The 42,719-nt window shown below is 65.6% G+C and carries 36 protein-coding genes; 18 read left to right on the top strand and 18 right to left on the bottom strand.

Annotated elements, in window-relative coordinates; genetic code table 11:
• From KF708_23370 to KF708_23350, 5 genes are all read right to left on the bottom strand, one after another.
• The coding region (locus KF708_23370; GenBank protein ID MBX3415645.1) for a hypothetical protein at positions 1-1,182 on the bottom strand (1,182 nt) is incomplete at its 3' end.
• A 420-nt stretch (positions 1,183-1,602) separates the two neighbouring features.
• On the bottom strand, positions 1,603-2,079 hold the full coding sequence (locus KF708_23365; GenBank protein MBX3415644.1) for a hypothetical protein: 477 nt from the start codon (positions 2,077-2,079) through the stop codon (positions 1,603-1,605).
• A 204-nt stretch (positions 2,080-2,283) separates the two neighbouring features.
• Positions 2,284-2,898, bottom strand: a complete 615-nt coding sequence (locus KF708_23360) for a hypothetical protein (GenBank protein ID MBX3415643.1) — start codon at positions 2,896-2,898, stop codon at positions 2,284-2,286.
• 198 nt (positions 2,899-3,096) lie between these two features.
• Positions 3,097-4,482 carry a sulfatase gene (locus KF708_23355; protein ID MBX3415642.1) on the bottom strand — a complete coding sequence of 462 codons (1,386 nt, stop codon included), beginning with the start codon at positions 4,480-4,482 and terminating at the stop codon, positions 3,097-3,099.
• A gap of 53 nt (positions 4,483-4,535) precedes the next feature.
• Positions 4,536-5,291 carry a sugar phosphate isomerase/epimerase gene (locus tag KF708_23350; protein MBX3415641.1) on the bottom strand — a complete coding sequence of 252 codons (756 nt, stop codon included), beginning with the start codon at positions 5,289-5,291 and terminating at the stop codon, positions 4,536-4,538.
• 303 nt (positions 5,292-5,594) lie between these two features.
• Between KF708_23350 and sppA the strand changes: the two genes are divergently transcribed.
• Complete coding sequence (gene sppA, locus KF708_23345) at positions 5,595-6,677, top strand: signal peptide peptidase SppA (GenBank protein MBX3415640.1); 1,083 nt, start codon at positions 5,595-5,597, stop codon at positions 6,675-6,677.
• A 104-nt stretch (positions 6,678-6,781) separates the two neighbouring features.
• Here sppA and KF708_23340 read toward each other — a convergent pair whose 3' ends face one another.
• From KF708_23340 to rlmN, 4 genes are all read right to left on the bottom strand, one after another.
• Positions 6,782-7,894 carry a hypothetical protein gene (locus tag KF708_23340; GenBank protein ID MBX3415639.1) on the bottom strand — a complete coding sequence of 371 codons (1,113 nt, stop codon included), beginning with the start codon at positions 7,892-7,894 and terminating at the stop codon, positions 6,782-6,784.
• The gene (locus KF708_23335; GenBank protein MBX3415638.1) at positions 7,884-8,390 is read right to left on the bottom strand and encodes a hypothetical protein; all 507 of its coding nucleotides are present in this window, start codon (positions 8,388-8,390) and stop codon (positions 7,884-7,886) included. Before KF708_23335 ends, KF708_23340 begins: the two co-directional genes overlap by 11 nt.
• Positions 8,391-8,409: 19 nt before the next feature.
• Entirely contained in the window at positions 8,410-9,075 is a 666-nt protein-coding gene (locus KF708_23330) for a sigma-70 family RNA polymerase sigma factor (protein MBX3415637.1), read from the bottom strand.
• 174 nt (positions 9,076-9,249) lie between these two features.
• Positions 9,250-10,299 carry a 23S rRNA (adenine(2503)-C(2))-methyltransferase RlmN gene (gene rlmN, locus KF708_23325; GenBank protein ID MBX3415636.1) on the bottom strand — a complete coding sequence of 350 codons (1,050 nt, stop codon included), beginning with the start codon at positions 10,297-10,299 and terminating at the stop codon, positions 9,250-9,252.
• A gap of 319 nt (positions 10,300-10,618) precedes the next feature.
• On the opposite strand from rlmN, the gene ispD reads away from it, so the two are divergent.
• From ispD to KF708_23310, 3 genes are all read left to right on the top strand, one after another.
• Complete coding sequence (gene ispD / locus KF708_23320; GenBank protein MBX3415635.1) at positions 10,619-11,356, top strand: 2-C-methyl-D-erythritol 4-phosphate cytidylyltransferase; 738 nt, start codon at positions 10,619-10,621, stop codon at positions 11,354-11,356.
• 72 nt (positions 11,357-11,428) lie between these two features.
• The gene (locus KF708_23315; protein ID MBX3415634.1) at positions 11,429-12,712 is read left to right on the top strand and encodes a tyrosine--tRNA ligase; all 1,284 of its coding nucleotides are present in this window, start codon (positions 11,429-11,431) and stop codon (positions 12,710-12,712) included.
• Positions 12,713-12,899: 187 nt separating this feature from the next.
• Positions 12,900-13,646, top strand: coding sequence for a hypothetical protein (locus tag KF708_23310; protein MBX3415633.1), 747 nt, complete (start codon positions 12,900-12,902; stop codon positions 13,644-13,646).
• Here the strand turns inward: KF708_23310 and KF708_23305 are convergent.
• The 3 genes from KF708_23305 to KF708_23295 form a co-directional block, all read right to left on the bottom strand.
• Positions 13,571-13,981, bottom strand: a complete 411-nt coding sequence (locus KF708_23305) for a hypothetical protein (protein MBX3415632.1) — start codon at positions 13,979-13,981, stop codon at positions 13,571-13,573. The two genes, KF708_23310 and KF708_23305, sit on opposite strands and share 76 nt — an antisense overlap.
• A gap of 8 nt (positions 13,982-13,989) precedes the next feature.
• The gene (locus KF708_23300; protein MBX3415631.1) at positions 13,990-14,766 is read right to left on the bottom strand and encodes a 3-ketoacyl-ACP reductase; all 777 of its coding nucleotides are present in this window, start codon (positions 14,764-14,766) and stop codon (positions 13,990-13,992) included.
• A 106-nt stretch (positions 14,767-14,872) separates the two neighbouring features.
• Positions 14,873-17,422: a copper-translocating P-type ATPase gene (locus tag KF708_23295; protein MBX3415630.1), complete on the bottom strand. Its 2,550-nt coding sequence runs from the start codon at positions 17,420-17,422 to the stop codon at positions 14,873-14,875.
• A 172-nt stretch (positions 17,423-17,594) separates the two neighbouring features.
• Here KF708_23295 and KF708_23290 point away from each other — a divergent pair, with 172 nt between their 5' ends.
• Positions 17,595-18,884: a CinA family nicotinamide mononucleotide deamidase-related protein gene (locus KF708_23290; GenBank protein ID MBX3415629.1), complete on the top strand. Its 1,290-nt coding sequence runs from the start codon at positions 17,595-17,597 to the stop codon at positions 18,882-18,884.
• 179 nt (positions 18,885-19,063) lie between these two features.
• Positions 19,064-19,270 (top strand): hypothetical protein, encoded by a 207-nt coding sequence (locus tag KF708_23285; GenBank protein MBX3415628.1) that lies wholly within the window; start codon positions 19,064-19,066, stop codon positions 19,268-19,270.
• 177 nt (positions 19,271-19,447) lie between these two features.
• Here KF708_23285 and KF708_23280 read toward each other — a convergent pair whose 3' ends face one another.
• The 3 genes from KF708_23280 to KF708_23270 all read right to left on the bottom strand — a co-directional run bounded on the left by KF708_23280 (position 19,448) and on the right by KF708_23270 (position 23,175).
• Positions 19,448-20,812: a PHP domain-containing protein gene (locus tag KF708_23280; protein ID MBX3415627.1), complete on the bottom strand. Its 1,365-nt coding sequence runs from the start codon at positions 20,810-20,812 to the stop codon at positions 19,448-19,450.
• A 150-nt stretch (positions 20,813-20,962) separates the two neighbouring features.
• Positions 20,963-22,195 carry an ABC transporter permease gene (locus KF708_23275; protein MBX3415626.1) on the bottom strand — a complete coding sequence of 411 codons (1,233 nt, stop codon included), beginning with the start codon at positions 22,193-22,195 and terminating at the stop codon, positions 20,963-20,965.
• On the bottom strand, positions 22,192-23,175 hold the full coding sequence (locus KF708_23270) for an ABC transporter ATP-binding protein (GenBank protein ID MBX3415625.1): 984 nt from the start codon (positions 23,173-23,175) through the stop codon (positions 22,192-22,194). The genes KF708_23275 and KF708_23270 overlap by 4 nt, the downstream gene beginning before the upstream one ends.
• 147 nt (positions 23,176-23,322) lie before the next feature.
• Here KF708_23270 and KF708_23265 point away from each other — a divergent pair, with 147 nt between their 5' ends.
• Both KF708_23265 and KF708_23260 read left to right on the top strand, forming a co-directional pair.
• The gene (locus tag KF708_23265; GenBank protein MBX3415624.1) at positions 23,323-24,063 is read left to right on the top strand and encodes a CPBP family intramembrane metalloprotease; all 741 of its coding nucleotides are present in this window, start codon (positions 23,323-23,325) and stop codon (positions 24,061-24,063) included.
• A gap of 134 nt (positions 24,064-24,197) precedes the next feature.
• The gene (locus KF708_23260; protein ID MBX3415623.1) at positions 24,198-24,665 is read left to right on the top strand and encodes a hypothetical protein; all 468 of its coding nucleotides are present in this window, start codon (positions 24,198-24,200) and stop codon (positions 24,663-24,665) included.
• Between the two features lie 163 nt (positions 24,666-24,828).
• Here KF708_23260 and KF708_23255 read toward each other — a convergent pair whose 3' ends face one another.
• On the bottom strand, positions 24,829-25,824 hold the full coding sequence (locus KF708_23255; GenBank protein MBX3415622.1) for a hypothetical protein: 996 nt from the start codon (positions 25,822-25,824) through the stop codon (positions 24,829-24,831).
• Between the two features lie 4 nt (positions 25,825-25,828).
• Positions 25,829-26,158, bottom strand: a complete 330-nt coding sequence (locus KF708_23250) for a DUF2089 family protein (protein MBX3415621.1) — start codon at positions 26,156-26,158, stop codon at positions 25,829-25,831.
• A 301-nt stretch (positions 26,159-26,459) separates the two neighbouring features.
• On the opposite strand from KF708_23250, the gene KF708_23245 reads away from it, so the two are divergent.
• Complete coding sequence (locus tag KF708_23245; GenBank protein ID MBX3415620.1) at positions 26,460-30,953, top strand: DEAD/DEAH box helicase; 4,494 nt, start codon at positions 26,460-26,462, stop codon at positions 30,951-30,953.
• A 28-nt stretch (positions 30,954-30,981) separates the two neighbouring features.
• Positions 30,982-32,358: an aspartate aminotransferase family protein gene (locus tag KF708_23240; GenBank protein MBX3415619.1), complete on the top strand. Its 1,377-nt coding sequence runs from the start codon at positions 30,982-30,984 to the stop codon at positions 32,356-32,358.
• Here the strand turns inward: KF708_23240 and maf are convergent.
• Positions 32,355-33,086 carry a septum formation protein Maf gene (gene maf / locus KF708_23235; GenBank protein MBX3415618.1) on the bottom strand — a complete coding sequence of 244 codons (732 nt, stop codon included), beginning with the start codon at positions 33,084-33,086 and terminating at the stop codon, positions 32,355-32,357. The genes KF708_23240 and maf overlap by 4 nt on opposite strands.
• A gap of 106 nt (positions 33,087-33,192) precedes the next feature.
• Here maf and KF708_23230 point away from each other — a divergent pair, with 106 nt between their 5' ends.
• From KF708_23230 to KF708_23195, 8 genes are all read left to right on the top strand, one after another.
• Positions 33,193-33,873, top strand: coding sequence for an RluA family pseudouridine synthase (locus tag KF708_23230; GenBank protein MBX3415617.1), 681 nt, complete (start codon positions 33,193-33,195; stop codon positions 33,871-33,873).
• A 57-nt stretch (positions 33,874-33,930) separates the two neighbouring features.
• Positions 33,931-35,328 carry a sigma-54-dependent Fis family transcriptional regulator gene (locus KF708_23225; GenBank protein MBX3415616.1) on the top strand — a complete coding sequence of 466 codons (1,398 nt, stop codon included), beginning with the start codon at positions 33,931-33,933 and terminating at the stop codon, positions 35,326-35,328.
• Between the two features lie 53 nt (positions 35,329-35,381).
• On the top strand, positions 35,382-37,328 hold the full coding sequence (gene mutL, locus KF708_23220; GenBank protein MBX3415615.1) for a DNA mismatch repair endonuclease MutL: 1,947 nt from the start codon (positions 35,382-35,384) through the stop codon (positions 37,326-37,328).
• Positions 37,329-37,492: 164 nt separating this feature from the next.
• The gene (gene aroE, locus KF708_23215; protein MBX3415614.1) at positions 37,493-38,986 is read left to right on the top strand and encodes a shikimate dehydrogenase; all 1,494 of its coding nucleotides are present in this window, start codon (positions 37,493-37,495) and stop codon (positions 38,984-38,986) included.
• A 31-nt stretch (positions 38,987-39,017) separates the two neighbouring features.
• Complete coding sequence (locus tag KF708_23210; GenBank protein ID MBX3415613.1) at positions 39,018-39,557, top strand: shikimate kinase; 540 nt, start codon at positions 39,018-39,020, stop codon at positions 39,555-39,557.
• Entirely contained in the window at positions 39,554-40,828 is a 1,275-nt protein-coding gene (locus KF708_23205) for a prepilin peptidase (GenBank protein MBX3415612.1), read from the top strand. The genes KF708_23210 and KF708_23205 overlap by 4 nt, the downstream gene beginning before the upstream one ends.
• Before the next feature lie 58 nt (positions 40,829-40,886).
• Positions 40,887-41,495, top strand: coding sequence for a hypothetical protein (locus KF708_23200; protein ID MBX3415611.1), 609 nt, complete (start codon positions 40,887-40,889; stop codon positions 41,493-41,495).
• A 274-nt stretch (positions 41,496-41,769) separates the two neighbouring features.
• Positions 41,770-42,594 (top strand): OmpA family protein, encoded by an 825-nt coding sequence (locus tag KF708_23195; protein ID MBX3415610.1) that lies wholly within the window; start codon positions 41,770-41,772, stop codon positions 42,592-42,594.
• Positions 42,595-42,719: the final 125 nt, after the last annotated feature.

Genomic DNA, 42,719 nt, shown 5'->3' with positions numbered 1-42,719 from the left:
GAACTCACCCGACTGGTCAATAATCTGAAACGGACCCTGCACCCGAGCCCCAGGAACCCGATCAGCGGCGGAGCGTGCGCGATTGTTGGTCGGGGCAACCTCGAACGTTGGTTCGGACACCGTTTCCTGCAGAGGCGCGGTGGCCGGCTCCAATCCCGGAGCATGAGTCGGTTCGAGCAACGGCTGATCCGCCTCGATGACCGCGACATGTTCGATCGGAGAGACCACGGCGTCGTTCGCCGCTTCAGCCAGAGGAATCATACTCGCCGGCTCCGTGGAGAAAGCGACCGCCCGAGGCACTTCCGTCTCCTGCAGCGCCGGCGGTGAAATACTTTCCGCGACGAGCGCAGGCTGGAAGACCGCGTCTGCGGGGACTTGTGTGGCAGGACGCTCCGCCGCCCCATCCAGCGGCCACGGCAGTCGCCGCGCGGGGGGAACGCTGGTCACCGGTTTCTCTTCTGCGGCGATGCTCGGTGTTGCAGACAGTGCGGGCATCGCGGCTGGCGCCGACCGGGGAGGTTCGCTCTCCGACAAACCAAAATTACCCTGCGGCACGGCGAAGTTCGCGGGCGCGATCTCGCGGCGCGGCGCGCGGGGCTCTTCGACCAAGGGCGCGATCCGCTGAGCCGTAGGAGCCACGGTTTGCGGAACACGCATGGGGGCCGCTGCTGGCGGCACTACTTCGAGTGCGCGCGAAACGGGTTCGGCAACTCGATTCGCCTTCTCGAGCGGGCGAGCATGATCGGTAACCAAGGCCGCCGGAGCCGCGGAAATGGCCGGAGGCAGTGGATCCTGCGCCGGCGCGTCTTCGACCATCACCGCTGCGCCCGAGGGGGGCTGCGTATCGACGGCGATCTTGTAGGGAGCCTGAGTCGCGGTCGAGAGTCGTTGTCGCAGTTCCTGGTCGCGCCGCGCATACCGGTTCAGCTTGTCGACCGCGCTGGTCGTTGCGTCCGTCGCGGGGGGCAGAGCCGGTGAGAGAGCGGTGGAAGTAGGCGACGCACCGGCCGTAGCGGTAGGCACTTTGCCCGGCTTCATCCCGCGCGGCAGGGGGACCCCGCCGGCGTAGACCTCACAGGCAAGCGCGCCACTGAGACAACAGCCCCCCAAGAGCGCGATTGCCGCGCGGCCGAGGTGTCCCGAGCGCTGCTCGAACTTCTTGCGCAAGAGCGCCAACATCATCGCACGATCCCCCCCGAGAGTTCGCACCGACGTTTCCCGACGCTACCTCGATTCGAGGCAGCCGACGAGTCGTCGCAGCGCGTCACACGTCAGCGGAGGTTCTCCGCCGGCGCACGCACACCATCAGGCGACTTATTCCACTCCACTCGGCCAATGATCCTAGGGCGCCAACGGAAGCCCGGAATGCGTGAGAGCACCGTTCTGCAAAGTGGTTCATTGGCCGCGCGGACAGCAATAACTCTTCGTATCGTGCCACTCACCCCTTCCGATTGAGTAAAATGTAGCGATCGTAGCAATCGGACCGGTCGTAACGGTCCTAGGGGCGCTAGCACATCCCCTTCTGTGCGCGCAGTGCTAGCGGCAGAAACCTGGCTTTGATGCCCAACGGCCGCACGACGGCGGCCAACAAGCCGACGCCGTTCAGGGACTACCAAACGGATCCGACTCAACAGCGGGCGGAGAAGGTGTGGCGTCTCCGGCGGGAGCAGGATCTTCGACCGGGGCTTCTGGCGTCTCCGGAACTTCCGCTCCTTCGGGCGCCCCCGGTACGGGCTCTTGATAATCGGGATGGACCATCAAGACCGGGGGCTTTTGATTCGCCCGAAGAATCGCCTCGCGCAGATTGGCGCCACTCGCGCGCACCAGATCATCGTCGGCGTCGAGCAGCGACTGGCGCACCGAACGGAGATCGGCTTCTTCGGCCTCGACGCCATGCAGGGCCTGCAGCAAGGCGCGGACCACGGGGTGCCTGGCCTCACCGCTCGGAGTAGAAGCCGCGGGGGGTGGCGTCGCGGGTGGATTTTGCACCGCCGCCTCGACCGGTTGCGCCCCGCTGCCGCAGCCGAGGCAGGCCGGCACGAGAGAAAGGGCCACGATCCACAATGCCGCACCGCGCATGGATACCTCAATCTTCCGACACAGCGGCCGAACGCGAAGCCGTCGGCTGGCGGAAATGAAAAAGCGTGCCGACGAAAGATGCCTGGCACGCTTTTCCACGGTAGTTCGAGGGTCACAGGGGGACAAGAGCTGCGCCGCGGCTCTCCCTACGAACCGTGCCATCAAGGCCCGATTCCGGCGGTTTCTTGCCCCACGACTTGGCGTCTAACGCACGTCGTACAGGCGGCGAATCCGCTCGCTGGTCGGCTCGAGGCGTTTGCCTTCGGTGGGAATGGCGGATTGGGCGGCGCCCCCTGCGACGGGCATCTGCGCCGAAACCTGCCGCACGGCGGTACGACGGGACGAAGCCGATTCGAACGGCTCGCCCGTGGGGGCCTCGTTCGTATACGGCCTCAGCGGCGGGAAGCGCCACGGGCTGTGGTAATCGGTGACCAACTGCTGCGAATAGAGCCCCGGCCACATGTAGGTGTAGAGGGGGGGCACGGGAAACTTGTAACTCCCGTTGCAGCCGCAGTTGTACCAACTCTCCTGGGCCGAGGCGCGCTGCCGCTTGCAGCATCGTCCGCAACCCAAGCCGCACCCTTTCGAGCATCCGCCTTCGCCGTCGGATTCGCAGCAGCTTGCGTCGCCACCGGTAGAAGCGCACGAAGTGCAGGAATCGCCGTCGCTGATGAAGGCAGCTTCGCCGTAGGCGCCGCCGACGGATGGGGAATACTCGCCGTGGTAAATCACCTCGCCGGCAGATGCCGCGCCCGAAATCGAAACAGAGACGGCCAGCAGGCCCAGCGACCAGCACAACAGGGTTCGAATCGACGGCATCGCGGCATCCTTGCGCAGTGCGAGAGGGATGGTTTCCACATCTGCTTCATCGGCGCACAGGCGCTACGATCCGCACGAAGAAAACATCCGCGTCTCTTTCGGAGACCGGCAAAGTAACCGCGATCGGCAAGGTTTGCCAAATTTGACAGCCAGAGGGCAAGAGCGTCGTGCGGCGCCAGAAGCGCACGAGTACGGGCGTTATTCGTGCTCGTACTTGATGAGCCAGGGATCGCGCGTCGATTCCTGCCATTGGCGCAAACGACCCGTCAGTTGGGCCAGCGTCTGCTGGTGCTCGGGGCGCTCCGCGAGATTCTCGAGCTCCCCCGGATCGGACTCCAGATCGTACAGCTCAAGCCGGGGTCGCATCACGTAATCGGCCACGAGGCGACGGCCATATTTTTGATCTCCCCGGGCAAGCACCCCCTGCCACGTGGGCGAGCCGTACAGGTCCGAGGCAAACGGAAATGGCAGCGTGTGGGCCAGATTCAAGAGGCACTTGTACCGCGGCGTGCGAAGGACACGCATCGGGTAGTACATCGTCACCTCGTGAAAGGTGTGTGAGCCGAAGACCTCATCCCAACCGGCAGGCTCTTCCTGGTCGAGCACCGGCCGGAACGAGCGACCATGCAGCGGATACTTTGGCCCCTCGGCCCCGGCATAGTCGAGAATCGTCGGCGTCAAATCGGTCCAAGAGACCAGGGCCCGCGTCACCACGCCCCGCTTCTTTTGTGCGGGATCGCGCACGATCAAGGGCAGGTGCATGCCGGGCTCGTAGAGCGTCGTCTTGGCCCCCGGCCAGGGCATCCCGTTGTCGCTCAAGAAGAGCACCAAGGTATCGTCGGCATGCCCGGTTTGCTCGAGGACCTCGAGCAAGCGTCCGACCCCCTGGTCAACGCGGGCCACCGACTCATAGTATTCGGCCAACTCTTCACGCACTTCAGGTTCGTCCGGTAAGAACCCGGGCACGCTGATCTTGGCGGGGTCGAACTTCTCGGCCGACACCCCAGGGTGCGGCGTGTCATTCGCAAACCCCTGCTTCGCACGGTGAGGATCCGTAGGGCAGAAGTACAGAAAAAAGGGACGCTCGTCGTCCGACTCGATCAAATCGCGAGCGTTCTCCGCCATGCGCACCGGGTTGCGCCCCCCCTGGATGCCTTCGTTCGCATAGGTATCGAACCGATAAACCGCCTCGGGCTCGACGTGTACCTTGCCGATCGAGCAGGTGCGGTAGCCCGCTGCCGACAGCAGCCGCGGCAGCGAGGTCAACTCTTCGCGCGTGCGAAAATGATGGGCCGCGTGCGCCAGTCCGTATTGTCCGTTGGCGTGATTGTGCAGGCCCGTGAGAATGACCGATCGGCTCGGGCTGCAACTGGCGGTCGTGCAAAAGGCGTTGGCGAACCGCGTTCCCTGGGCCGCCAGACGATCGATGTTCGGGGTCCGCGCGACCGGGTCGCCGTAGCACCCCAGCGTCAGCCCCAGATCGTCGGCGACGATGACCACCACGTTTTTCTCGGCGGCGCTCGCCTCACGGGGCAATCCGCCGAAAGCCAGACACACGATCGCCCATAGGCCCCCCACGATCATCCAACAAATACGGGGCGACATGACGCGGCGAGCAAGCACGAGAGCGGCACCTTTTAGAGCAGGCTTTCCAACAAGAGCCGCAGCTTGCGCATTTCGGACAAGTGGTCGAACGTGGGATCGTCCGTTGCCGCCATGTGTACACACAGGGCGCGCTGGTAGTTCACCTTGTTCAATTGCGTCGCCAGCCGGCCGTATTCGATGTCTCCCTGCCCCACGCGGACCTGCAGTTTGTCCTTGGTCGTATCGCGCAGTTGTACGTGGTAGACGTACTTCATGATCTGATCGTAGCTGCCACCCTTGTGAGGTCCACAGATATAGTGACTCGGGTCGAGGGCGATTCCCAGCCCCTTCACATTATCGCAGAGCACTACGGCGGTGTCGGGATCCTGCGTGACGCGCCCCACCTCGTTCTTGACCCCCACCAAAAGCCCTTCGAGCGAGGCAATGCGCACGAGCTCGCGCAGGCGTTCGACCTCGGCATTGAACGGCGTGCCCAACTCTCCCGCGCGGATCACCATGGTATAGACCTTGGTGGCCTTGGCCAGACGGCAGCAGGCGGCGAACTGCTCGTAGTACAGATCCCCCGGCGCCGTGGGCTCGACAACGTAGGCAATCGGCGTCAGCCGGTGCGTCTCGCGGCAGGCCAGGATCGCGGCATCGAGATCCGCCAGCACCTCCGACGGCTTGAGCTGCACGCCATCCTCGCGAATGCCGATTTCGACACTCGTGAACTCGAGATCCACCAACCGACCCAGCGCCACATCAAGGGGCAGGTCGGGAAAACATTCCGTTGAGGCAGCGACGAACACTCCGTTTCTCCTTCTCGTCGACAGGAATACGTCACGGACGCGCGGTAGGGCCAATTCACCCCGCCGCCGGCGCATGACGCGCGACCGGCGGTAGCTTACCCCCACGATACGACCTCTGGCAACACCGTGGGGACTTGAGAAGCAGTGCCGGGCAGGCAACCCGCAACGGTCTCGCGCGCGAATTTCGACACCCCTGCCGCGCAACGCTCGCGGCGCGGCGGTATCTTGGTCTACAATTGGTCCGCGATCGGCGACCGCAGGCGGCGGTAGCCGGCGAGGACATCACGAAAAGGAGCGTTCGCGATGGAAGGTTCGACACCGGCGCCTGGTGCATCACAGCCAGGCCAATTCACGCGACCGGTCGTGGTCGACGCCGCGCCGCGCCGGCGGGGCGTCTGGGGCTGCCTGGTGATCTCCGGACTGCTGGTACTGTTGCTCTTCTCGCTCATGCTCAACCTGGGACTGATGGCAGCCGTCCCTGGCGATCTCTTCTCGCAAAGCGAATCGACCGTTCGCGAGCGATTCCACTCGATGAACCGCTTCGGTCGCGAAAAGGTGGCCATCATCGAGATCGAGGGCACCATCCTCGAGACCGAAGGGGGCTTCGTAAAAAAGCAAATCGACCAGGTCGTCAAGGATGAAGGCGTGAAGGGGGTCGTCCTGCGGGTCAACTCCCCCGGCGGAACCGTCAGCGCCAGCGACTACCTGCTCCACCACCTGCAACAAATGACGGCCGAACGGGAAATTCCTCTGGTCGTCAGCATGGGGGGCATCTGCGCCAGCGGCGGATACTACGTCTCGATGGCGGTCGGCGACGCTCCCGACACGATCTACGCCGAGCCCACCACCTGGACCGGTTCGATCGGCGTGGTGATCCCGCACTACGATCTCTCGGGCCTGCTCACCGAATGGAAGATCGCCGACGATTCGATCAAGAGCGCCCCGCTGAAGACCATGGGCAGCCCCACCAAGCCGATGACCGAAGAGGAACGCGCCGTGCTGCAGGGGCTGGTCGATGACAGCTTCAAACGCTTCAAGGAGATCGTCGTCGGGGGACGTCCCGTCTTCAAAGACAACTCGGATGGTCTCGACAAGGTCACCACGGGGCAAATCTTTACCGCCGATCAAGCCGTGAATGACAAGATCGTCGATCGGATCGGTTTCCTCGAAGACGCCATCGATCGAGTGATCGAATTGGCCAGCCTCGACCGCGATCAGGTCCGCGTCGTGAAATATGCCAAGCCGCCAACGCTGGCCGATGCGTTGTTCGGCAGCTCGAGTCAAAGCCAGAACCTGAGCCTCGCCGCGTTGCTCGATCTGAGCGCCCCGCAGGCGTATTACATCTACACCACGCTGCCCGCGGCACTGACATCGCGACAGCACTAGGTGCTTGCCCGCCACCGACCACTTCCGTCTTCGGCAGTCATCGTGGCCTCCGTGCGTCATCGCGCGTGGGCCTTCGTCGTGCGATCGCCAAGAGGGCCGGCGAATTAAGGCGCCGGAGCTTGCTGGGGCGGCGGACGTCGCTCGTGACGATCCGTCCGGCCTCCCGCTCGATCTGGGGGAGGACCGGGGGGGCGGCCATCCGGACGACCGACTGGGGGGCCACCGCGATAGTCCCCACGACCACGAAACGAGCGGCCCTCGAAAAGATCGGGCATCTGCGCCCGCAGGTATTCCCAGCGCAACTCATGCCACATCTCGTCGGGCGATTGGCTGAGCAGTTGCTCGCGTCGCTCGTCGTCGAGCTTGTGTTCGAAGAATTCGGTCAGATCGGCCTCGCTGATGTCATCCAGCAACGAACCGAACTGGCGGCGCGACATCCGCTGGCCGAAATCGTGCAGCCAGCGAGCGATCACGCGCCGTTGCGTCTCGATCGAATCGGCGCGTTCGAGTTGGGCACGACTCGCGGGGCTCAATTGAGCCTTCAACTCGTCGACCGCCTCGCGGCTGACCTGTTCGAGCGGACGGGGCCCTTCTCCTTCGCGTATGCGCCGGGCCATCCAATAGGCGACCGCGGCCCGGCGGCGTGCCTCGGGCTGAGAACGGAGCTCCTCCCGGCGGCGATCGTCGTCGATGTCGGCGAACACGCGTTCTTCGAACTGCGTGCGCAGCCAGTTGGCCAGCACGAGATAATCTTGCAGCCCCAACCGATTCTCGTTGCGGCCCGCCTCTTCGGCCAACTCCTGCTTGACCTTGGCCAGTCGCTCGGCCGGCGGCAGAGCCTGGATCTCGGCACGTTTTCCGGCCGAAAGAGAGGCCACCCAGTCGTAGTAATGCTCGACGATGCCTTCGAGCTTCGCACGATCGGGACTACGGTCGATCCGTTGGCGCAACTCGCGCAGCCGTTGCTGTTCGATTCGGTCGAGAGCGTGAAAGCGATCCACGGCCCGCGCCAGGCTATCGCGTTCGGCGGTGCTCATGGCGGCAATCCGCGCGCGGCGTTGTTCGATCGCTGCTTCGGTATCGGAGGAAGCTGTCGACGTCGATTCCGCCGCGGCTACTACCGCCACCACGCAGGCCAGCAGCCCGACTGCCACCAGCCCAGCCAACCAGCCCCGGCCGTCCCAGGCGGTCCAAGGCCTGCTCCGTTTAGCGAGCATGGGCCGCCTCCTCGGTAAAAAGGCCTTCCTGCTCGAGCAATTCGAGGAATTCGTAATCCTGCATCTGTCGATAGGCGTCGAGATGTTCGAGCAAGGGCAGATCGCGCGCCAAACGAGCATCGCGCCGTTCGGCCAGGCCCCCTACGAGCAGGTAACCCAACACCACCGCCCCGGCGAATCCTGCCGCGACGAGCAACCGCGCGCGGCGCCGTTGTCGAGGCACGGCATCGCGCTGCTCGCGCCATTCTTCTTCCGCGGCGACGGCCACCAGTTCGACCGTGGTTTGGGCAAAGCGCGTGTCGACCTCGGCACGCGGCAATTGATCGAGCGCATCCCAGACACGCTCGAGCTGGCGCAGCTCGCGGCGGGCCGTCTCGTCGCGAGCCAGTAGTTCCTCGACCGCGCGCTGTTCCGTCTCGCCCAGCTCGCCATCGAGATAGGCGGTGAGGGTCTCGCGCAGGGCGTCGGCAGTGGATGGTTGCTGGCTGGCGGTCATGGGGTTCTTCGATACCGAATCAAGTCGAGGGCTCCGTCCGCGGTCGCGATCCTTCTTCCAGGTAGGGTTCGAGCACTTCTTTCAGGTTCACCCGCGCCCGCATGAGCAGCGATTTCACTGCCTGCGGCGTCATGTCCATCGTCGTGGCGATATCGGCGTAGCTCATGTTCTCGAACTTATTGAGCAGCACGGCCATCCGCTGCCGCTCGCTCAGGACCGCCAGCGAAAGCCGGACGATGTCGCGCATCTCGGCCTTGTCCAATTGCCGCGCCGGCATCAAGCCGCTGGCCGCCTGGGCCAACTCGGCCAGGGGGTTCGCCGCCTGCGGGCCACTCCCCTGCGTCGGCAGGTTTACCTCTTTGCGCCGCGACCTCGAGCGGCGTGCATTCGCCGCCAGGTTGTTCGCGATCGTGTAGAGCCAGGTCGAGAACTTGGCGCCGGGCACGTATGTGTGCCGCGCGCGATATACCCGCAGAAACACCTCCTGCGTGAGATCCTCGGCCGTCTCGCGATTGCCGATCAGGTGCTCGAGAATCGTCACCAGACGATTCTGATAGCGGAGCATCAGCTCTTCGAACGCCCGGGCATCACCGTCGCGCACGGCCATCATCAGCCGCACGTCGGGATCGCGCAGCTCGTAATGAGGGCCCGACGATCCTTCGGCCGTGGCCAACTGGGTGCCCATCGTGCGATGTTCCTAGCCCGCGACTCGTACGGCCATAAATTCCCCTGGCAGCTCCTACGATTAGTCTACGGACAGAAGGCGTCGCGGCCAAACGCTGTCTGCCCACTCGTAGATTGAACCCCGCCGGCCGGCCCAGGTTTCTATGCCAGTCGATGGGCGTCCGAGCGCCGCCGGTTATGAGAGGATCGGTAGCGTCGAGAGTGCCTGCGAACGACGCAACTGTCCGCAGGCGGCGTCGATCTCGTGCCCTTTGCGCTGACGAATTTGAATCCGCACCCCTGCCTGCTCGAGAATCGAACGAAAGCGTTCGATCGCCTTGTTCGACGGCCGGGCATAACCCAGCCCCGAAACGGCGTTGTAGGGGATCACGTTGATCAAGGCGTTCCGGCCGGCCAGCAACCCGGCCAGACGCCGGGCATCCTCCGGACGATCGTTCACTTCGCCGAGCAGCACGTACTCGTAGGTCAGGCGACGCCCGGTCGCCGCGAAGTAGCGATCGGCCGCGGCCAGGACGGCGGCCAGCCCGATGTTCTTGTTCACCGGCACCAGTTGATTGCGCAGCTCATCGTCGGCCGCATGCAGCGAGACCGCTAGCTGGTAATGAATATCCTCACGCGCCAGGCGATCGATGGCAGGCGGAAGCCCCACGGTCGAGATCGTGATGCGCCGCGCGCTGATCCCCAGCCCCACGGGCGACGTGGCCTCGGCCAAGGCGGGCAGCAAGCGATCGAGGTTCGCCAGCGGTTCTCCCATGCCCATCACGACGATGTGGCTCAGGCGTTCGTCGGGAGCCAGCCGTTGCTGCAGGCGGAGCATCTGTTCGACGATTTCGCCCGTCGTCAGATTGCGGGCCACGCCGTCGAGTCCGCTGGCGCAAAAGACGCACCCCATCGCGCAGCCAACCTGCGTGCTGATGCAGATCGTGCGGCGCTCGCCGTCGCGCAGCAACACGCATTCGATGCGGTGACCGTCGGCCAGTCGCAATAGCAACTTCTCGGTGCCGTCGGGCGCGTGCTGATGCGTGGCGATCTCGGTGGTCCAGAATTGAAAGTCGGCGGCAAGATCGGTCCGCATCGACTTCGACAGATCGGACATCGCCTCGAAGCCGTCGGCCCGGCCGGCAAACAGCCAACGCCGGATCTGTCCTGCTCGATACGTCGGCACTCCGCGCGCAGCGCACCACGCGGCGAGCTTCGCGTCGGGATGGTCGAGCAGATGTTCCACGGCGGCGGGTTTCCTATTTCACCGCGAAGGCGCCAAGTCACGTAGGTCAGGTACGCGCGTACCTGACAACATTCGACGTGGCCAACTCGACAGATTGTCAGGTACGGGGTACCTGACGAGTTGCGTTTTCGCAGTATCCACTATCATTGTCTCCATCGGCGGCAGGGCCTCCAAGCCCCCACAGTCGGCAGTTTCGCTTCGCTTGACGCCTGCGATCCAATGCGGAGAATGGCGGCGGTAACGCCATTTGTCGTACATTCCTGCTTTGAAGCCACCACTCAGGGGTGAAATCCCCCTCGCAACCGGAAAGTGTGAACCGATGGCCAAGTTTGCCGTCATCCTGCCGGCTGCGGGCAAGAGCAGCCGCTTTCGCGACAAGCACTACAAGAAGCCCTTTGCCCCGCTCGACAATCGCGCGGTGTGGCTCCACTCGGCCGAGAAGTTCCTCAACCGAGACGACGTGAAGCAGTTCATTGTCGTCATCTCGCCCGAGGATCAAGAGTATTTCAAGTTCAAGTTCGCGGCGAACGTCTCGATCATGGGCATCGAGGTTGTGCTGGGAGGGGCCGAGCGGGCCGATTCGGTCGAAAAAGGACTGGCGCGCGTCAAGCCCGACATCGACTGCGTCTGCATCCACGACGCGGCGCGCCCCTGCCTGGCCGAGGAATGGATCGACAAGGTCTTCGAGGCGGGCGCCCGGACCGGGGCGGCGATCTACGGCGTACCGGTCGCCAGCACCCTGAAGCGCGTCGGTGCGGACCACAACGTGGTCGAGACCGTCAGCCGCGAGCACCTGTGGGAGGCGCAGACGCCGCAGGTCTTCCAGCGGCAAATCCTGCTCGATGCCTTTGCCAAGCGAGATGGCTTCGTGGCCACCGACGAAGCCCAACTCGTCGAGCGCATCGGCGAGACCGTACACGTTTTGCACGGCTCGCCCCTGAATCTGAAAATCGCCACGCAGGACGATCTGCGTCTGGCGTCCCAGGTGATGAAGGTGCTGCCCAAGCCCAAGCTCAATACGCCATCGCACCCTTTTGCCGACGACATGTGGCGCTAGTGCTGTGTCCAACGGCGTATTCTGCGGATCATTTCTTCCCTTCATTTCTTCGTGAACGGCGAAAGCAGGCACGTGATCGACATCTTTTCCGACCTCAAGTGGCGGGGGCTGATCCACCAAACAACCGACGACGCGGGTCTGCCCGGCTGGCTCTCCGCGGGCATGCGCACCGTCTATGCCGGCTTCGACCCCACGGCCAGCAGTCTGCACGTCGGCCATCTGATGGCGCTGATGACGTTACGCCGGTTCCAGCGCGCCGGGCATCGTCCGATTGCCCTGGTGGGCGGCGCCACCGGCATGATCGGCGACCCCAGCGGCAAGAGCGAGGAACGCAACCTCCTTTCGCTCGAAGTGCTGCATGAAAACGTCCATGGCATGGCACAACAAATGCGCCGGCTGCTCGACTTCGATCCCGCGCCAAACGCAGCCCTGTTGGTCAACAACTTCGAGTGGATGCGCGGATTCAGCTTCCTCGATTTTCTGCGCGACGTGGGCAAGCACTTTCCGGTCAACGTCATGCTCACGAAAGATTCGGTCCGCAGCCGACTCGAACGGAGCGACTCGGGCCTGAGCTACACCGAGTTCAGCTACATGCTACTGCAGGCCTTCGACTTCGTGCATCTGAAACGCGAGTTCGCTTGCGAACTACAGATCGGCGGCAGTGATCAATGGGGCAACATCACGGCAGGCATTGATCTCGCCCGGCGGCTCGACGGTGTGCAACTCTACGGCATGACGGCGCCGCTACTCACCAAGAGCGATGGCTCGAAGATGGGCAAGACCGAGGGGGGAGCCGTGTGGCTCTCGCCCGAGCGGACCAGCCCCTACCAGTTCTACCAGTACTGGATCAACGTCGACGATGCCGACGCTGGCAAATGTCTGCGCACCTTCACCGAGCTCGCGCACGAGGAGATCGAAGCGCTCGACGCCGCGCGGACCGCCGATCCCGCGCGGCGCGAAAGTCAAAAACGTCTGGCGGAAGAGCTCACTCGGCTCATCCACGGCGACGAGGGGCTGGCTGCCGCGCAGCGTGCCACGCAGATCTTCTTCGGCGCCGAAATCGATCGCCTGAACGACGACGAACTGGCCCAGATCTTTGCCGACGTGCCGAGCAAGGTGCTCCCCCGCACGCGCCTCGAGGAAGGGGGCTTCACGATCGTCGAGGCCCTGGTCGAGGCCGCCTTGGCCAAGAGCAAAGGGGAGGCCCGCCGCACCGTGGAACAAGGGGGCGCCTACGTCAGTAACCGGCGGATCGAGTCGATCGATACGCCGCTGACGGTGGCCCATCTCGCCGGCTCGACCACGATGGTCCTGCGCACCGGCAAGAAGAAGTACGCCCTGCTGCGGTTCGCGTAAGGCCGCTGCTGGCAGTGCTGGCATGTGGGATCCGTCCCAGCCCACGCTGGCTGGCGGCGGAGTTCTGCAAATCGCCCAGCCTCGATTGACCCGCTCGGCGTGCCGCGCGTACCATCCGCCACCCTGCGTGCCCGGTTCGGCCCCGCGCGTCGATCCACGCAGGACTTTCCTCAGCCCAGGTAACGCCATGAGCAGACGCAAGCGAGCGTTCGTCGTCGTGGCGACTCTTGCGCTGGTCGTGTGCGCGGCGGCGCTCGGCAGCCTCTGGGCCGTGCGGCACGAGCCCACCTTCTATCGCGAGGCACTCGACCGCTCGCAGGTCGAACAGCGCCGCGCGAGCGACGAGTTGCTCGAGAACGCCTCGGCCTTGGCCAGCCGCGCGCGCCTCTCGGGCGACTGGCGGGCATTGTTCACCGCGCAGCAGATCAACGGCTGGCTCGCCTGCGATGTCCCCCACAATCATCCCGATCTGCTGCCCCCCGAGATCTCGCAGCCCTGCGTGGCGATCGACGATCACCACGTGCGCTTCGCGTGTCGCTACGAGACCGGCGGCGTCAACCTCGTCTTATCGCTGGAAGTCGAAGTTCATCTGACGGCGCCAAACGAGTTCTCCGTCCGATTCCATCGCGCTCGGGCAGGGGCCATTCCTCTGCCATTGGCCAGCCTGCTCGATCATCTGACCGATCGGGCGCGCAGCATGGATCTGCACGTGCGCTGGCTCCAGTCCAGGGGCGATCCCGTGGCGGTGATCTCCGTTCCCCCACCCCGCACCGATGATGCCACGCGCCTCTCGATCGAATCGCTGAGACTCGCCGGCGGCGAGCTGTACGTTGCCGGCCACACCAACTCGGGCGACAACTACGAGCCGCAACAACCGGCGCCGTCGCCCGCCGTCGCGGGCGAACCTTCGGCAAACGAGAAGCTGAAGCGCTGAGCCGCCTGGTCCAGGCAGACGATCGCCACGATGCCGCGCAACCGTGGCGAATCGAGCTGCACCGTCAAGACGCGCTCGGTCTCCTCGATCACCATGTACGTGCCTGCTTCCACACGCGACACGCTCCCCCGGTTGCCAGATACCTGCCCTTCGTAATCGAGGTACTCCCGGCGATGGTCCGCCAGCGCCGTGCCGAAGACGATCGTCGCCGCTCGGGGAGCCGCGTCGAGCGCCCAAGTGCGCAGCGCCTCGTCCCGTTCGAGCATGAAGTCCCAATGCGTCGCCCGGGCGCTCTCGGCAGGCATTTCGTGACGCAGGACGACAAAACGGGGCATGCTCGCCATCACAGCCGGCGAATGTGGAAGCCGCCGTCAACGTGGATCTGCTGACCCGTACTGAACGGCAAGTAACCCGACACGATCGCCGCGACGGCCTTGGCCACATCCGCGGGCTCCCCCCAGCGGCGTTGTGGCGAAAGCCCCTCGGCGATCAAGCGATCGTACTTCTCTCGCACCGGCGCCGTCATGTCGCTGTCGATGACGCCCGGGCAAATCTCGTAGACGCCGATCCGTTCGTCGGCCAGTCGCACGGCGAAGAGCTGCGTCATCGTGTGCAGCGCCGACTTCGTCAGGCAATAGTCGCCCCGGTTCGTCGACACCGCATAGCCCGAGATCGACGAGACATTGATGATCGTGCCTCCAGGCGTCTGGCCGGCGCGTACCAGCGCGATCATCTCCCGGGCGACTAGCTGCGACAGAAAAAAGGGGCCCTTCAGATTCGTGGCGAAGACCAGCTCCCACCCTTCTTCGTTCACCTCGAGCAAATCGCGTCGGCCGGGAGACGTTATGCCGGCGTTGTTCACGAGCACGTCGATGCGACCAAAGGTCTCGATCGCCGTCCGCACCAGCTTGACTCGGTCCGGCGCGTGGCCGACATCCCCCTGCACCGCCACCCCCCGACCGCCGCGTTCGGTAATCGCCGAGACCACTTCCTGCGCGGCAGACTCGTTCGACACGTAGTTGACGAGCACCGCGTGGTCGAGCGTCCCCAACTCTAGCGCAATCGCACGTCCAATCCCACGCGATGCACCAGTGACTAAAGCGACGGGCTGCTCGTGCATACTCAGATCTTTTGAAGACTGTAGGCCAGGTACTCCGTACCTGGCAGCGTTCGACATGGCACTTCGATCGATTGTCAGGTACGGAGTACGTGACCGACGAAATACGTCACTCCAAGCGCCGACGGCGCAGGAGCAGGCTGTTTCCCACGACCGAGACGCTGCTCAGCGCCATGGCGGCGGCTGCCGCCGAAGGCCACAGATAACCACCGGCCGCCAGTGGTATGAGCAGCACATTGTAGAGGAAGGCCCACACCAGGTTCTGCCGAATCGTGCGGAGCGTGGCCCGCGACAAGGCCACCGCCGCCGGCACGGAACGCAGATCGTGCCGCACGAGCACGATGCTCGCCGTTTCGATCGCGACGTCGGAGCCCGTGCCGATGGCGATCCCCAGATCGGCCGCCGCCAGGGCCGGCGCATCGTTGATGCCATCTCCCACCATCGCCACGACGTAGCCCGCTTCGCGCAAGCGGTGAATCTCGGCCTGTTTCTCGTCGGGCAGCACCTCGGCGCGCACTTCGTCCACACCGACCTCGCGGCCGACAGCCTCGACCGTGGCACGGTGATCTCCCGAAAGCAGAAACACCTTGAGCCCCAGCGCGTGTAAGCGTTCGATCGCCTCGCGGCTATGCGCCGCGACGACATCGGCCACCACGACGAAGCCCAGAAAATCCCCCTCGCGGGCCACAAACAGCGGTGTCTTGCCATCGGCACGCAGTTGTCGCGCGGTGACGGCGTGCGCGGCGTAATCGACGCGTTCTTCGTCGAGCAGCCGCTCGTTCCCTACCAGTACGACCCCTTGCGACGTATCGGCGAGCACCCCGGCGCCAGGCACCACCTGCATGTCGGTCGCCGTGGGGATCTGCAATTGCCGGGCTTGCGCCTCGGCCACGATCGGCGCCGCCAGCGGATGCCCGCTCAGTTGCTCGGCCGAGGCCGCCGCGGCCAGCACCTTGTCGGCCGTGGTGTTCGAGGTCGTGATGATCTCGCGCACCGCCGGTTTGCCTTCGGTCACCGTGCCGGTCTTGTCGAGCACGATCGCCGTGAGCCTGCCCGCCATCTCGAGCGCGGTGGCATCCTTGATCAAGATACCCTGCTCCGCGCCGCGACCGCTGCCGACGAGCACCGCCGTGGGGGTCGCCAAACCCAAGGCACAGGGACAGGCCACGACCAACACGGCCACGGTCGACGTCAGCGCGACGCCCCACTCGCCCGCCAGCACGCCCCACGCGAGAAACGTCAGGGCCCCGATGGCCAATACCGCCGGCACGAACCACGAGACGACCTTGTCGGCCAGGCGTTGCACCTCGGCTTTCGATTCCTGCGCATGCCGCACGAGCTCGATCACCTGCGCGAGCGCCGTGTTGCCCGCCACTTGCACCACGGTCGCCACCAACGCCCCGTCGCCGTTGACGGTGCCGGCCAGAATCTTGTCTCCCGGCCCTTTTTCGATGGGAATCGATTCGCCCGTGAGCCAGGCTTCGTTGACGTTCGACCGGCCGCTGGCGACCTCGGCATCGAGCGGAATCTTCTCGCCAGGGCGAACGATGAGCTTCTCTCCCACGGCCACCTGTTCGACCGGCACGCGCACCGGGTTGCCATCGCGTTCGATGGTCGCCTCGTTGGGCGATAGATCGAGCAGCTTGCGAATCGCCGCCGAGGCCTGTCCCTTGGCCCGGGCTTCGAGATACTTGCCCGCGGTGATGAAGACGAGAATCATTCCGCCATCCATCAAGTACATCGTGTCGGCATGCGTCACCGCGCCGGCCCCCCAGCGCAACACGCTCACCACCCCCGCCAAAAATGCGGCGCCGGTCCCCAACGCGACCAGCGTGTCCATGTTTGTCGAAAGGTGCCGCGCCCGCTGCCAGGCGCCGGCATAGTAGGGCCAGCCCACGTAGGCGTTCAGTCCTATCGCCAGCGCCAGCTCGATCCACGGGCCGATCGCCGAACCGTGACCGCCCAGATAGTGCAACGCCATCAAGGGCACGAGCAAGACCGCGCCGACCATCAACCGGCGGCGCCACGACAAAAGATCGCCATGCACGTGGTCGTGGCCAGACTCGTCGCCATGCTGCGCGTGCTGGTCGGTCGGTCGGGCACGATAGCCCGCACGCTCGACCGCGCTTTGCAGATCCCCGACCGTGACTCGTGTGGGGTCAAAAGTCACACGCGCCTGTTCGGTAGCCAGGTTGGCATGGGCCGTGGCCACGCCGGTAAGTTTCTTCAAACTCTCTTCCACACGTCCCACGCAACTCGCGCAGTGCATGCCAACAATGTCGAGCAACATCTCCTGGGCGCTCGCGTGGCCCTCCTGTTCGAGGCCGGGAGGCTCCGCTGGCAGATGAGCGTGGCCAGGGTGCGCGTGGTGTGGCTCGGCGGCCGAGGATAGTGGCGCCGTCGCACGCCCAGAAAGACTCAGTGGCACCACGTCGCGCGGCGGCGCCGGGGCGCCGTCGGGCACGCGATAGCCGGCCTCGGCCACGGCCTCGACGAGTTGCCCTCGTGTGACGGTGGCATCGGCGTCGACGACGGCGCGGCGCGCTTCGAGGCTGACCTCGGCATCGCTCACGCCAGGTACCTCGGCCAGCGCTTGCGTCACATGACGCACGCAGTTCTGGCAGGTCATTCCTTCGATCGGAAGTTCGATACGAGCCATGTTCGCAAGCCACTCGGCGTCGTGAAAAACCGGATGAAGAATTATAGCGTGCCCGGGTGGCGCCGCGTCGGGGCCCCCCAGGCTGGACAAACGGCCCCCACGGCCGACAATGCACCCGGTTTCGCACGTTCCAGCCCCCCCATCAAGCCTTCCCTTCCCGCTCGGATCTCCCATGCTCGCAGAAGTTATCTCGATCGGCGACGAGCTCACCAGCGGTCAACGTCTCGATACGAACAGCCAGTGGCTCAGTCAGCGATTGGGCGAATTGGGCTTCCGCGTCGTATGGCACACGACCGTGGCCGACGATCTCGACGCGAACATCGCCGTCTTTCGCACGGCGGTCGAACGGGCCGACGTCGTGGTGGCCAGCGGTGGGCTAGGCCCCACGGCCGACGACCTCACGCGCGACGCCGTGGCCGCCATGCTGGGGGTCGACCTCGTGCTCGACGAGGCGGTGCTCGAACGCATCCGCGCCATGTTCGCCTTCTTCAAACGAGACATGCCCGAGAAAAACCGCGTGCAGGCGATGTTCCCAGCCGGCACGCACGTGATTCCCAATCCCCACGGCACCGCGCCGGGCATCGCGGCGACCATCGAACGTGCCGACCGCGCTCCTTCTCGGCTTTACTGCCTGCCGGGCGTGCCGGCCGAGATGTTCGAGATGTTCGCCGCCAGCGTCGCGCCCGAGCTTGTGCCCACCGACGGCTCGCGCCGCTTGCTCCGCCATCGCGTCATCAAGTGCTTCGGCGTGGGCGAAAGCCACCTCGAACAGATGCTGCCCGACCTGATCCGCCGCGGACGCGAACCTTCCGTCGGCATCACGGTCAGCCAGGCCACCATCTCGCTCCGCATCACGGCCAGCGGCGCCTCGGAAGAGGCATGCCTCACCCAGATCGCCCCCACGGAAGAAACGATCCGCCAATGCCTGGGGGACATCGTCTTTGGCGAAAGCGAGGACGAGCTCGAGCACGCCGTCGCTCGCTTGCTGGCCGCCGAGCAGAAATCGCTCGCCACGGCCGAGTTGGGCACCGGCGGCCTCGTGGCCGAGCGACTGCGCGAAGCGCCCGAGGCGGCCCCCTGGTTTCGGGGAGGTTACGTGGCGGCCGACGCCGCCATGCTGTCGCGAATGATCCCCGTCGAAGAAGAACTGGCACGGTTACCGGCCGGCGAGGAGGACTCTTCCCAGGCTCGCTTCGTCCGCGCGGCGGCCCTGGCCTGCCGTGCCGAGACCGAAACCGACCTGGCGCTGGTCGTAGGGGAACTGCCCAGGTTCGATGCGGCCAACCCAGAGGCCAACCGCGTTTGGTTCGCGGTCGCCACGGCCGATGGCGTGACCGTCAAGTCGGCCCCCACCGCCGGCCACCCCGCGATCCTGATCTCGCGCACCGCCAAGCAAGGCCTGAACATGGTGCGCCTCTTGTTGCTCCGCGGCGCGGACCCCTCCGCAAACCTCAGCCGCTGAACACCATTCCTCTTGCGACGTCGCTCGGCGAACGCGAACGCAAAAAAATTCGCCTCGCCTGTTCGACCAGGATACAATCACCTCACGCGCGGAGACGAGGCAAGGGCGTGCAGGTCGTGGTCCGTTCGGCGCCGGACTGACTGACGCACCCCAGGACGATTACCTAGATGGAATGTCCTATGCGCGGTTGGCAAGCCAACGTCCTCTGGACGCTCGTCTCTCTCTGGGCCTGCTTCTTCCTGGCCGTCATGGCAGCCTCGTACGTCGAGCCCCTTCGCGAGCTCTTTACCACGGAGTTGATCCAGTGGTACTTCGGCGGGCTCTTCATCGCCTCGATGGGTTTTGTTGTTTGGATGTTGCTAATGCGGCAGGAAGATCTGCGCTAGTGTCCTGACGGGCGCGACGCACATGACGCTCTTCACGAGCCGGGTAGCAGACGATGGTGCGGCGCGACGTCGCGCTCGACAACACACTCGAGTCGCACCGTCGTCGGTGTTGCGCAGCAACAAGAGGATCGATCGGGCAGGCACATTTCAGCACGGGCGCGACGCACCTCGCGCACTTCACGAGCCGCGCACGTAGATCGGATTCGAGAGAATCCACGGCTTCAGCTCCCCCGCCACCGGCACCCAGACCTCGATGCGATAGTTCCCCGGTTCGGTAACCGTATAGCTCAGCCGGGCCGCGCGATCCTCCTTCACGACTACACCGTTGCGCAGCACCTTGATGATGCCGGCCAGCGGCGCGGCCGTCTCGAGCGTGAGTTGCTTCTTCGCCGCGTCCGCATCATCGGCGGCCGGCATTTCGATCTGGCTCCCCATCTCCAGTCGTGGACCATCCGCTCCCTGGCGCGCAAAGAAGACGAAGCCAGTCGGATCGCACAGCCAGTCGAAGGCGACGTACGCACGCCCCGACTTCAACGCCTCCCAGACCGCCTCCTCCGTCTGTTCCTGCATGAGCAAGTGGGTGCTCACGTGACGGAAGCTCCGCTCGTAGGGATCGAGGTCCAGCGCGAGGATCGTATCTCCCGGCTGCTTCTCCTTCACCATCGGGGCGATGAGCGGCACCTTCTTGGGATCGAGCTCGGCGACTTTTTCACCCAGCCGATCGATGACCTGCACCTTCCCCTCCGCGTCGAGCGTGGCCGTCACCCCCTGGTTGTGGTGCGAGTCGTTGGCCGAGATGCCCGTGTGCGGATACTTCTGGCACAGCTCGTCATAGCGCTTCAAGTACTCGGCCGGATAGTCGAAGATTGCTCCGAAGCATTCCTGCGGATACTGCTCGAGCGCGGGCAACAGCGCCAGCAACAAGAGCGGATTACGTAACGAGGCGAGAAAGCGTTTCTCATCCATGGCGTCGGCATGGGTGTTGTAAATCTCGCTCCCCGTCAGCCCGGCGATCTCCCAGTCCATGCGTTCTTCGAGATGGCAGAGGAAGATGAGACCGTCGTCTCGCCGGACGAGATCGGCAAACGCCTGCGGTCCTTCCGTCTTTTCGTCCTGAATGCTGCGCGTGGGCCAGGCGAGGTAACCACCCGTCTCGGCCCCCGGGATCACCAGAATGCCATCGTGCAGCCCGCGATGACCATCCTTGATGTAGTCGTAGTGGGGCGCCGGGTGCTCGCTGAACATGATTACCTGGGTGCCGCACTGCTTGGCCGCGGCGAGCACCTCGTCGAACGTCGAACGGCTGTCGTGCGAGAAGGCCGAGTGGACGTGCAGTTGCGCGCGGTAATCGGTGTATTCGCCCGGCTCGATCGCCACGGGACGCCGCTCGGCCTGCAAGGCCGCCACCGCCTCGTGGACCGCTTTGAGACGCTCCAAGCGCAAACGCTGCATGGCATCGGCCGAGGCTCGTTCGGACGAGACGAGCAGCAAAGCAAGAGTTGCAGCGAGTCGTGCAGGAATAGAAATCAAGTGGCGCGGCATGAGGGTTCTCACAGGAAGGTAGCGAGGCAGGATGATCCCATGATAACTGACAAGCGCGAGCAGGAGGAAGTTGCCCACGCGGAGGCGTGGTGCCGTGCAGAAATACGAACGCCTTATCTTCTCCGTTGCTCCGCGTGAGAAAAACAAACCTCATTCCCAGCGGAAGAACAGGATCGCCCCCACGAAGGTGAGGACCGACCACAAGGCCAGCACGGCCAATTGCGGCGCGACGGCCACAAATCCGCCCGCTTCGAGCATCACGGCCCGCATCCCGCTCACCAACGGCGTCAACGGCAACGCCTGCACCAACGGTTGCACGGCGGCCGGAAACCGATCGGGCGAGAAAAAGATACCCGACAAAAGCCACATCGGCATCGTAATCAGATTGACGATGCCCGAGGCCGTCTCCATGGTCCGCGCGCGACACGCCGCCAGCAGTCCCAGCCCACAAAAGGCCACGCAACCGAACAACACCAGCGTCATCAGGGGCCACCAGCTTCCGAGCATCGCCACGTCGAAAACAAACCGCGCGAAGATCAGCACGATCACCGCTTGCGACAACAGAAAGAAGAGCCGCGCAAGGATCAGGCTCATCAAGAAGTCGGGCTTCCGCATCGGGGTCGTCACCAGACGCTTGAGCAGGTGCCGCGTACGCATGTCGACCACCGTCATGCCGACGCCGAACAGCCCCCCCGTCATGATGCAAAGTCCCAGGATGCCAGGCAGCACGAAGTCGACATAGCGCCCCCCCGGCTCGACCGCGACGACATCGTGGACGCCGAGCGGATCGCCCCGACCCGCCGCGCGCTGCAGACAATCGTCGACCGCGGCGCGCACCGTCAGGCTCTCGGGGCGCGACGGGTCGTAACGGTAGTCGATCGAAAATTTCGTCCAGGCGATGTCGACCGCGGCGTCGGTCGCCGCAGCGACGCTCTCCTCGGCGATGAGCCCAGGCACGATTAGCACTGCCGAGCGTCCGGTCCGCAGCCGGTGCAATCCATCGTCGAGTGTCACGGTCTGCACGTCGAAATAGTTTACCGGCGGATGTTCGTCGACCAGGGGCGTCGCGGTGGAGCTTTGTACCCCGGTTCCGTTCGACTCGAGCACCGCGGCGATCTGCTTGGCGCCGGGCCCCTCGACCACGTCGACCGGCAAGCGCGTCTCGGGCCGATGGCCGAATGCCACGCCGAGCGCCGCCAGCAGCAGCATCGGAAAGACATAGACCCAAAAAATAGCGCTGCGGTCGCGCAAGAAAAGCCGCAACCGCGCCAGCGTCATCTGCAGGAGCGGATTCGAACGCCGACGCGTGGCCGCGGGCCAGGTGCCTGTCGATGGCGCGACCGGCGTGCGATCCGCCGTGTTTTCTGCTTCCACGCGAGTCACGGCCGGCCCCCTTCGTCGGCCTCTTCCCAACTGCGGCCCGCCAGCTTTAAAAACACATCTTCGAGGCTGGCGTGCCGCGTGCGCAGATCGATCAAGCGATGGCCGCGCGCGGACAAACGTTCGAGCAGCGCCGGCAGCGCCACATGGGGCTCGCCCACCGTCAGCGCCACGTGATCGCGTTCGTGACGCACCGTGAGCACGGTCGGCAGATCGCCCAGCACGGTGCTCAACTGCGCGTCGTCAGGGGGCGTCTCGGCCAGCGAAAACTCGATCACATGCTCCGCCCCCAGGCCCCGAATGAGCGCCCGCGGCGAGTCGCAGGCGATGATCTTGCCCCGATCGACGATCGCCACGCGATCGCACAGCCGTTCGGCCTCGTCCATGTAGTGCGTCGTCAGCACCACCGTGCGGCCGAGTTCGCCAAACCGGCGAATGATTTCCCACAACTGCCGCCGCGACTGGGGATCGAGCCCCGTCGTAGGCTCGTCGAGAAACAAGAGTTGCGGGTCGCCGACCAGGGCACAGGCCACGGCCAGCCGCTGACGTTGTCCCCCCGAGAGCTTCACGCTCCATGCGTCGAGCTTTTCGTCGAGACCGACCTGCGCGGCCACCGCGGCCGGATCGATCCCCTGGCGGTAGAAACTGCGAAAGAGGGTCAGGATCTCGAGCACCGACAAGCGTTCGGGCAGGCGCGTCTCCTGCAGGGCGATGCCGATCTGTTCGCGGATGGCGCGGTCTCGCGAACCCCAGCGCTGTCCCAGCACCTCGACATCGCCCGCCGTCGCGGGCAGCAGCCCTTCAATAATCTCGATCGTGGTCGTCTTGCCGGCGCCGTTGGGGCCGAGCAGGCCAAAGCATTCCCCCTCGTGGACCGTCAGGTCGAGTCCGTTCACGGCGTCGACCGGTGGCTTGCCGGGATACTGCTTGCGCAGATTCACGCAGCGGATGGCGGGGCTGGTGTGGGCAGAAGCCTGAATCACGGCCGAAAAAATCTCGCGTTGTATTCCCGGATGCATGCCGCCTGATACTGAGCGTCTCCACCGAGTATAACCGGTGGCCAGCCCAGCCAAGGTTGCTTCGCTGCCGCTGGCCCCACAATCGCTATGACCCGGACCATCGAACTAGCCGTGCCCTCCACGACTTCGCCCGCCGATACGCCGCTCGAAACGCCCCGCTCGTGGCACTATGGGGCGCTGCTCTTCGCCGCGCTGTTTCCGACCGTGGGGGCCTGGATTTACTTCATCGCCCTGTCGGGGCATGCCTGGATGCAGCCCGCCTACGCCATCACCAAGGGCCTCCAGTTCGGCTTTCCGCTGCTGTGGGTTCTGGCCGTGCAGAAGGCGCGCCCCGGGTGGCCCCTGCGCGGCTCGCGCGGAGTCGGCATCGGCCTGGCCTTCGGCGCCACCATCGCCGCAATCATGTGTGCGGGCTACTTTCTCGGACTGCACGACATGCCGATCATGCACACCCTGGACGACGGTGTCACGGCCAAGGTCCGCGACGCGCAGGCGGCCACCCCCGCGCGATTCCTGGCGCTGGCCCTGTTCTACTCGCTCATTCACTCCCTTGCCGAGGAGTATTACTGGCGCTGGTTCGTCTACGGGCAGATGCGGCGAGTCCTCTCGCTCGGCATGGCCAACCTGTTGTCGAGCCTCGCCTTTACGGCGCACCACATCCTCGTCGTGTGGAGCTATTTGCAACACGACTGGTGGGCCGTGGCGCTGCTTTCGCTGGGGGTCGCCGTGGGGGGGGCGTTTTGGGCCTGGCTCTACCAGCGGAGCGGATCGCTGCTGGGCCCCTGGTTGAGCCACCTGCTGCTCGATGCCGCCATCATGACCATCGGCTACGGGATGATCTTCGGCGGCTGAGGGGGGCGTCTCCCCACCGCGCCGTGACGGCGGGCGATTTCCATCTCCCTGGCAGGTATAGATTGCACCGCGCTCGGCGACAGCCAATAATCGGCGGCAAGCATCCACGCCTCTTTTCTGGGAGTTTCGTCGCCATGGCCAAGAAACCGGTCACCAAGAAGCCTACCCCCGCGAAAAAGACCAGGCCCGCGCCGGCGGCATCCAAGGCGAAGAAACCGAGTGCAGCGAAAGGGACGGCCAAGACTTCTTCCACCGCCACCGCCGAGCCCGAGCACATCGAGCCGGCCACTCCCGCCGTCGCGGCGCAGCGTCTGCATGCCTTTACCTGCAAAGTGGGACAAAGCGATCAGGGAGATCGCATCGTCGAGGTAGCCTATCCCGATGATTTGCGAGGAGAAGTGCTGGCGGTCTTCTTTCAGCCGGCTCGCGCGGCCGACGACATCCCCGACGAGTGGACCGAGCAGCACGCCGTGCAGTTGCTGCGATTCAGCCGCGAATCGAACGGCAGTGCCACGGTCCGCATTCACCGCATCGACCACGGCTGGAATGGCAGCGGCTGGGGAGGCAACCTGCTCTTGCACGCGCTGGTGGCCACGCGCTGAGTCGGTTCTTCATGATTTCCTGACCTACTCGGAAGCAGGAGGAGGAAAAGTGGCACAGGCCGCTGGCCTGTGCAAAGCAATTGCAAGTCTTCCTATCGGGCAGCACAGGCTGGCAGCCTGTGCCACTTCTCTTACTTGCGGCCTTTTCCAGATGTGAAATCCTTTACACGCCGACATCGAGTGCCTGCATGCGGCGCAGTTCGCGCTCTTGTGAATGGCGATTTACCGTCGGCAGCAACAGAATGGGCACCATCATCGCGGGCAGCCCCACCATCGCCAGCGTCCCCCCAACGCTCCAAGGTTGCCCCAGCAGGAGCGCCATCGCGCCGAGGGCGAGAATCATGGCACCGAATGCTGTGCAGCCGAAAAGGAGCCCCTTGACCAGGCGTGGCGTCCGCCCGAGCGACGCGAGGATGCCGATTAGCGCTCCCCAAGCACCGACGATCGAACCGAGCACACCTCCCGCAATGCCGGCCGTGCGAGGACTCCACCAGGCGCCGCTTGCCGATCCCAACGTCGACGTCAGCGCAGCGACCGCAGGCGCCTTGTCGTCATATTGGGCGAGCTCAAGGTTGCTCAGATAGATCTTGCCCCCGGCGGGCAGCACCAAGTTCACCTCCAGCTTGTTCGGCCGCATCTTCTCGCGTGCCGCCGCATCGGGTTGATGGATGAAGAAGGGGAGTTCGATCGGTCGCCAATCCCCCGTCCCCTGGAGCGCGGCCATCGGTCCGACGCTGGCCAAGGTGCGGGTAAAGAAATACGATCCGTCGGGAAAATAGTTCCACATCTCGAGATATCCGGGCGCGTCGACGTTCTCGCACTTCACGCTGCCGCGCAAGACATACGCCGGCGGACCAACGCCGGGATCGTCGAGCGTGAGGAGATGCACCGGCACTGGATGCTGCTTCGAGACTTCCACGACGAGTTGCCCACTCGGCGATGCGTTTGGATCGCTGACGATCTCTCCCGGCAACGCCTGGCCCGCAGCCTCGAGATCGGTCCAACGCACGTGGCGCACCTGGACGATGGGCGGTCCGTCACTCTCGCCTGCTACCCGTGGCATCACCTGAGCGCGCGCCGCGCCGGGAAATGAACTCTCCAGCAAGACGAGCACAACGATCGATGCAGCCGTCAGAAACCAATACCTGCGCCGATTCATGGCCTCACTCCGTCGCTTCCAGTTCGCGCCGATGGGCGCTGAGCAATTGTTTGAGGGTCTCGAGGTCGATCTTGCCGTCGGTGAAGAGGAGCCGCGCGGTCCGTTCGAATTCGCTGTGGATCTCGGCTGAGTCCGCCACCTTGATCCGCTCGATCAACCGATCGAGCCGCAGCCGCACGGTCGGATACGAAATGTCATAGATGGCCGCCAGATCCTTCAGCGAGCCCGAGCAAAGGAGAAACCGCTTCACGAACATCAGGTCCTCGTCCGACAGACGGTCGACCCACCGCTTCGACTGCTCCCCTGCTGCTCGGCTGATTCGCACGGTCGACACGGCCCGAATCCTCCCCGCAATGCCCCTGCCAGGTTTCATATTCCAAAATAACAATTGCACTTTATACTTAACAAAACAAAAGTCAATATAAATCTAAAGAAACAACTCCCCCCTCCCCAGCGTGACCGTTCGCCCCGACAAGGATTCCGTTGGCCCAATTTTCGCTAGCCGAATCGCGGCGCTACCCTTCTGCCGAACGAGTGCGTATCTTTAGAACTGCTGGTCAAACGTCCAGTTCGGCGGCGATGCTCGCCCGCTCCCCGACCGCACGGACCAAATCCTCTCGCCGGCCTGCCGCACGATGCCGCTCGAACGCTTTCATCCGGTCATTCAACAGTGGTTCCACGAGCGCTACGCCGCGCCGACGGAGCCGCAGCGGCTCGGCTGGCCCGCCACGCTCGACGGGCGCCATACCCTGATCGCGGCCCCCACCGGCTCGGGCAAGACGCTCACCGCCTTCCTCGCCTGTCTCGATTCGCTCGTGCGGCAATCGATCGGCGGCGAGCTCACCGACGAGACGCAGGTCGTCTATGTCTCGCCGCTCAAGGCCCTCTCGAACGACATCCGCCGCAACCTCGAGACGCCGCTGGCCGAAATCGAAGCAACCGCCCTGGCGGCCGGCTACCCGATGCAGCCGATTCGCGCCGTGGTGCGCACGGGAGACACCCCCGCCTCCGAACGCCAGGCGATGCTCCGCCGCCCTCCCCACATCCTGGTCACCACGCCCGAGTCGCTTTTCCTGCTCGTCACCGGCGCGAAGAGTCGCGAGAAGCTCCGCAGCGTACGGACGGTGATCGTCGATGAGATCCACGCCCTGGCGCGCGACAAGCGCGGCTCGCATCTCGCGTTGACGCTCGAGCGGCTCGATACCCTGCTGCCGCGCCCCGCCACGCGCATCGGCCTCTCCGCCACGCAGCGCCCCATCGACGAGATCGCACGCTTCCTGCTCGGCACGCAGCATCTCGATGCACGGGGTGAGCCGCAGGCCGAGATTATCGACGTCGGTCACGTACGGCAGCTCGACCTCGCCGTCGAGGTACCACCGACGGAGCTTTCCGCCGTCTGCTCGAACGAGCAATGGCTCGAGATCTACGGACGCCTCATCGAGTTGATCCAATCGCATCGCAGCACGCTCGTGTTCGTCAACACGCGGCGGATGGCGGAGCGCGTCGCGCACCAACTGGCCGAATTGCTGGGCGAAGACGCGGTCGCCAGCCACCACGGAAGCCTGTCGCGCGAGATTCGCCTCTCGGCCGAAGAACGGCTCAAGTCGGGCCAACTGCGGGCCATCGTCGCCACCGCCTCGCTCGAGCTCGGCATCGACGTCGGCTATATCGATCTCGTCTGCCAGATCGGCTCGGCCCGGGCCATCGCCACCGCCTTGCAGCGGATCGGCCGCGCGGGACACTCGTTGGGCGCCGTCCCCAAGGGGCGGCTCTTCCCTCTTTCGCGCGATGACCTGATGGAGTGCCTGGCACTGATCCGCGCGATCCGCGCCCGGCGTCTCGACCGGATCGAGATCCCCGACGCCCCGCTCGACATCCTGGCGCAGCAAATCGTGGCCGCCGTCGCCTGCGAACCGTGGGACGAGGAACCGCTGTTCGAGCTCATGCGCCGCGCGTGGCCCTTCCGGAACCTCACGCGCGAGAAGTTCGACAAAGTCGTCCGCATGCTCAGCGAGGGGATCGCGCGCGGCAAGCGCAAGGGAACCTACCTGCACCGCGACGCCATCCATCGGCAGTTGCACGCGCGGCGCGGGGCACGCCTCGCCGCCCTCACCTCGGGGGGCGCCATTCCCGAAACGGCCGACTACCGCGTCGTCACCGTCGAAGAAGACACCTTCGTCGGTACGGTGAACGAAGATTTTGCCATCGAGAGCCTCGCCGGCGACGTCTTTCTCTTGGGCAACAACTCGTGGCGCATCTGCTACGTCCGCGGTGGTGAAGTGACGGTCGAAGACGCCCACGGCGCGCCGGCCACGATCCCCTTCTGGCTCGGCGAAGCCCCGGGCCGCACGATCGAACTGTCGGACGAGATCTCGCGACTCCGCGTCGACCTGGCCGAGCGCGTGCGTGGCGAGGTCGCGGCCGCCATCGAGCGCGTCGATACGGCGGTTCGCGAGGGGGACGATCTCTTCACCCCCCGGCCGACGTTGAGCTATCCCGAGGCGGTCGACTGGCTGCGGCACGAATGCGGCGCACCGGCCTGGGCCGCCGAGCAGGCCGCCCACTACGTGGCCGTGCAGCAGGCCGCGATCGGGCTGGTGCCGACGCGCGAACGAATCGTCTTCGAGCGCTTCTTCGATGAGTCGGGGGGCATGCAGATGGTGATTCACTCCCCACTCGGCGCCCGGATCAATCGCGCCTGGGGCCTGGCCATGCGGAAGCGCTTCTGCCGCAGCTTCGATTTCGAGTTGCAAGCCAGCGCCGACGACAACGGCATCGTCCTCTCGCTGGGGCCGCAGCATAGTTTTCCGCTCGAGCAAATGTTCGGCATGCTCAACACGCGGAACGGCGAACCGTTGCTCATCCAGGCCATGCTGGCCGTGCCGATGTTCCAGGTCCGCTGGCGGTGGAATGCGACGCGCGCCCTGGCGGTGCTACGCAGCCAGGGGGGCAAGAAGGTGCCGCCGCCGCTGCAACGCTTCCGCGCCGACGACCTCCTGACCGCCGTCTTCCCCGCCTCGACGCAATGCCTGGAGCACATCGTCGGCGACATCGAGCTGCCCGATCATCCGCTGGTGAATCAGACCGTCTACGACTGCCTGCACGAGGCGATGGATCTCCCCCGTTGGCTCGGCGTCCTCGGCGACATCGAAGCCGGCCGCATCGAGCTCGTGGCGCGCGATACCCGCGAGCCTTCCCCCTTCTGCTACGAAATCCTGAACGCGAATCCCTACGCCTTTCTCGACGATGCCCCACTCGAGGAACGCCGCGCCCGGGCCGTGGCCACGCGGCGTACCCTCTCGGTCGATGCCCTCTCGGATCTGGGCCGGCTCGACTGCGACGCCATCGCCCAGGTGCGGGCCGAGGCATGGCCCATCGTGCGCGATGCCGAAGAGATGCACGACGCCTTGCTCGTGGCGGTGGCGATTCCCGCCGCCGAAGGAACCGCCTGGGAGGCGCATTTTTCGGCGCTGGTCGCACGGGGCCGTGCCGCGGTCGCCACGATCGGCGACGGCCGCCCATTCTGGATCGCGGCCGAAAGCTGGCCTCAGTTCCGCGCGCTCCATCCCGACGCCACGCTCGCTCCGGCGCTCGCGCTCCCGGCGGATCTCGATCGGCAGGTCGCGCCCGAAGAAGCGACGCTGGCGCTCCTGCGGGGCCGGCTCGATGTCAGTGGACCGGCGACCGCCTCCGAAGTGGCCGAACTGTTCGCCCTGCGCGAATCGGCGGTGCTCGCCTCGCTCGAAGCGCTCGAGGCCGAGGGCTTCGTTCTGCGCGGCCACTTTACTCCTCCCGACGATGCCGGCGCGCCGTCGGATGGCGCCGCGCCCGAGATCGAATGGTGCGAACGTCGTTTGCTCGCCCGCATCCACCGGCTCACGCTCGACGGCGCGCGGCGCCAGATCCAACCGGTCGATCAGGCCACCTTCCTGCGTTTCCTCGTCGAGCATCAACACCTCGCCGCCGACACGCGGCTCGACGGCCGCGGCGGCGTCCGCGAAATCGTCTCACAGCTCGAAGGTTTCGAGTTGCCCGCCGGCGCCTGGGAGGGGGACATCCTCTCGGCTCGCGTGCGCGATTACGATACCGCCTGGCTCGACGAGCTTTCGCTGACGGGGAACGTCGTCTGGGGACGATTACAACCTCCACAAAAGGCCGACGACGCGCCCCCCTCGGGCAGTACCATCACCCGCGTCGTCCCCATCGCGCTCGTGGCGCGCGAGGATCTCGATTGGCTCTTACCTCCCGAGCGCGGCATGCCGGAGAACTTCGCTCGTGGCGGGGCGCAGGCCGTGCTCGAAGCGCTGCGGACGCATGGGGCCCTCTTCCCCCACGATCTGACGACGATCACCAGCATGTTGCCCTCGCAGGTCGAGGATGCGTTGGGAGAACTGGCGGCACTCGGCCTGGTAACGGCCGACGGCTTCGCGCCGATTCGACGTCTCGTCGAGACCTCAAACCGCCGCGAGCAATTGCGCCGCCGCCGGGCAGGTGCCGCGCTGCGCCGCCGTCGAACGGTCGCTGGCGATGGCCGTTGGTCGCGCTTCCCCGCCTACACTCGCGCGGCAAACCGGACCGACCGAGCCGAGCATTGGGCACGTCTGCTGTTGCGCCGCTGGGGCGTCGTGTTCCGCGATCTGCTGACACGCGAAAACGGCGCGCCGCCGTGGCGCGAGTTGGCGATGGTCTATCGCCGCCTCGAAGCGCGGGGCGAGATCCGCGGCGGCCGCTTCATCCGCGGCGTCGCGGGCGAGCAGTTCGCCCAGAACAACGCCGTGACGCGGCTCCGCCGCCTCCGCGACGAGGCAGGCAACGACCGCTGGATCGCCCTCTCGGCCGCCGATCCGCTGAATCTGATCGGCATCATCACCCCCGGACCACGGCTGCCGGCCACGCGCACGAATGCCTTCATCCTGCGGGGCGGTCAGGTCGTGGCCACGCTCGAAGGGGGCGCGGCAAACTTCACCGCGGAGGTTGCCCCCACCGGGCGCGAAGCGATGCACCGGGCCATGCGCCTGGCCGACCATCGACATCTGCCGGAGGAAATCGCGGAAGACGCGGCGCATAATGGTTCGTCGGTGGCTCCTGCTCCGCTGACCGCGCTTGCCACCGCCGCGCGTGCCCAGTAGCGTTCCTCTTCCCCCGTTCGAGCCTGCGATGACGTCTTCTCCCGAGCGATCGGCCCCCGCCCAAAGTGAAGGAGACGTGAATCTCTCTCCGCGCCGCGCGACGTGGCAAGAGGCTTCGCTCGACGATGCCACGCGCGAACTGCTGGCCGACGACGCTCGCTGGTTCTTGCACCAGTCTCTTTCGACCCCCTGCCTGAACGCCGTGGCCGGCGCCGAGGGGATCTACCTCGTCGACGTGCAGGGACGTCGCTACATGGATTTCCACGGCAACAACGTCCACCAGGTGGGCTACGGCAATCCCTCGGTCATCGCGGCCGTGAAAGCGCAACTCGACGCCTTGCCCTTCAGCCCTCGGCGTTACACGAACCAGGTTTCGGTCGATCTCGCCCGGCGACTAACAGAACTCGCGCCGGGCAACTTGAACAAAGTGCTCTTCTGTCCCGGCGGCACCGCGGCCATCGGCATGGCGCTCAAGCTCGCTCGCATCGCCACGGGCCGGCACAAGACGATCTCGATGTGGGACTCGTTCCACGGCGCCTCGCTCGATGCCATCTCGATCGGCGGCGAAGAAGTCTTCCGCGCCGGGGTCGGCCCCCTGCTGCCTGGCACATCGCACGTGCCCCCCCCGGGCGAGTACCGCTGCCAGTGGGATTGCTCCACACGGGGTGGCTGCGACCTCAAGTGTGCCGACTACATCGAGTACGTCCTCGCGCACGAGGGAGACGTCGCCGCCGTGATCGCCGAGCCGATTCGCTGCACCCCCTACATCCCCTCGCGCGACTACTGGCCCCGCGTGCGTGCCGCCTGCAACCGGCACGGGGCACTGTTGATCTTCGACGAAATCCCGACCTGCCTGGGGCGCACCGGCCGCATGTTCGCCTGCGAGCATGCCGGCGTCCTGCCCGACATGCTCGTGCTGGGCAAAGGGCTGGGGGGGGGCGTGATGCCGCTGGCCGCGCTCATCGCCCGCGAGAATCTCGACGTGGCCGGCCACGTGGCCTTGGGCCATTACACGCACGAAAAAAGCCCCGTCGCCTGCGCGGCCGGACTCGCCACGCTCGACTACCTTGCCGAGCACAAGCTGGTCGAGCACGCATACGAGCTGGGGGAGCACGCGCTGTCCCGCTTCCGCGAGATGCAGTCGCGTCATCCCCTCATCGGCGACGTGCGCGGCGTGGGGCTCTTGCTCGGAATCGAGCTGGTGAAAGATCGCACGTCGCGCGCCCCGGCGCGCGACGAAGCCGACGCCCTTCTCTACGCCGCACTGTCGCGCGGCCTGAGCTTCAAGCTGACGATGGGGAACATCGTCACGCTCACGCCGCCGCTCACCATTACGCGTGAAGAACTCGATCGCGCGATCGATATTCTCGACGAGTGCCTGACTCTAGTTTTTAGCACAGGCTAGCAGCCTGTGCCACTTGTTGGCACCACCTTGGCCAGCATGCGAGCCAGCCGTTCCATCGGCAGACCCACGACGTTCGACTCGCTCCCTTCGACGATGTGGACCCAGTCCAGTCCGTCTTGAAAGCCGAACGCGCCGGCCTTCCCCTCCCATTCGCCGCTGGCCAGATACTCGTCGAGTTGCCGGTCGCCGAGCGGGTCCATCCGCAGCACGGTGCAATCCACCTCGACGAGCGGCTCTCTCGCGGGCAGTTGCCACACGCACAAGCCGCTGTAGACGCGATGCTCGCGCCCGCTGAGCGTCTGTAGCATGGCCCGGGCATGCGCCTCGTCGCGCGGCTTGCCCAGGATCTGGCCGAGGCATTCGGCCACCGTATCGCAGGCCACGAGCAAGCCGCGCTCGACGCGCGGCGCCACGTCGGCCGCTTTTTGCCAGGCCAGCCGCGCGACGTGCTCCGGAGGTGTTTCGCCACTGCACACGCCACACTCGGCCCCCTCGGCCGGAGTCACGACGTCGAACTCGAAGCCGGCCTCCGCGAGCAACATCCGCCTGCGGGGCGAACCGCTGGCCAGGACCAGTTTTGGCTTCGTGGGGAAGAGGTCGGCGAGTTTCACGAGGAATGTTCTACCGGAGCGAGTCGAATGTGTAGCACTGCTGGCTTGTCCAGCAGTGGGGACGCGAGTAGGTTCCACGACGGTGAATTCGCGGTCACATGACTTCGCTTCATTCATGTGTCCCCGCCGAACCTACCCCTTACTTCACTGCTGGACAAGCCAGCCGCGTCACGCTCGTCGTGAATCCCCCTTTACCTTAGAACATCACTGCTCGCTCCGCTCCATGTCAGCTCCCGTCCTGACCGTCTTGTACGAAGACAACCATCTGCTGGCCGTGTCGAAGCCGGCCGGTCTGCCCACGATGGGGGTGGCGGCGCATCTGCCGAGCCTCATCGTCGAGGCCCGCGCGTACATCAAGGAACGTTACCAAAAGCCGGGCAACGTCTATCTCGGCACGGTGAGCCGGCTCGATGCCCCGGTGACCGGCGTCGTCCTCTTTGCCCGCACGTCGAAGGCGGCCGCACGACTGACCGAGCAATTCCGCACGCGCGCGGTAGAGAAATCGTATTGGGCGCTCGTCGAAGGGGGGCTCGAGCCCCCCACCGGCACCCTCACCCATTGGCTGGCCGAAGACGAACGCCACCGGCGCATGCACGCCGTGGCGCCGCAGACATCGAACGCCAAGGAGTGCCGCCTGCATTTTCGGCGTCTCGCGGTGCTCGACGCCGGCACGCTCGTCGAAATCGATCTCGAGACGGGGCGCAAGCATCAAATTCGCGTGCAACTGGCCGCGCGCGGCACGCCGGTGCTCGGCGATCGCAAGTACGGGGCGAAGCGTCCCTTCGCCCGTGGTATCGCCCTGCACGCACGGCGACTCGTGGTCTCGCATCCCGTGCGCGATGAGCGGATCGAAATCACCGCGCCTTTGCCAGCCGCCTGGCGCCAGCTCGGCGTGCGCGACTAGCCGCGTCTCCCTGTCGCGCCGCTTCACGTCTGGCGGCCGATGCGGTATTATCCGCCCATGCCTGCCGCCGCCGGAAATGCCTCTGCCGCCTCGCCGCAAGTCCGCGTCTTGATTATCGATAACGACGAGCCGCACGCGCTCGCCGTGTCCGAAAGCCTGGAGCGCGTGGGCTACGACTGCGCCGTGGCCACCTCCGGCACGGAAGGCGCCCAGCGGATCGACGAGGAGACGTTCGACCTGGTGATCACCGACCTGGTGATGAACGACCTCGACGGCCTGGCGATCCTGGCCCGGGCCAAAGAGGCCCTGCCCGATGCCGAGGTGATCCTGGTCACGGGGCACGGCTCGATCCCCTCGGCCGTGACCGCCATCCAGCAGGGGGCCTTCAACTACCTGCTCAAGCCCCTCGATCTGAGCCAGTTGCGCGCCGTGACGGAAAAGGCGTGCGAGAGTCTCCGCCTGCGACGACAAAACGCCGAGCTGAATCGCCGCCTCGACGAACGCTTCGGCTTCGAAGGGGTGATCGGCCTGAGCCGGCAGATGAACGACATCATCGACCGGCTCAAGCGCATCGCCCCCACCGATGCCAGCGTGTTGATTCAAGGGGAGACGGGCACCGGCAAGGAGCTCGTCGCCCAGGCCATCCACCAGAACAGCCCCCGCAAGAATAAACCCTTCGTGGCGCTCAATTGCGGGGCACTCTCCGAGCACATCCTCGAGAGCGAGTTGTTCGGCCACGTGAAAGGGGCCTTCACCGATGCCTCGGCCGATCGCGTGGGCAAGTTCGAATATGCCCACGGGGGCACCCTCTTTCTCGACGAAGTGGGAGACATGCCACTCGCCACGCAGATCAAACTGCTCCGCGTGCTCGAAAGTGGCGAGATCACGCGCGTCGGCTCGAACGAACCGATCAAAGTGAACGTGCGGATTCTCTCGGCCACGAATCGCAACCTCGAAGAGGCCATCGCGGCGGGCACCTTTCGCCGCGACCTGTATCACCGCCTCAAGGTGGTCACGATCGTGCTGCCCCCCCTGGCGGAACGGACCGACGACATTCCGCTGTTGATCGAGCACTTCACCCGGCAACTGGCCAAGCGCCACGACAAGACGATCAAGAGCATGTCGACCGCCGCGCGGCGCCGCCTGCTGGCCTACGACTGGCCTGGCAACGTGCGCCAGTTGCGCAACGTGATCGAAAGCATGGTGGTCGTCGATTACGACGGCGTGCTCGACCTCGACGATCTTCCCCCCGAGCTCTCGGGCGAACCCGAAACGCCGGCGCCATCCGCACAGGGCGCCGCCGCGGGTCTGGTGGGCCGGCCGCTCGAAGAAATCGAACGCTACTACATCGAGCAAACGCTACGGTTTGCCGGGGGAAATCGCGAAGAGGCGGCGCGCCTGCTGGGCATCGGCGAAAGAACCTTGTATCGTAAGATCAAGGAATACAACTTGTAGCCGCCCCGCTTCGGCGGACGGCGGCCGCGCCCCCTGTATCGCGAACGGATTCGATGCCCCGCATTCAGCGACTCTCGCCCAGCCTCATCAACAAGATCGCCGCCGGCGAGGTGATCGAGCGCCCCGCGAGCGTCGTCAAAGAGTTGATGGAGAACTCGGTCGACTCCGGTGCTCGCCGCATCGACGTCGCCATCCAACAGGGGGGGCTGGAGCTGATTCGTGTTACCGACGATGGATGCGGGATCGCGCCCGAGGATCTCGAGCTCGCCGTCGCGCCACACGCCACCAGCAAGCTCGCCTCCGAGGACGACCTGTTCCACGTCGGCACGCTCGGCTTTCGGGGCGAGGCATTGGCCTCGATCGCCGAGGTGAGCCGCTTCCGACTGCGCAGCCGTCCGACAGGAGCCACCGCCGGTCACGAGCTCGAGGTCGTCGGTGGCCAGAAATCTCCCCTCGTTCCCTGCGGCGCGCCCGAGGGAACCAGCCTCGAAGTTCGCAACCTGTTCTACAACGTGCCGGTGCGGCGCAAGTTTCTGCGCTCGGCGCAGACCGAGATGGGACACATCAGCGAGGCGTTCATTCGCATCGCGCTCGCCGCGCCAAATTGTCACTTCACGCTCCGCCACAACGAGCGAACCGTCTACGAATTGCCCCCTTCGCCCGACTGGCGCGAGCGGATCGCGACCCTCTTCGGCGAGGACCTGGCGGCAGCGCTCGTCGCCGTCGAAAGCCACGACGAGGACATTCACCTCTCGGGCTACGTGGCCCATCCGAGCCAGAACCGCGCCAACCAGAAGATGCAGTACCTGCTGCTCAATGGCCGCGCCATTCGCGATCGCGCGCTGCACCACGCCCTGGGCGAGGCCTACCGTGGGCTGCTCCTCTCGGGCCGCCACCCGATCGCCTTTCTGGCGCTCGACATGCCGGCCGAGATGGTCGACGTCAACGTGCATCCCACCAAGCTCGAGGTGCGATTCCTCGACTCGGGCCGCCTCTACAGCCAGTTGCTCGGCACGCTCCGCACCCGCTTTCTCACGCTCGATCTGTCGAACCGCGTCGATCTGGCAGGTTCGCCGCCCGACGCGGCTGCTTCGCTCGATCAGGCTCGGGCCGAAGCCGTGCGAGAGGATTTCGTGCGCTGGGCGAAAGGGGAACTCGACGCCGCCACGGCCCGCGTCGAACGCACCGCGCCGCAAGTCACGGCAACCCTGCCGGGACTGTCCTATCCCGCGCCACATGCCCCGGCCGAACGTCGACCGCTCGATCTGGTGTCGCTCGACCGACCTTGGCGCCCCGTCGGCCCGGCCGCTGCCGAGGATCCGCCGATCGCGGCGCTCGACGAGGCCGTCGCCGACGACGACTCCACGTCGAACGCCGATCAGCCATTCAGCCCACCAGGCGTGCGCAGCGCGAACTTCGCGCCGCACGGTCCCGTCTCGGCCCTGCAAGTCCACCAGCGCTACATCGTGACCGAAAGCGACGAAGGGGTCGTCGTCATCGATCAACACGCGCTACACGAACGCATCCTGTACGAACGACTCCGCGAACGGGTGCTGGCCGGCGATCTCGAGACGCAAACCCTGCTCGTGCCCGAGCCCGTCGATCTTAGTCCCCAGGAAGCCGCGCTCGTGCTCGAACAGCGCGAGATGCTCGCGCGCCTCGGGGTCCGGGTCGAGCCCTTCGGCGGCAGCACGGTGCTCGTCACCAGTTGCCCCGCCATGCTGGGGCAAGTACAGCCGGGCGAGGTTCTGCGGGGGCTACTCGAGCGTTTGCAAGCGGGGGGCGCCGGGCCCGATCGGCGCGACCTGCTCGACGAGCTGCTGCACATGATGTCGTGCAAGGCCGCGATCAAGGCCGGAGACCGCCTCACGCCCGAGGAAATCGCCTCCCTGCTGGCCGACCGGCATCTGGTTCACGACTCGCACCACTGCCCGCACGGCCGCCCCACGGCGCTCGTTTTCACGCGCGAGGAACTCGATCGGCAGTTCCTGCGCACGTGAGGGCCACCTGGAGAAGAAAAACCCTGCTTCGGCCGGGGAGAAGGGGCAATGGCTGATTCCTTCGTACGACCTATAATAGGGCAACCTCTCGATGGCCCGGCCGTGGCGGCCGGCGTCTTTCCGACGGACGTTCCTTTCCTTTGGCGACGAGCGACGACTGCCCCATGATCTGCGTCAGCATCGGCCGCGGCCGGCACCGGCACATGATCGCCGAGCATCGCCACCTCGTCGAACAAGGGGCGAAGCTCGTCGAGCTGCGGCTGGATTACATCCGTGGCCAGGTGAATCTCAAACGCCTGTTGACCGATCGCCCCGGCCCCGTGGTGATGACCTGCCGCCGCAAGCGCGACGGCGGCATGTACGAGGGGAGCGAGGAAGATCGCCTGCTGCTGCTGCGCACGTCGATCGCCGAAGGGGCCGACTACGTCGATCTCGAAGACGACGTGGCAGCGAACATTCCGCGCTTCGGCAAGACAAAACGCATCGTCAGCCTGCACGACTTCCAGCGCACGCCCGCCGATCTCGTCGAGATTCGCGATCGGCTTGCCTCGTGCGGCGCCGACATCGTCAAGATCGCCACGATCGCTCAATCGCCGCACGATAACGTCCGCGCGCTCGAGTTGATGCAGAACAGCCCGGTCCCCACGGTCGCGCTGTGCATGGGCGATATCGGCACCCCTTCGCGGATTCTCGCCGCGCGGTTCGGCGCCCCCTTCACCTACGCGACCTTCCACCACGAACGGGCGCTCGCCCCGGGACAGCTCAGCTACCAGCAGATGACCGAGATCTACCGCTACGAGTCGATCGGCGCGGAGACCGAGGTCTACGGCGTGATCGGCGACCCGATCGGCCACTCGTTGAGCCCGGTGATCCACAATGCCGCCTTCGCGCACCTGGGCTTGAACAAGGTCTATGTCCCCTTCCGCCTTCCACGTGGCGAAGTCGACAACTTCCTCGCCGAAGCGCCCCGCTTGGGCTTGAAGGGACTGAGCGTGACGATTCCCCATAAGGAAACCGTCATCAAGAGCCTCACCAAGGTGGACGGCGCCGTGCGCAGCGTGGGGGCCGCCAACACCATCGTCTGGAACGGCGAGCAAGTCGTGGGCTACAACACCGACTATCGCGCCGCCATGGACGCCCTGGAAGAGGTCCTGAGCGGCGACAGCGGACGTCCCTATCAGAACGCGCTCCGCGGCAAGACGGCATTGCTCTTGGGCGCGGGGGGCGTCAGCCGGGCCATCGCACACGGACTCAAACGCCGCGAGGCCAACGTCATCATCACCAATCACAATGCCGCGCGCGCCGATCAACTGGCGCAACGCGTCGGCTGCAAGGCGATCGACTGGAACTCGCGCTACGCCGTGAACGCCGACATCATCATCAACGGCACGCCGATGGGCATGCACCCCAACGTCGACGAAACCCCCTACGACCATCGCTACCTGAAGCCCTCGGTCGTCGTCTTCGACACGGTTTACAATCCCGAGAGCACGCTGCTCCTCAAGGAAGCCCGCGCGCGGAGCTGCCGCGTCGTCACCGGAATGGACATGTTCGTGCGTCAGGCGGCATTGCAGTTCACCCTCTTCACGGGACAGGAAGCCCCGCACGAGGTCATGCTCAACGCGCTGCGCCGCGCCATCGCGCCCACGCGTTATTAGTCTCACGAACATTCCCGCGCAGGGTCGATTCATGCATCTCGCGCTCGTCGGCTACCGCGGCACCGGCAAGACGACCGTGGCTCGGCTGCTGGCCGAACGTCTCGGCTGGCCCGCGTACGATAGCGACGACGAAATCGAACGCGCCGCCCATCGCTCGATCGCCGAGATCTTCGCCGCCGATGGCGAACCCACCTTCCGCCAGATGGAAATGGCCACCATCGCCCGGCTCTGCCAACTCGAGCGGGCCGTCCTTTCCGTCGGGGGGGGCTCGGTGCTGCGGGCCGAAAACCGCGCGGCCATGCGGGCGGACGGCCGCGTCGTCTGGCTGCAGGCCAGTGCCGCGACGCTCCTGGCCCGCATCGAGCAAGACGCCACGACGAATGCCCGCCGGCCCAATCTCACGGCCCGGGGCGGTTTGGACGAAATCGTGCAATTGTTGGCCGCGCGCGAGCCCCTTTATCGCCAGACCGCGCACCTGGTGGTCGATACCGAAGGTAAGGAGCCGGCGACCGTCGCGGACGAGATCGTCGCCCGCTTGCGTCCCGAGTTGGAAGGCACCGGCCAAACTTGAACGCCCTGCTCGCCATCCCCCTGCCCTTGCGACTGGCCACCCTGTTCGTGCTGGGCGCGATCGTGGGGGCCGTCGCGAATTGGGCCATCGATCGCTTGCGTTGGGAGCCGCGCTGGCTGAGCCCCTGGGGATCGCGCCATCCCGATCTTCCGCCCCTTCGTCCGGGCGATCGTCTACCGATCTGGGGCTGGTTCGGACTGCGCCGTGAGACGCCGCTGCGCGGCGCCGGCTTCTGGCTGCGACCCTTCACCGTCGAGCTGCTCACCGGCGCACTCTTCGCCGCACTCTACTGGTGGGAGGTCGAACGCCAGGGGCTCTATCGTCCTCCGCTGGCGGCGCTCGTGCCCCTCAACCCGCAGCTCGCCGCGCAACTGCACTGGCAACTGGGAGCACACCTGCTGCTGGTGGCCTTCATGCTGGTCGCGTCGCTGATCGATATCGACGAGAAGATCATCCCCGACGCCGTGACCATTCCGGGCACGCTCGCGGGCTTGCTCTTGGCGACCTGCGTGCCAGCTTGTCTGCTGCCCGATGTCGTTCCGCTCCACGGCGGCGGTTTCGATCTGCACGAGTTTCTCAAGGTCAGCTCGCCGCGCATCTGGCCGGCCATGCTCGCCCCCTATCCAAATCTCGTGTCGCTGGGCATCGGCCTGGCCTGCATCTGGTTGTGGTGCGTCGGGCTGCTGCCACGTCCTTGGCGCACGCGCCACGGGCTGGGTCGCGCGATGCAGATTCTGCTGGCGCGCATCGCCCGCGAGCCCTTCTCCCGCGTCGTGCTGGGGCTGGCGATCGCCGTCACGATCGGCGTCACCGCTGGCTGGTTCGTGGGGGGCAAACACTGGGAAGGCCTGCTCAGCGCGCTGGTCGGGCTGGCCGTCGGCGGCGGAATGGTCTGGTGCGTGCGCGTCATCGGCACGCGCGTGCTGGGACGCGAGGCGATGGGCTTTGGCGACGTCACGCTGCTGGCCATGATCGGCACGCTCGTCGGCTGGCAGTCCTGCCTGGTGATCTTCTTTTTGGCCCCCTTCTTCGGGCTGCTCGTCGGAGTCTTGCAATGGCTCTTGCGGCGCGAGAACGAGATCTACTACGGCCCGTTCCTCTGCCTGGCGACGCTGGCGCTGATCGTCTGGTGGGGATCGATCTGGGATTGGGCGCTCCCCCTGTTCGAGATCGGCGGCCTCGTGCCGATGGTCGTGCTCATCTGCCTGGCCCTGATGGTGGTCTTGCTGGCCATTTGGCGCTGGATATTGGGGCAGTTCAGCGGCCGCTGAGTGTCTCCAGCGTGAGGTAGACTTGCCTGGGCCAACCTGTTCGGCAAGGAACTTCGTCGTGGCACTCTTCGAGACAATCATCGATCTGAAAACGGGCTCCGAAGTGCTCCGCCGCCGGCGCTACGGCGTCATCGAAGTAGCGAACGGGCGTCTGCTTGGCGTTCATCTGCGTCCTTGGGCCAAGGTCGTCTCGATTCCCGAGGGGCTTTGGCTGGGGGGACGCTACCACGAGCGGCATCGCGAGGACCGCTGCCTGCTCTACTACAACCAGCCGCTCGGCCACTCGAATTTTCTCGCCCTGAAGTACGTTCGCTCGGGGCGTGGGACGACGCTGGCGACCTTCCGCGCCACGCTCACCGTGCTCGACGAGATCGCGCGACTCAAACGTTCCGACGCGTCCCTCACCGACGTCTCGAACGTGCGCATCTCCGATCGCTTGCTGGCTCGCTGGGGTTGGGAGGCCCACTGCCCTTCGCGCTGGCATCGTCATTTCATCAAGCGCTACTACGGCAACTATGCCGATCCGGCCGCAGCCTGGCGGCTGATGTCCGCTCCGGCAGAACTGCTGGCGCCAGCATTGACTGTAGCAGCCCCGGGAGAAGCTCCTCTTGCGCCCCAGCCATCGCTGACGGATGCGTCGACGCAACGAGAACCGCTCGGTGTTTAAGCCCCTGAATCGTGCGGCTGCGTGAGCATTCCCAGAGCTTGCGCGTACCTGAGCGATGCGTGCCAGCATCGATCTCTTGTGGGCTTGAAACTGCCATTGCCCCCCTGACGTGGCGCCGCTACGATCCCCGCCCACGACCCCTCTTGGGCGTCGCTCCCGCGCGCGATTCGTGCAGGTCGGCGATGCACCGAGGCCCGTCTGGTGTGGTCGTATCTCGATTTGCACGAGCCCAATCGGCCGGCTCGGAAGTGGCCGTAGTTCGGAGAACGCCGCGATGCGTTCGACCGTCAGTGTGGTGATGTTGGCGCCGCTCGCCTTGGCGCTCGTCGGCTGCGCTGAGAATCCGTACATGTTGCAGAGCCAACTGCAGGCGCAGCAACAGCAACAGCTCGCGCTCAGCCAGCAGAATCAAGAGCTGCGCAGCCGCACGACGACGCTCGATCAAGACAATCAGGAGCTCGAGACCTTACTGGCTCAATCGCGTCAGCAGGCGCGGATGCTCGAAGACCAGGTGGCGGCCATGCGCGAGCAACTGGGGAGCACCACCTCGCAGCTCGCCTCGTTGCGCAGCGAGCTCGGTTCGACCGAGTCGCGGGCCCGGCTGCTCGAGGCCTCGGCCCAGCGCCGCGCCGGCGCCACGATCCGCGTGAACAACGGCCTGCGCAGCTCGCTCGACATGGTGCAGATCGAAGGGGTCGAGATCCGCCAGGATGGCGACGTCGTTCGGATCGAGCTCCCCGGCAGCAAGCTCTTCGCCCCCGGCAGCGGCCGCCTGTTGCCCGACGCCAGCCGCTACATCGAACAAGTCGCCGGCGAAGTCGCGCGGCACTACCCGAACCAGATCATCGGCGTCGAGGGGCACACCGATACCGATCCGATTCTCAACAGCCAGTGGTCGAACAACCACCAGCTCTCGGTCGGACGCGCCATGGCGGTCTACGATCATCTCGTCGGCCGCACCACCTTGCGTGCCGAGCAGCTCTTCGTCGTGGGTCACGGACCGAACCATCCGGTCGTCTCGAACGCCACCCCCGCCGGCAAGGAACGCAATCGCCGCGTGGAGCTGGTGGTCTATCCCGAGCGATTGGCGCAGAAGTAGCCCCCCTCGTCCAGCGCCGGCGGCTCGAAACTCAAAGGCGCCACCTCTCCCCTCCCCTGCGTAGTGTCCGTCGTGCCGTCGTGGTTCCTTTCTTTGCGGCCAGCATGGTGGTTACCACGACGACA

The sequence above is a fragment of the Pirellulales bacterium genome, assembly GCA_019636335.1.
Lineage (GTDB): Bacteria > Planctomycetota > Planctomycetia > Pirellulales > JAEUIK01 > JAHBXR01.
This window is presented reverse-complemented; position numbering and strand designations above follow the sequence as displayed.

Bases quoted from the DNA above. Each gene is read 5' to 3' on its own strand.
- KF708_23365 (MBX3415644.1), bottom strand. From the start codon at position 2,079: ATGCGCGGTGCGGCATTGTGGATCGTGGCCCTTTCTCTCGTGCCGGCC.
- KF708_23360 (MBX3415643.1), bottom strand. From the start codon at position 2,898: ATGCCGTCGATTCGAACCCTGTTGTGCTGGTCGCTGGGCCTGCTGGCC.
- KF708_23355 (MBX3415642.1), bottom strand. From the start codon at position 4,482: ATGATCGTGGGGGGCCTATGGGCGATCGTGTGTCTGGCTTTCGGCGGA.
- sppA (MBX3415640.1), top strand. From the start codon at position 5,595: ATGGAAGGTTCGACACCGGCGCCTGGTGCATCACAGCCAGGCCAATTC.
- KF708_23340 (MBX3415639.1), bottom strand. From the start codon at position 7,894: ATGCTCGCTAAACGGAGCAGGCCTTGGACCGCCTGGGACGGCCGGGGC.
- KF708_23335 (MBX3415638.1), bottom strand. From the start codon at position 8,390: ATGACCGCCAGCCAGCAACCATCCACTGCCGACGCCCTGCGCGAGACC.
- KF708_23330 (MBX3415637.1), bottom strand. From the start codon at position 9,075: ATGGGCACCCAGTTGGCCACGGCCGAAGGATCGTCGGGCCCTCATTAC.
- ispD (MBX3415635.1), top strand. From the start codon at position 10,619: ATGGCCAAGTTTGCCGTCATCCTGCCGGCTGCGGGCAAGAGCAGCCGC.
- KF708_23310 (MBX3415633.1), top strand. From the start codon at position 12,900: ATGAGCAGACGCAAGCGAGCGTTCGTCGTCGTGGCGACTCTTGCGCTG.
- KF708_23305 (MBX3415632.1), bottom strand. From the start codon at position 13,981: ATGCCCCGTTTTGTCGTCCTGCGTCACGAAATGCCTGCCGAGAGCGCC.
- KF708_23300 (MBX3415631.1), bottom strand. From the start codon at position 14,766: ATGCACGAGCAGCCCGTCGCTTTAGTCACTGGTGCATCGCGTGGGATT.
- KF708_23295 (MBX3415630.1), bottom strand. From the start codon at position 17,422: ATGGCTCGTATCGAACTTCCGATCGAAGGAATGACCTGCCAGAACTGC.
- KF708_23290 (MBX3415629.1), top strand. From the start codon at position 17,595: ATGCTCGCAGAAGTTATCTCGATCGGCGACGAGCTCACCAGCGGTCAA.
- KF708_23285 (MBX3415628.1), top strand. From the start codon at position 19,064: ATGCGCGGTTGGCAAGCCAACGTCCTCTGGACGCTCGTCTCTCTCTGG.
- KF708_23280 (MBX3415627.1), bottom strand. From the start codon at position 20,812: ATGCCGCGCCACTTGATTTCTATTCCTGCACGACTCGCTGCAACTCTT.
- KF708_23260 (MBX3415623.1), top strand. From the start codon at position 24,198: ATGGCCAAGAAACCGGTCACCAAGAAGCCTACCCCCGCGAAAAAGACC.
- KF708_23255 (MBX3415622.1), bottom strand. From the start codon at position 25,824: ATGAATCGGCGCAGGTATTGGTTTCTGACGGCTGCATCGATCGTTGTG.
- KF708_23245 (MBX3415620.1), top strand. From the start codon at position 26,460: ATGCCGCTCGAACGCTTTCATCCGGTCATTCAACAGTGGTTCCACGAG.
- KF708_23240 (MBX3415619.1), top strand. From the start codon at position 30,982: ATGACGTCTTCTCCCGAGCGATCGGCCCCCGCCCAAAGTGAAGGAGAC.
- maf (MBX3415618.1), bottom strand. From the start codon at position 33,086: ATGAATGAAGCGAAGTCATGTGACCGCGAATTCACCGTCGTGGAACCT.
- KF708_23230 (MBX3415617.1), top strand. From the start codon at position 33,193: ATGTCAGCTCCCGTCCTGACCGTCTTGTACGAAGACAACCATCTGCTG.
- KF708_23225 (MBX3415616.1), top strand. From the start codon at position 33,931: ATGCCTGCCGCCGCCGGAAATGCCTCTGCCGCCTCGCCGCAAGTCCGC.
- mutL (MBX3415615.1), top strand. From the start codon at position 35,382: ATGCCCCGCATTCAGCGACTCTCGCCCAGCCTCATCAACAAGATCGCC.
- aroE (MBX3415614.1), top strand. From the start codon at position 37,493: ATGATCTGCGTCAGCATCGGCCGCGGCCGGCACCGGCACATGATCGCC.
- KF708_23210 (MBX3415613.1), top strand. From the start codon at position 39,018: ATGCATCTCGCGCTCGTCGGCTACCGCGGCACCGGCAAGACGACCGTG.
- KF708_23195 (MBX3415610.1), top strand. From the start codon at position 41,770: ATGCGTTCGACCGTCAGTGTGGTGATGTTGGCGCCGCTCGCCTTGGCG.